We start from the raw sequence: 55,819 nt of genomic DNA, 5'->3' as shown, positions 1-55,819 counted from the left end.
TCAGTTCGGCGTCGAAGGTTTCGACCGGAGTCGAGATCTCGCGCAGGATTGGATCGGGAATGCAGACAATGGGAAGAATGGACATGCGCGCCCCCTTAGGCCCGCACGTCCAATCCTTCAATCAGCCCTTGTAGGTGACCTTCTTGACCGCCGCGACCACGTCCGCAGCCTTGACCAGCGCCAGCTTCTCGAGGTTGGCGGCATAGGGCAGCGGCACGTCGACGTTGGTCACGCGCATGACCGGTGCGTCGAGGTCGTCGAACCCTTCTTCCATGCAGATCGCGATGATCTCGCTGGCAATCGAGCAGGTCGGCCAGCCTTCTTCGACCACCACCATCCGGTTGGTCTTGGCGAGGCTGGTGAGAACGGCCTGCTTGTCGAGCGGACGCAGCGTGCGCAGGTCGATGACCTCGGCCTCGATCCCTTCGCCAGCCAGCGTGTTGGCGGCGTCAAGCGCCACCCCGACGCCGATCGAATAGCTGACGATGGTGACGTCCTTGCCTTCGCGCATGGTGCGGGCCTTGCCGATCGGGAGTACCCAATCGTCGACCGCGGGAAGCTCGAAGGTCTGGCCATAGAGGAGCTCGTTTTCGAGGAACACGACCGGGTCTTCCGACCGGATCGCGGCTTTGAGCAGGCCCTTGGCGTCGGCCGCATCATAGGGCGCGATCACGATCAGACCCGGCACGCTGGCGTACCACGGGGCATAATTCTGGCTGTGCTGCGCGCCGACCCGGCTGGCGGCGCCGTTGGGACCGCGGAACACGATCGGGCAGCGCATCTGGCCACCCGACATATAGTTGGTCTTGGCCGCCGAATTGATGATGTGGTCGATCGCCTGCATGGCGAAGTTAAAGGTCATGAACTCGATGACCGGCTTCAGCCCGCCCATCGCCGCGCCGGTGCCGAGCCCGGCGAAGCCATATTCGGTGATCGGCGTGTCGATCACGCGCTTGGGCCCGAATTCGTCGAGCAGGCCCTGGGTCACCTTGTAGGCGCCCTGATATTGCGCGACTTCCTCGCCCATTACGAACACGCGGTCGTCGCGGCGCATTTCCTCGGCCATCGCGTCGCGGAGGGCCTCGCGCAGGGTCAGCTTCTGCATCGCGGTGCCCTCGGGCACTTCGGAATCGACCGCCTGCGGCTTGACCAATTGTGTGGTGCCGGTTTCGGCCTTCTTGGGGGCTTCGGCTTCGGCCGCCTGATCGGACGGCGTCGTCGCTGCCGCCGCAGGAGCCGGAGCCTCGGTCGGAGCAGGCGCGGACGCAGCCTCCTCGCCTTCGCCGCCCATCAGCGCGATGGCGGTGCCGACCTTCACTCCGTCGGTGCCTTCGGGCACCAGGATCTTGGAGATGACGCCCTCGTCGACCGCCTCGAACTCCATCGTCGCCTTGTCGGTCTCGATCTCGGCCAGGATATCGCCGCTCGAGACGGTATCGCCTTCCTTGACCAGCCACTTGGCGAGCGTGCCCTCCTCCATCGTCGGAGACAGGGCCGGCATCTTCAGTTCAACGCCCATCAGTAGCGCTCCACCAGTACGTCAGTGTGAAGCTCGCCGGCCTCGGGCTCGGGCGCTTCTTCGGCGAACTTCGCAGCTTCGACCACGATGTTCTTGATTTCCTTGTCAATTGCCTTGAGCTCATCTTCCAGAACTCCCATTCCGACCAGCTCCTTCTCGGCGCGCTGGATCGGGTCCTGGTTCTCGCGGTAGCTCTGCACTTCCTCGCGGGTGCGGTACTTGGCGGGATCGCTCATCGAGTGCCCACGGTAGCGGTAGGTCTTGAGCTCAAGGATGATCGGGCCCTTGCCCGACCGGGTCCACTCCAGCGCGACCTGGGCCGCGCCGCGCACCGCCAGCACGTCCATGCCGTCGACCTGGATGCCGGGGATCTGGAAGCTTTCGCCGCGCTTGTAGAAGTCGGGCTCGGACGCCGACCGCTCGACGCTGGTGCCCATCGCGTAGTGATTGTTTTCGATCGCGTAGATCACGGGCAGATCCCACAGCTTCGCCATGTTGAAGCTTTCGTAGACCTGGCCCTGGTTGGCCGCACCGTCGCCGAAGTAGGCGAGATTGACGCCGCCATCCTCGCTATACTTGTGCTTGAGCGCGAGCCCGGTGCCGAGCGACACCTGCGCCCCGACGATGCCGTGACCGCCGTAGAATCCATGCTCGACCGAGAACATGTGCATCGAGCCGCCCTTGCCCTTGCTGATGCCGGCAGCGCGGCCGGTCAGCTCGGCCATGATGACCTTGGGATCGATCCCGTAGGCCAGCATGTGGCCGTGGTCGCGATAACCGGTGATGACACTGTCCTTGCCGACTGTCATCGCCGACTGAAGGCCGACCGCGACCGCTTCCTGGCCAATGTAGAGGTGGCAGAAGCCGCCGATGAAGCCGAGGCCGTAGAGCTGCCCGGCGCGTTCCTCGAAGCGGCGGATCAGCAGCATCTGCTTGTAGAAGTCGAGCAGTTCTTCCTTGCTCGCCTGATAGCGCTGAGGCTGCGGCGGGCGCTCGCGATTGGCGAGCAGCGGCGACACCTCGTCCGCGCGGGTCAGGTTCAACGGATCGGCCGGAGCCGCGGCCTTGGGCGTACGCGCCACAATTTACCTCGTCGGATGAATGATCTGGGCGGGTCTATAGGAGCCGATGGCGCCGTCATGCAACGCCGCAGGTGCCTCAATCCTCGAGCGTGACGATCACTTCGTCCGGGCGAACGAGGCCAAGGTCCTTGCGGACCAGCTCATCGGCCATGTCGGGATCGGCCTTGCGCGGGTCGAGCAGCGCCGAGCGATGCTTGAGCGCCTGGCGCTCGCCCTCCAGCTTGGCCAGTTGCTGCTGCTTGGCGGCGAGGTCACGGTGATAGCCGCCCCAAGCCAGCAGCCCATTCGGTCCTGCCACCGCATGGCCGGCAAAAGTGCCGATGATGAGCAGCGACACCGCGGGCCACATCGCCCTGCGGATCAGGCTTTGCGCCTGGCTCACTGCCCCCCGTCCCATGCGGAGACAGAATCAGTTTTGAGTCATGCGCGCAAGGGGTTCGGCACGCTTCTGCAACAAAAAAGTGACGAACCACCGCTTTTTGCGCTCAGCGACGATAGGCCTTGAGCGCGGCGCGGCCCGGATAGCGCGCGACATCGCCCAATTCTTCCTCGATCCGGAGCAGCTGGTTGTACTTGGCGGTACGGTCGCTGCGCGCCAGGCTGCCGGTCTTGATCTGCCCGCACGACAACGCGACCGCGAGATCGGCGATGGTCGAATCCTCCGTCTCGCCCGACCGATGGCTCATCACCGCGGTATAGCCACTGGTCTGCGCCAGCCGCACCGCGGCAATGGTTTCGCTCAGCGTCCCGATCTGGTTGACCTTGACCAGGATCGAATTGGCGATCCCGTCGCGGATCCCGTCGGCAAGGCGAGCCGAGTTGGTCACGAACAGGTCGTCGCCGACCAGCTGGCACTTGTCGCCGAGCAGCTCGGTCAGCGCCTTCCACCCCGCCATGTCGTCCTCGCCCATTCCGTCCTCGATCGAGGCGATCGGATAGTCGCGGACCAAGTCGGCGAGGAAACGGGCATTCTCTTCCGGCGAGAGGGACAGCCCCTCCCCGTCCATCGCATATTTGCCGCCCTTGAAATATTCGGTCGCGGCGCAGTCGAGCGCCAGCAGCACGTCGTCGCCGAGCGTATAGCCGGCCGTGTTGATCGCCTCACCGATGAAGTCGAGCGCTGCCCGGGCGCTCGCGATGTTGGGCGCGAACCCGCCCTCGTCGCCGACCGCGGTCGACAGGCCCGCCGCATGCAGCTTGCCCTTCAGCGCATGGAAGATCTCGGCTCCGCAGCGCAGCGCCTCGGCAAAGGTCGGTGCGCCGACCGGCATCACCATGAATTCCTGGAAGTCGATCGGGTTGTCGGCATGGGCGCCGCCGTTCAGGATGTTCATCATCGGCACCGGCAGCGTGTCCGCCGCGACCCCGCCGACGTAGCGATACAGCGGCAACCCGCGCGCATCCGCCGCGGCCTTGGCGGTGGCGAGGCTGACCCCGAGGATCGCATTGGCGCCGAGCCGGCTCTTGTTCTCGCTTCCGTCGAGCGCGATCAGCGCGGCGTCGATCTCGGCCTGGTCCTCGGCTTCGTAGCCGACCAGTTCGTCGGCGATCGCGCCGTTGACGGCATCGACCGCCTTGGTGACGCCCTTGCCGCCCCACCGACTCTTGTCGCCGTCGCGCAGCTCGACCGCTTCGTGCGCCCCGGTCGACGCGCCCGACGGCACCGCGGCCCGGCCCATGCTGCCGTCCTCCAGCGTGACGTCCACCTCCACCGTCGGATTGCCCCGGCTGTCGAGGATGGAGCGGGCATGGATGTCGAGGATGGCGGTCATTGGATCGGGCTCTCCAGCAGGCTAAATCGTTACGCAGCCGTTGCGGACTCGCGAATCGAGTCCCATGTCTGTTGATCGTCGAAGGCCGGAACGGCGGCGGTAGCGGCTCGTTATCGGGCCATACCCAAGTTTTCCAGCGTCACGAACGAAAGAGGAGAGGCTGATGGCCGATACCACGAACAAACTGCCGGAAGGCACCGACACGGTGATCGAGGCCGGCGGCGCTGGCGGAACCACCGGCAGCGCGGGCCGCAGCGGCACCGCGATCGGCAACACCGCCACGGGCGGCCGCACCTCGGCCACCGCCGGCGACAGCCAGACCGATGCGCTGATCACCGGCACCACGACCGGCGACGACGACGGATCGGCCAGCAATGGCGGCATCCGCGGCATGGTCAGCAACGTCACCGGTAAGGCCAAGGACGAGGCCCTCGGCCGCGCCCGCGGTTTCGTCGGTGAGGGCCTGAAGAGCGGCTCCACCACGCTCGGCAGTATCGCCAACATCATCGAGGACACGGTCGAGCAGATCGGCGAACGCCTCGGCCCGCAATATGGCGACTATGCCAAGTCGGCGAGCTCGACCATCCAGCGCTACGCGAGCACGCTCGAGAGCAAGGATCCCGACGAGCTGGTCGACGACGCCCGCGCGCTGATCCGCAAGAGCCCGGCGGTGGCGATCACCGGCGCGGCGATCCTCGGATTTGGCCTCGTCCGTCTTCTGAAGGCCGGCATGCCGGAGGGAAGCAGCAATGAAGCCCGCGACCGCCAAGGCGACCGAGCCGGCACCACCCGGTGATCCGATGCTGAAGCGGACCGAGACAACGCAGGGCGGCGCGGACGGGATCGGCGATCTCGTCCACCGCCTGGTCGAGGACGCCAAGTCCTACGGCCGTGCCGAGCTCGGCTACTTCAAGGCACTCGGCACGGAAAAGGCCAACGCACTCAAGGTCCCGATCGTCCTTGGACTGCTTGCGATCCTGTTCGCCCATGCCGCCTTCCTGGTCCTGATCGCCACCATCTTCGTCGGCCTCGCCTCGCTGATGAGCGATACACTGGCCGGATTGCTGACGCTGGTGATCTGCGTGGCGGCGGCGGGGGGCCTCGGATACCTCGCTTACGCCAAGGCGACCAAGGGACTGGAGGACGCGGCATGAGCGGCGCTGCGAAGATTCGCATCGCCCGGGCTCGCGGCGAGGTCGACCAGGCCAAGGCGCGGCTGATGGCCACGCTCGAGGAAGCCAAGGCCAGGCTCGCGCCCGGCAGGCTTGCTTCGAACGCGGTCCAGTCGGCCAAGGACAAGAGCATCGTAGTGGCGGACGACGCCGTCACCGCGGTCAAGGACAATCCCGGCCTCACCGCCGGGGTCGCCACGATGGCCGCGCTCTACATTGCCCGCAAACCTTTATTCTCGGCGGTTCGGGGCCTTTTCCGTAGCTCCGAACCCAATGCCGCACCCCACAAGACTGACAAGGCGTCGCGCCGCAAGGCCGGCGACATGGAGAATCTCAATGGCTAAGAACACCCCTTACGACAGCACGTCCGACACCACCGGAAGCACCACCGGCAGCCGCTTTTCCGACCTCGGCGCGAGCGCGTCGGGCCAGATCGACAATGCACCCCTGATCGCGCTCGGCGCGGGTCTTGCCCTCGGTGCCGTCCTCGGCGCCGTGCTTCCGGCCAGCGACCGTGAGCGCGAATTGCTCGGCCCTTACGGCCGCAAGCTCAACGACGCCGGCACCGGCGCGCTCGACCGCGGTCGCGGCCTTGCCAAGCAGAAGTTCGACGAAATGGCCGGCGACAAGGTCCGCGAGTTCCTCGGCAGCGGCAGCAGCTCGACGAGCGCCTGACGTACGCTCCTCCCGTCCTCGGGAGGAGCCTGGGGGTGGGCCTGCAAGAATGCATGCCCACCCTTCTCGCCAACCGGCGACCTGACCCTCCCGCCAGCGGGAGGGTTTTTTGTGCGACACGCCCATGCTAGGCGCCCGCCCATGAGCAAGCTCCACCTCGTCTTCGGCGGCCGCGTGACGGACCCGCAGGGCACCGACTTCAGCGACCTTCCCAACATTCACATCGTCGGGCTGTTCGACAATTATGCCGACGCCGAGGAAGCCTGGCGCGCCAATGCCCAGCGCACGGTCGACGATGCCGAGATGAAATACGTGGTGGTGCACCTGCACCGACTGCTGGAACCGGACGCCTGACCTTCAGGCTCGGCGATACCGCCACAACAGCAAGGGCCGCTGCAGCAGCAGGCCGGCGAGGAAACCGCCGATATGTGCGGGGGTCGCAAGCAACATGCCCTGTTGCCCGGCCGACCAGCCCACGATCACCTGCAGCACGCTCCACGCCGCCGCCAGCCACGCGATGTGGATCCAGCGATTGAGCTTGATGTTCTTGCTGACCAACCGTGGCCGCCCGAAGCTCAGCGCATAGGCGCCGATCAGGCCGCTGATCGCCCCGCTGGCGCCGATCACCGGGCCCACCCCGTTCGGGTCCGACGCCCATTGTGCGGCCATCGCCACGTAGGCACCCACGACGTACAGGAAGATCAGTGCGCCCCGGCCGAGCACGCGTTCGACCGCAAGGCCGCACCACACCAGCATCAGCAGGTTGAAGCCCAGGTGAAGCGCACCGCCGTGGACCAGGGTCGCGGTAAGCGGGGTCAGGAACACCGGCACCGACGTGAACGGGAAACCAAGCCCGGTAACCCGCGCCGGAACGAAGCCCAGGGTCAGCGGCGCATGGACGCCAAGCGTGCCAAGACCCGTGAAGATGCTGACCAGTGCGGTCAGCACCGCGATCCAGAAGGTCGCAGTGCGGGTGATTCCAGCCACTTTCAGCGACTCCCTGCCGGCTGCACCGATCGGACCGCCGCGCCGGGGGTCATCAAACGAACTCGATCCCCGCGATCTCGTAATAACGATCGCCGCTCGGCGTGGTGACTTCCACCTCGTCGCCGACCTGGCGCCCGATCAGGGCCCGGCCAAGCGGACTGTTGTAGCTGATCCGGCCGACCTTGGCGTTGGCTTCCTGCTGGCCGACCAGCTGGTAGCGGACCGGCTTGTCGTCCTCGTCGACGAGGTTGACTGTCGCCCCGAACACCACCTTGTCGCCGCTCAGCGTCGTCGGATCGATCACCAGGGCGCGGGCCAGCCGGTCCTCGATGTCGGCGAGCTGGGCTTCGATCTGGCCCTGCCGCTCCTTGGCGGCATGATATTCGGCGTTCTCGGAAAGGTCGCCGTGCGCGCGCGCTTCCTCGATCGCGTCGACGATCAGCGGACGCTCGGCCTTGAGCCGCTTGGCTTCCTCTTCGAGGCTCCGATAGCCCTCGGCCAGCATCGGCACCTTTTCACTCGCCATCAGAATTGGCCCTTCTTTTCTTGCAACCTTCCCCGCGCGGCCAGGCCGCGTGCCCGAGAACCGAAATCGAGGAAGTTAGGATACGCGGGCGGAATAATAGGTCTGCAAGGAGCGGACTTCAAGCGACCGCCCCTTGGAAGCCCGGATCGCCCGCGCCATCGCCTGCGCCGCCGCGACCGTGGTCACGTAGGGCACCTTGCGGTTGAGCGCCGTGGCGCGGATCGACTGGCTGTCCTTCAGGCTCTGCCAGCCCTCGGTGGTGTTGAACACGATCTGCACCCCGTCGTCGACGATCCGGTCGACGATATGCGGCCGGCCCTGCGCCACCTTGTTGACCCGGGTCACCGGAAGCCCGCGCGCAGCCAGGTGGTCGTGCGTGCCGCCAGTCGCGATCACCTCGAAGCCAAGCTCCAGCATCGCCTCGACCGCCGGGACGATCCCCTCCTTGTCGCTGTCCTTGACCGACACGAACAAGGTTCCGCCGGCCGGCATCACCGTCCCGGCGCCGATCTGGCTCTTGGCGAATGCCATCTCGAAATCGTCGGCAATCCCCATGACTTCGCCGGTGCTCTTCATTTCTGGTCCGAGCACGGGATCGGTGCCGGGGAAGCGCGCAAACGGGAACACGCTTTCCTTCACCGCGACGTGCCCGATCGCCCGGTCGATCACCGGCAGGTCCTTGAGCAGCTCGCCCGCCATCACTCGCGCAGCAATCTTGGCGATGGGAATACCGATCGCCTTGGCGGTGAACGGCACCGTCCGGCTGGCGCGCGGGTTGACCTCGATCAGGTAAAGCTCGCCGTCCTTGACCGCATATTGGACGTTCATCAGCCCCTTGACCTGAAGCGCCAGCGCGAGCGCCCTGGTCTGCTCCTCGATCCGGGCGATGATTTCCCGGGACAGGCTGTGCGGCGGGATCGAGCAGGCGCTGTCGCCCGAATGGACCCCCGCCTCCTCGATATGCTCGAGCACGCCGGCCACCACCACGTCGGTCCCATCACAGATCGCGTCGACATCGACCTCGGTCGCATCGCGCAGGTAGCGGTCGACCAGCACCGGGCTTTCGCCCGACACCTGCACCGCGGTGGCGATATAATGCTCCAGCTGCGCCGGCCCGTCGACGATCTCCATCGCCCGCCCGCCCAGCACGTAGCTCGGCCGCAGCAGTACCGGATAGCCGATCCGCTCGGCGACCTTCAGCGCTTCCTCGCGGCTGCGGGCGATGCCGTTTTCCGGTTGCTTCAGGCGCAAACGGTTGACCAGCGCCGAGAAACGCTCGCGATCCTCGGCGAGGTCGATCGAGTCAGGACTGGTCCCAAGGATCGGGATCCCCGCCTTCTGCAGGCTTGCGGCAAGCTTCAGCGGGGTCTGACCGCCCAGCTGCACGATCACCCCTGCCAGCTCGCCCTTCTCGGCCTCGCGGGTCAGGATCTCCAGCACGTCCTCGTGGCTCAGCGGCTCGAAGTAGAGCCGGTCCGAGGTATCCGGATCGGTCGACACCGTCTCCGGATTGCAGTTGATCATGATCGTCTCAAAGCCGGCATCGCGCAGCGCGAAGGCGGCATGGCAGCAGCAATAATCGAACTCGATCCCCTGCCCGATCCGGTTCGGCCCGCCGCCCAGGATCACCACCTTGCGGCGCTCGCTGATCTCGGCCTCGTCCTCGGCGTCGCCGAACAGCGGGGCCTCGTAGGTCGAATAAAGATAGGGCGTGGAGGCGTCGAACTCGGCCGCGCAGCTATCGATCCGCTTGTAGACAGGCCGCACGCCCAGCTTCAGCCGGTGGCTGCGCACCTCCGCCTCGGTCACCCCGCCGGTCATCGCCCGCATCGCCTCGTGCACGATCCCGCCGCCGCGCGCCTGAAGTTCGCCCATGCTGCGGCTCATGCCGGTGGAGCGAAGGCTCAGCTGCGCCAACCGCGAATCGCTGAAGCCCATCGCCTTCAGCCGCCGCATTTCCGCCGCCTCGTTGGGCAGGCCGTAGGCGCGCACCTGGCCTTCGGCCCGGACGATCTCCGCCAGCCGCTCCAGGAACCAGGGATCGAAGCCGGCGATCTGGTTGATCCGCTCGACGCTGATCCCGTGGCGAAGCGCCTCGGCCGCGACCAGCAGCCGGTCGGGGGTCGCCACCGCCAGCGCGGCCTCGATCTCGTCCTCGGCCGCATGTTCGAGATGCCGCACCCGGTCGAGCCCGCACAGCCCGATCTCGAGCCCGCGCAGCGCTTTCTGCAGCGATTCGCCGAACGAGCGCCCGATCGCCATGACCTCGCCGACCGACTTCATCGCCGTTGACAGCTCGGCCGGCGAACCCGCGAACTTCTCGAAGGTGAAGCGCGGGATTTTGGTCACGACATAGTCGATCGTCGGCTCGAAGCTCGCAGGGGTCGCGCCGCCGGTGATGTCGTTGGCGATCTCGTCCAGCGTGTAGCCCACCGCCAGCTTGGCCGCGACCTTGGCGATCGGGAAGCCGGTCGCCTTGGATGCCAGCGCAGACGAGCGCGACACGCGCGGGTTCATCTCGATGACGATCATCCGCCCGGTCTTCGGATCGACTGCGAACTGGACGTTGGAACCGCCTGTTTCGACGCCGATTTCGCGCAGCACGGCGATGCTCGCCGAGCGCATCCGCTGATATTCCTTGTCGGTCAGCGTCAGGGCCGGGGCAACCGTGATCGAGTCGCCGGTATGCACTCCCATCGGATCGACATTCTCGATCGAGCAGATGATGATGGCATTGTCCGCGCGGTCGCGGACCACCTCCATCTCATATTCCTTCCACCCGACGAGGCTCTCGTCGATCAGCACTTCGGTGGTCGGCGAAGCCTCCAGCCCGGTGCGGACGAAATGGAGATATTCGTCTCGATTATAGGCAATCCCGCCCCCGGTCCCGCCAAGCGTGAAGCTCGGCCGGATCACCACCGGCAGCCCGATGGTGTCGAGCACCGCCATCGCTTCCTCGACCGTATGGATCACCGCGCTCTTGGGCGATTCGAGCCCGATCCGGTCCATCGCATCGCGGAATTTCTGCCGGTCCTCGGCCTTCTCGATCGCCTCGGCATTGGCGCCGATCAGCTCGACGCCCAGCCGGTCCAGCGTCCCGTCCTTGTAGAGCGCCAGCGCGGTATTCAGCGCGGTCTGCCCGCCCATCGTCGGCAACAGCGCGTCGGGCTTCTCCGCCTCGATGATCCTGGCCACCACCTCTGGCGTGATCGGCTCGATGTACGTCGCGTCACACAGTTCGGGATCGGTCATGATCGTCGCCGGGTTCGAATTGACCACGATGACGCGGTAGCCCTCGGCCTTCAGCGCCTTGACCGCCTGGCTCCCCGAATAATCGAACTCCGCCGCCTGCCCGATGACGATCGGGCCGGCGCCGATGATGAGGATGGAGGAGATGTCGGTGCGGCGTGGCAATCTTCGTTCCTTCTCAGCGGCTCGTGTCGGACACGGCAAGATAATCGTGGGCGGCGAGGTGGCGGACCGTGAAGCCGCACGCCTTGAGCAGGCGCTCGATACGGGGGTCGTCGCCATTGCTCTCGTAGACCAGGGCGTCGACCCGCCCGAGCAGGCCCGCGGCACCCTGCAGCGCGTCAAACTCCGCGCCTTCGAGATCCATCTTCATCAGCGCAACCGGTCCTTCCGGAAGCAGGCTGTCGAGGCGAGCGGTTTCGACCTTGAGGCGCAGCGATCGTCTGCCGCCCTCCACCGCAGCGATCGAAGCCTGCCCGAGCTTGCTCGGATCTGCGCTCGCTTCCAGCACTTGGCCGTCGACATCCGCCAGGGCCTTTTCGACGACCGTGACATTGCCGGCACCGCTGGCCGCGACATTGGCGCGCAGGCTCGCGGCGGTGCCCGGCATCATCTCGATCGCGACGACCTCGCCGCGCGGTCCCACCAGCTGGGCCGCACGCAAGGCATAGAAACCGATGTTGGCGCCCGCATCGACGAATCGGTCACCCGGCCGCAACCGCTCCTGAAGAACTGCCCACATGTGCGGCTCGCGCTGGCGCAGGACGTGGATCGGATCGTCGGTGCCGCGCCGCAGCCGGAACACGCCGACCTTGTCGACGCGGACCTGGACGTCGCGCAGCAAGACCGGGCATCCGAACCCGTCCAGGGCCTTGAGCGCCGTCACCGGTGCCACCAGTGCCGAGGTGGCAAGGGCCAGGCGGTCCGCCCCCGTTACCCCCGACGCGGCCTTCAGAAGCAATGCCCAATCGCGCTGCCGCCGGGCAAAATGTTCGCCCATGCGCACCAGCTTGCGGACCGCACCCGGCGTCCGACGCGCCAATTGCTGGCGCAGCCCGGCGACGCCGCCTGGGCTCACCGCATCATCCCGACGAACCGCTCGAACAGGTAGAAGCTGTCCTGCGGCCCAGGGCTCGCCTCGGGGTGATATTGCACACTGAAAGCCGGGCGGTCCGCCAGCTCGATCCCGCAATTCGATCCGTCGAACAACGACACATGGGTTTCGCGCACGTCAGCGGGCAGGCCTTCGCGCTCAACCGCGAAACCATGGTTCATGCTGGTGATCTCCACCTGACCGTCGGCCAGCCTTTTCACCGGATGGTTGGCCCCGCGGTGGCCCTGGAACATCTTGGCGGTGCGCCCACCCACCGCCAGCGCAAGCAACTGGTGGCCAAGGCAGATGCCGAACAGCGGCTTGCCGGTTTGCAGCATGCTCCGGATCACCGGCACCGCATATTCCCCGGTCGCAGCCGGATCGCCTGGCCCGTTGGACAGGAAGAAACCATCTGGCTGATGCGCCATCACCTCGTCGAAGGTGGCGGTGGCCGGCAGGATCGTCACCCGTGCCCCGGCCTCGACCAGGTTGCGGAAGATATTGCGCTTGGACCCATAGTCGATCGCCACGACGTGGGGCCGCTCGGCCTCGTCACCGCCGCCGGCATAGCCAAGGGCGATCTCCCACTTGCCGCCCGACCATGTCTTCAGCTGCTCGCACGACACTTCCCTGGCGAGGTCCATGCCTTCGAGCCCCGGCCAGTCGCGCGCCTGCTGCTGCAGCGCCGGCAGGTCGAACTCGCCAGTCGCCGAATGCGCGATCACCACCGTCGGCGGCCCCTCACGCCGCACCAGCCGGGTCAACGCCCGGGTATCGACCCCGGCGAGGCCGATCCGGCCATTGCGCTTCATCCATTCGGGAAAGTCGACCTTCGACCGGAAATTGGACGGCGACGTCACCGGCTCGCGCACGATCGCGCCCACCGCATGGGGATCGTCGGCCTCGACGTCCTCGTCGTTGGCGCCGACGTTACCGATGTGCGGGAAGGTGAAGCAGATCGCCTGCCGCGCGAACGACGGGTCGGTCATCACTTCCTGGTAGCCGGTCATCGCGGTGTGAAAGCACAGTTCCGCCACCTCGGCGCCCTCGGCCCCGAATCCCTCTCCCCAGATCACCCGGCCATCGGCAAAGACGAGAGCACCGGTCGCTCCCTTCGGCATGGGTGTGGGCGCAGGACTGGCCATCGGTGGGAGGGCTCCTTGGGGCAAAAACCGGCGATGTCGCTAAGCCGCCGCCGCTACGGCAGACGCGCGGGATGGTCAACCGGAGCGACAGCATTTAACGGACGTCACCATGATCCGCGACACCATCAAAACCGACCTCGTCACCGCCATAAAGGGCGGCGACAAGGCCACTACCTCCACCATCCGCCTGATCCAGAGCGCGATCAAGAACCGCGACATCGAGCTGCGCACCGGAACCGCGCCGGCCGACGACGACGCGCTGGTCACCGAAGTGCTGCAGAAGATGATCAAGCAGCGCCGCGAATCGGTCACCATGTATCGCCAGGGCAATCGCGAGGAACTCGCCGCGCAGGAAGAATCCGAGATCGCGGTGATCGAGCGCTTCCTTCCCGCCCAGCTGTCGGACGAGGAAGCGGGCGCGAAGATCCGCGAGATCGTCACTGAACTCGGCGCGTCCTCGATGAAGGATATGGGCCGCGTCATGGCCGCGGTGAAGGAACGCCTCGGCACCAGCATCGAACCGGCTCGGGCGAGCGCGCTGGTGAAGGGCGCGCTGGCGGGCTAGCCTCTGCGGCGACGCCCATGACCCTCTCCCCCGCCTTCCTCGACGAGCTTCGCGCCCGAGTCACGCTGTCCAGCGTCATCGCGCCGCATGTGAAGCTCACCCGAGCCGGGCGGGAGTGGAAGGCCTGCTGCCCGTTCCACAACGAGAAGACCCCCAGCTTCACGGTCAACGACGAGAAGCATTTCTACCATTGCTTCGGCTGCGGCGCGCATGGCGACGCGATCCGTTTCCTGACCGACAATCGCGGCCTCCCTTTCATGGATGCGGTGAAGGAGCTTGCCGCAAGCGCTGGCATGGAGGTTCCCGCCGCCGACCCGCGCAGCCGCGAACGGGCCGAGCGCCAGGCGACCTTGCATGACGTCATGGCGGCGGCACAGGCGTGGTTCGCCGAGCAGCTCGACAGCATCGAAGGCGCCGAGGCCCGCGCTTATTGCCAGCGCCGCGGTATCGGCGGCGGCGCGATCAAGCGGTTCGGGATCGGCTTCGCACCCGACCGCCGCCAGGGCCTGCGCAAGGCGCTCGCGGCCCATACCGACGCAAAGCTGATCGAGGGCGGCCTCCTCATCCAGGTCGAGGAAAAGGAGCCCTACGATCGCTTCCGCGGCCGCCTGATGATCCCGATCCGCGATGCTCGTGGCCGGGTGATCGGGTTCGGCGGCCGCATCCTTGGTGCCGGCGAGCCAAAATATCTGAACTCGCCCGAGACCCCGCTCTTCGACAAGGGTTCGAGCCTCTACAACCTCGACCGTGCTTCCCCCGCCTCGCGCGCGGCCAAGCGGTTGATCGTGGTCGAAGGCTATATGGACGTCATCGGTCTCGATCGCGGCGGTATCGCGGAGGCCGTCGCCCCCAACGGCACCGCGCTGACCGAGCGCCAGTTGGAGCTGCTGTGGCGGCTCGACCCCTCGCCCATCCTCTGCCTCGATGGCGATGCGGCAGGCCAGAAGGCCGGCGTCCGTGCCGCCACCCGCGCGCTGCCCTTGCTGGGACCCGAACGCACCCTGTCGTTCGTCACGCTGCCGCAGGGTCAGGACCCCGACGACCTGGTCAACAGCGGCGGGCGCGATGCGGTGGAAGCCTTGCTCCGGTCACCCGAGCCGCTGGTCGACCGCCTGTGGCGGCATGAGCGCGACTCGACCCCGCTCACCACTCCCGAACAGCGCGCCGGCCTCAAGCAACGCCTGCTCGACCACGCCGCCGCCATCCCCGATCGCAGCCTGTCGCAGCTTTACCGTGACGAGTGGATGGACCGCTTCCATGCGCTCAATCGCCGCGATCGGCCCGCCTTTACCCCCGGCGGCGGCTCGCAGCAGCGCCGTGGGACGTGGGTCAAGGGCCGCGGCTTCGTGCCGCCCGAACCGCCCGCCAGCGCCGAGGCCCGCGCCATCGGGGTCAGCGGGGTCGACCCGTTCACAGCCCGCGCGCTCGCCGCCGGCCTGGCCCGCTTTCCCGACCTGGTGGTGGAGGAAGCCGGCATCCTCGCCGTCCTGCCCTTCGCCGATCCCGCCGCCGAGCGGCTCAAGCATCGCCTGCTCGATCAGGCACTTAGCGGCGGCCATCTTGATTCGGCCGCGGTCGCGCCCATCTTGGCAGACACCGAGACCGACCGGCTCCTTCAACAGGCGCTGGGCGGCTTCGGAAAAGGTTTCTCCTTCAACCGAATCGATACCGAGCCGAACCAGGCGCGGGCGGACCTCCGGGCGGTGATCGAACTGCTCGGCGACCGCCACGAAATCGCGCAAGGGCTGGCGGAGGTCTCGGCACGGTTGATGGACGACCCGCAAGCTGTGGCTGAACAGCACCGGCTGCTGCTTGCTAACCAGGAAACAACCAAGAGACTGGCAGATTATAGCGCCAGCGACTAAGCGACCCGACAACCATGGCCAAAGAACCCCTCGAAAACGACGATCAGGACGGCGGCGACGCCCCGCTCATCGATCTCAACGACGCATCGGTGAAGAAGCTGATCGCGCGCGCCAAGAAGCGTGGCACGATCACCATCGACGAGTTGAATGAGGCGCTGCCTCAGGATCAGATGAACTCGGAGCAGATCGAGGACGTCATGTCCGCGCTCAACGACATGGGCGTGCAGATCGTCGAAAAGGAAGAAGGCGGCGACGACGAGGAGGAGGCGGAAGCCGAACCCGCGTCCGACGACGAGGTCGATCCGCTCGACGACGGCGGCCCGCGCCCCGCCGCCGCGGTCAAGAAGGAGACGGTTGATCGCACCGACGATCCCGTCCGCATGTACCTGCGCGAGATGGGCGCGGTCGAATTGCTCTCCCGTGAGGGCGAGATCGCGATCGCCAAGCGCATCGAGGCCGGCCGCGACACCATGATCTGGGGCCTTTGCGAAAGCCCGATCACCTTCAACGCCATCATCGAATGGTCGACCGCCCTAAACGAAGGCCGCATGCAGCTGCGCGAGATCCTCGATCTCGAAGCCATGCTCTCGAAGGGCCCGTCGGCCGAACAGCTCAACGCCGCCGAGAATGACGAGGATGGCGAGGGCGAAGTCACCGCCGCCGCCGCCGGTCCGTCGATCAAGGAAGAGGAAGAGCCGGAATCGGCCCCCGCCGACGACGACGAGGACGAACTGCGCGAAAATCGCGCGCCCAAGCCCGCTGAGGAAGAGGAAGAGGACAACACCCTTTCCCTCGCCCAGATGGAAGAAACGCTGAAGCCGTCCGCGCTCGAGAAGTTCGCGGCGATCACCGATCATTACAAGAAGTTCGCCAAGCTCCAGGACGCCCGCCTCGCCTGCATGGCGGCCGGTACCCCCTTCTCTCCGACCAAGGAGAAGGAATATCAAAAGCTGCGCGAAACCCTCACTGCCGAGGTCGAAAGCGTCCAGTTCCACAACGCCAAGATCGAATATCTGGTCGAGCAGCTTTATGCCTACAACCGCCGCCTGACCGCGCTCGGCGGCCAGATGCTGCGCCTTGCCGAACGCCACCGCGTGCCGCGCAAGGCGTTCCTCGACAGCTACATGGGCCATGAGCTCGACGACAGCTGGCTGGCCCGCGTGGCCAAGATCGACAAGAAGTTCGCCGCCTTCGCCGCGACCGAGGGCGACACCGTCGACCGCATCCGGGTCGAGATCGGCGAGATCGCCCAGTCGACCGGCATGGCGCTCAGCGAATTCCGGCGCATCGTCAACCAGGTCCAGAAGGCCGAGCGCGAAGCCCGCATCGCCAAGAAGGAAATGGTCGAGGCGAACCTGCGCCTCGTCATCTCCATCGCCAAGAAATACACCAACCGCGGCCTGCAGTTCCTGGACTTGATCCAGGAAGGCAACATCGGCCTGATGAAGGCGGTCGACAAGTTCGAGTATCGCCGCGGCTACAAGTTCTCGACCTACGCGACCTGGTGGATTCGCCAGGCGATCACCCGCTCGATCGCCGACCAGGCGCGGACCATCCGAATCCCGGTCCACATGATCGAGACGATCAACAAGCTGGTCCGCACCAGCCGCCAGTTCCTCCACGAGACCGGCCGCGAACCGACCCCGGAAGAACTGGCCGAGCGCCTCTCCATGCCGTTGGAGAAGGTTCGCAAGGTGATGAAGATCGCCAAGGAGCCGATCAGCCTCGAAACCCCGATCGGCGACGAAGAAGACAGCCACCTCGGCGACTTCATCGAGGACAAGAACGCGGTCATCCCGGTCGACGCGGCGATCCAGGCCAATCTCAAGGAAACGGTCACCCGCGTCCTTGCCAGCCTGACCCCGCGCGAGGAGCGCGTGCTGCGCATGCGCTTCGGCATCGGCATGAACACCGACCACACCCTAGAGGAAGTCGGCCAGCAGTTCAGCGTTACCCGCGAACGCATCCGCCAGATCGAAGCCAAGGCGCTACGCAAGCTCAAGCACCCGAGCCGCTCGCGGAAGATGCGGAGCTTCCTCGACCAGTAAGGCGGAACCGGGCGTGGCGGAGGCAGGTTGCCCCGCCATGCTCCACCACCTCTCCCTCGGCACCGCGGACCTCGACCGCGCCCGCGCCTTTTACGATCCCGTGATGGCCGAGCTCGGCCTGCGCCGCACCCTCGATGTCGATGAGGCCGTGGGCTACGGCGCCGGGATCACCTCGTTCAGCCTCAATCGCCCCGCCAACGGCCTGCCCGCCGCCCCGGGCAACGGCGTCCACGTCGCCTTCGAAGTCGAACACGGCGCCGCTGTCGACGCCTTCCACCGCGTCGCAATGGCCAACGGCGGCACCGACGACGGCCCACCCGGCCTGCGCCCCGAATACGACCCTAACTATTACGCCGCTTTCGTCCGCGATCCCGACGGCAACAAGATCGAGGCCGTCACCTTCGCCGGAGCCTGACGCTTTGCCTCAGCTCTTGGGCAGGATCACCTCGACCCGGCGATTACGCTGCCGCCCGGCTTCGTCGTCGCCGCCATCGGCCGCCGCATTGGGCGCGACCGGGCGAAGCTCGCCGAGCGCGATCGTCGTCAGCTTGGCGGCGTCGATGCCCTTGGTGGCAAGATACTCCTTCACCGCCGCGGCGCGCTGTTCCGACAGGCGCTTGTTGTAATCGTCGTCGCCCTTGGCGTCGGTGTGCCCCTCGATCGAGATCGCGCCCGCCGGGCTGGCCTTGATCAGCTCGGCCAAGCGGTCGAGCGTGGGCTTGGCATTGTCGCGCAAGGTCGCCTTGTCGAAATCGAAGGTGACGTCGGACGCCAGCGACACCACCGTGCCGCGCTCGGTCTGCTGGGCGCCCAGTTCGCTCTTGAGCGCCTCGACGGTGCGAAGCTCGCTCGTCGCCTGCCCGCCACTTCCAAGGCTCGATCCCGTACCCGCCGACGCTTGCAAAGTGGACGTCGGCAACGGGCGCATGTTCGACAGGGCGGTCATCTCCGGAACGCTGCCACCGCCGGGCGCCGCGGCCAGCACGACCTGGAAGCGCGGGCTCCCCGTGTAGACGCTGTCGGCATTGCCGTTCTCGCTCAGCACCAGCGTCGCCTTGCCGTCTCCCGGCAACTTGCCCGCGAACACCAGCGCCACGTCCATCACCTGGCCGGCGGGAATGGCGAGCGATTCGTTGGCAGCGGGAGGCACCAGGAACAGCTTCTCGCCGCTTCCCGTCAGCAGGTATGACTTCTCGGTCCCCTGCGCGAGCTTCACTTCCTGGTCGCGGCCATTCAGGACCCGCGCGTTGACGACCACATGGTCGCCCGACGCGCCGGCCGAAAGCAGCTGGAGGACGACGCCGTTGGGGTGCGCGATCTGCACGTCGAGCGGCGCCGGATCGCCGCTGAACGGGTTCGACCCGCCGCAGCCCGCCAGCACCAGCGTGGCCGAGACCAGGGCGATCCGGAACGAAGGCCTTGCCGGCATCAGCCCTGCCCACCTTCCAGCGAGCCGAGCGGCAGGTTAATCCGATAGCTTGGGGTGTTGGTATATTCGCTGTCGGTCTGCCCGTTCTCATTCAGGACCAGGACGGCGGTCTTCGCCTTGGGCAAGCGGCCCAGAAACACCAACTGGCCTTCCAGCGTCTGTCCTGCCTCGATGCTGAGCTTGGCGTTGCTGGCCGGCGGCGACAGGTAGAGTTTCTCGCCGGTGTCGAGCACCAGATAGCCGTTGCGGCTGTTGTTGAAGCGGTTGAGCTCGACCGCCTTGTCGCGCCCGTTGATGACCCGGAGCCCGATGGTGGTTTCGGTCGGGCTAGATTGCAGTGAGGTAAGCTGGAGCACGACTCCATTGGGATGCGCGGATTGCAGTTCGAGCGGCCGCTTGGCGCCACCCGCCCACAGCGACGCGGTGGCGGCCGCGCCCTCATTGCCGGCGGTGGCGTTCGCGCTCTCTGCGGGCGGTGCTGCATTCTGCCCGCACGCTCCCACCGCAAGAGCCATCCCGATCACCGCCACCGCTATCCGCATCCCGTATTCCTTCACCATGAACGCACTGGAAGAACCTGATAATCTGCCATTTTCGGTGGGTCGAGGACACCTTCCGACAAACGCCGCAAGGCAAGATGAAACGCCCTCATCGCGTGACAGGATGACCCCTTCTTTTCGCTTCGAGATCGCTGGCGCCGGGCCGGAACTGCTTTCGGGTCACCCGCGTGCAAGCCCGCCCAACAGGGCCGCATAATGATCGCCGAGCGTTTCCGACCCCGTCTCCGGCGTCGCTCCCGCATCGTAGCGCCCGGCCTCTTCGTCCCAGACTAGCATCGATTCAGTCGCATAATAGCGCCCGATCCGGGCATATTCGGCTTTGTCCCGCAGGGCCGGGGCCACGCGGCCCAGTGCGCCCAGCACCCCGACGATCGCATCCATCAGCCGCACCGGCACCTGCCGGAAGCGTGGCTCCTCCCCCAGCAGGGCGAACAGCGCCTCGGCCTGTTCCCTCGGCGTGATCGCCGGACCCGGGCCGCCGATCGGCAGCACCCGGCCCTGCAGCGCCGGATCCTCGACGCAAGCGGCGAGATAGGCGGCAAGGTCGGCGTCGCTGATTGGCTTGCACGCGGTCAGCCGGCCATCGCCGAACAGCAGCCACGGCTTGCCCCGCCGCACCCGCTCGACCTGCCCCGACAGCGATTTGAAGAAGGCGGTCGGCCGGACGATCGTGTAGGCCAGGCCGGAAGCGATCAGCGCCTGCTCGAACGCGATCTTGGCATGCTGAAACGCCAGCTTCGGTTTCTGGAGGCAAATCGCCGACAGCAGCACGAATTGCACGATGCCGCCCGCCCTCGCCGCCTCTAGCAGGTTGAGGTTCGCCCGGTGATCGATCGCCCAGGCGTCGCGCGGCGACCCCGTGCGCGAGGCCAGACACGACACAATCGTATCGAACCGCTCGCCGCGCAGACCATCCCGCTTGATCGAGCCCGCGTCGGTGACGTCGCCGACCCTGACTTCCGCGCCGCCGAGCTCCGCGAGCGACTCCCCCTCCGGCAACGCCCGCACGAAGCACACCACCTCATGCCCTCGCGCCACCAGCGCCCGCGCAGTTGACCGGCCGATGGTCCCAGTCGCGCCCGCCAGGAAGATGCGCCGCGTGCCGTTAGGCTCCCTCGATGCTGTCGCCGCCTCGCTCACCGCGGCAAGGTGGCACGATCCCGCCGGCACAGGCAAATGCTGTGGCGGCTAGGCGCGGGCGCCCGCCTGGCCTAGCCTGCCCCCCGGCACGACGCGGTGCCCTGCCAGCGAGGCCGCATGCACCAGCTCATCTATCGCTCGCAACCGTTTGGCTACGACAAGGCGATGCTCGCCGGCATCCTGCTGACCGCGCGGCGCAACAATCCGCGCCTCGACATCACCGGCGCGCTGATCTGCCGTCACGACCTCTACCTGCAGCTGATCGAGGGGTCCGAGCCGGCGATCGAGGCCCTGTTCGCGCGGATCGCGGTCGACGATCGCCACAACGACGTGCGGCTCCTCCTCAGTACCGCGGTCGACCGGCGCATGTTTCCGCACTGGGCGATGCTCGACGATACGCCCGACTCGATGTTCTGGTCCCCGGAAGAGGTGGCGGCGGGAGCGATCGAGCAGGCGGGTCCCCTCGCGCTGCTGGCCGCCTTCGCAAGGCTCGCCGGAAGCAGCGCTCGCTAGGCGGAGAGGCGCCTGGCACGGCGGGAGCCCCTCGTCCCGGTCAACGGCAGCTTGCCGCCTCGCTCCGGCACACGCCGTCCACGCTTCCGGGCGCCAGCTTCAGTCCGATCCAGCTTGCAACGGTGGGCAGGATATCGACCGTGTCCGCCGCCGCTGCCGGAGTGGCCGGCCTGACCCCCGGGGCCATGAACAGGATCGGCACCCGCCGGTCATAGTCCCACACCGTCCCGTGGCTCGCGACATAGCCCGGGCCGGGCCGCGCGACCGTGCTGACGCCCTGCTTCAGCACCACATAGAAGTCCCCCGACCGCGCCGGGTCGAACGAGGCCCGCACCCGCTGCAGCAGGCCCCACCGCGACGGATCGCCCGACGGTATCGGCACGCGCCCGATCTCGGCCGCCGTGAACACCGTCTCGACCTGAGGATGCGCCTTGTAGCGGCGGACCGCCTCGGCCAGCACGCGCGGGCGGTCCTTGGCCGGGATCGCCCGGTCAAGCCAGAAGTCTCCGCTCACCCCATCGCCTCGCAGGACCGCGCCGCTCAGCCCCAGCTGCGGCGCCATCAGCTTGCCCATCTCGGCCGGACTCAGCAGCGGGTCGGCCCGCACCGCCCCGGTGTCGCCCCCTGTCCGCAGCCGCTCCACCGCATCCTGCCCGCCATGATCGGCCGACAGGACCAGTGCGTAATCAACCTTCTGCTGCTCCAGCTGAATCAGGAAACCTTCCAGGTCGCGGTCGAGGTTGAGCATCTGCAGGCACATCTCCTGCCCGCCCCAGCCGAAGCTGTGCCCGATATAATCGGTCGCGCTCAGCCCGATCGAGATGACGTCGGTGGCTGGCCCCTGCCCCAGCTTCATTTCGCGGATCAGCGACATCCCCAGGGCCAGGGTCAGGCTGTCGAACTGCGGCATCGTCCGGAATGCCCGCGCATCCCCGGCGGCTCGAGCGAACCGGCCATTTCCGACGGTGACGGTCGGCGTCACCTGATAGGGTGTTGCCCGCGCCTGGCACAGGGCAGGCACCTCCAGTGGCTCCTGCGTGCTCCCGAACCACTGGTCAGAAAAGCCCCGGACCCCGAGCACGCTTCGCGGCGGGTTGGTCACCGGCCTGTCGCTGGCCCAGGTCTTGCCGTCCCAATACCAGCGCTGGTCGACCGCGCGGCCGCCCATCATCACCGCCGCCCGGTCCTTGCCCGAAACCGCGACATTCCGGCTGCGCGGATCCGCCGCCTTCAGCCGATCGCCAAGCGTCGATACGCGCAAATGCTCGGGGCTGACCGTGTAGGCCTTGGAGGTGGAGCCGGCGACCCGCTCATCCTCGGAACAGTAAATATTCTTGTCCTCGCGCGCCGCTCCCTGGTCGATCCAGTTATTGGCAACGATCCCCGTCGCCGCCGGGTGGCGTCCGGTCAGCAGCGTCGAGTGGCCCGGGCAGGTCTCGGTCGCGGCGTGGCTCTGGTAGCCGTTGGCGAACACTACGCCCCGCTCCGCCAGCTGCTTGAAGCCGCCGATGAAATGCGGGCGGTAGGCGGCGAACAGGTCGGCCGACAGCTGGTCGACCGAGATGGCGACGATCAGCCTGGGCGGCTTGGCCGGGCCCTGGGCTGCGGCAGGACTGGCCGCAAGGGCAGCGGCGAGGAGGAAAAAGCTACGCATCGCCGCCACATAGCAACGACAATGCGACGCTGCCATGACTAGTCGAGCTTGGCCTTCAACCGCTCGTTGACCACGCCCGGATTGGCCTTGCCCTGCATCGCCTTCATCGTTTGGCCGACGAAGAAGCCGAACAGCTGTACCTTGCCCTCGCGATACTGCGCGACCTTGTCGGCATTGGCGGCGAGGATCTTGTCGATCTCGCCATCGATCGCGCCGGTATCGCTGTTCTGCTTCAGGCCTTCGCGCTCGACGATCGCATGGGCGCCATCGCCGCTGTCGAGCATCTTCTCGAACACGGTCTTGGCGATCGACCCGCTGATGGTCCCGTCGGCGACGAGACCAAGCAACTCGGCCGCCTGAGCGGGCGAGACCGGGCAATCGGCGATGTCCCGGCCGAGGCGATTGAGCGCCCCGAACAGCTCAGCCACAACCCAATTGGCAGCCCGGACCGGTTCGGCCCCCGCGTCCAGCAGACCGTCGAACCAGCGCGCAGTCTCCACCTCGGCGGTCAGAACGCTGGCGTTGTAAGCGGTGATACCCGCGGCCTCGTAGCGCTTGCGCTTGGCGTCCGGCAGTTCGGGCAGCGAGGCGCGGCAATCCTCGATGAACTGGTCGTCCAGCTCCAGCGGAAGCAGGTCGGGATCGGGGAAGTAGCGATAATCGTGCGCATCTTCCTTCGACCGCAACGACCGCGTCTCACCCTTGTCCGGATCATAGAGCCGGGTTTCCTGGACGATCGAACCACCTTCCTCGAGGACCTCGATCTGGCGGCGCGCCTCATGCTCGATCACCGCCATCACGAAGCGGACCGAATTGACGTTCTTGGTTTCGGTGCGGGTCCCGAACTCGTCGCCGGGCTTGCGCACCGACACGTTGACGTCGGCGCGCATGGAGCCTTCCTCCATGTTGCCATCGCACGAACCGACATAGCGCAGGATCGCGCGCAGCTTGCGCAAATACGCCCCCGCTTCCGCCGGTGAGCGCAGATCGGGCTTGGACACGATTTCCATCAGCGCGACGCCCGAGCGGTTGAGGTCGACGTAGCTCATGGTCGGATGCTGGTCGTGCATCAGCTTGCCGGCATCCTGCTCGACATGGATGCGCTCGACCCCGATCGTGCGCGCGCTCGCCTCATCCTTCTCGTCGACCAGCACCGTGACCGAGCCTTCGCCGACCAGCGGATGATAGAGCTGGCTGATCTGATAGCCCTGCGGAAGATCGGCGTAAAAATAGTTCTTGCGGTCGAACCGGCTCCACTTGTTGATCTTGGCGTCGATCGCCAGACCGGTGCGGACGGCCTGGCGGATGCACTCGCGGTTGGGGACCGGAAGCATGCCCGGCATCGCCGCATCGACTAGGCTGACCTGGGTATTGGGCTCGGCCCCGAACGCGGTCGCCGCGCCGCTGAACAGCTTGGCGTTGGAGGTCACCTGCGCGTGGACCTCGAGGCCGATCACGACCTCCCACTCGCCGGTGTCGCCCTTCAGGCGATAGGGTGCGTTTGCGTCGGCCATTACCACCACTTCCCCGGACGGGCGGTGAAGCCCGCGCGTTCCTCGATCGCAAGGCCGGCATTCAGCACACCCTGCTCATCCATTTCCCGCCCGATCAGATGCAGCCCGAGCGGAAGCCCCTGCGCGTCGAGCCCGCCCGGCACGCTCATCGCCGGAAGACCTGCGAGGCTGGCGGGCACCGCGAACACGTCGTTCAGGTACATCGCCAGCGGATCGCTCATCTTTTCCCCGATCCCAAACGCAGCACTCGGCGCGGTCGGGGTGAGAATGATGTCGCACTGCTCGAAGGCCCTGGCGAAATCCTGCTTGATCAGCGCCCGGACGCGCTGCGCCTTGGTGAAATAAGCGTCGTAGAAGCCCGCGCTCAGCACATAGGTGCCGATCATGATGCGGCGCTTGACCTCGGCGCCGAAGCCGGCGGCGCGGGTCGCGGCATACATGGCGTCGAGATTGCCGCCCTCCGGCACTTCGCGCAGCCCGTAGCGGACACCGTCATAGCGGGCGAGGTTGGACGAGGCCTCGGCCGGGGCGATGATGTAATAGGTCGGAAGCGCATATTTGGTGTGTGGCAGCGAGATCTCCACCACCTCGGCGCCCGCGTCCTTGAGCCAGGCGATGCCCTGGTCCCACAGCGCGTTGATCTCATCGGGCACGCCGTCGATGCGATATTCCCTGGGAATACCGACGCGCTTGCCCTTGAGATCGCTTGACAATCCCTGCTCCCACGCCGGAACCGGCGCGTCGAGAGAGGTGGAATCCTTTGGATCGAAGCCGCTCATCGCCTCGAGCAGGATCGCGCAATCGCGCACGGTCCGCGCCATCGGGCCGGCCTGATCGAGCGAGGAGGCGAAGGAGACGATGCCCCAGCGCGAGCAACGCCCGTAGGTCGGCTTGATGCCGGTGATTCCGGTGAAGGCGGCAGGCTGGCGGATCGAGCCGCCGGTGTCGGTGCCGGTGACGCCCGGCGCCAGACCCGCCGCAACCGCCGCCGCCGACCCGCCCGAGCTTCCACCCGGTGTCAGCGCCGCGTTACCGCCGTCGCTCCCCTTCCAGGGGCTTATGACGGGCCCGTAGGTGCTCGTCTCGTTGGACGAGCCCATGGCGAATTCGTCCATGTTGAGCTTGCCCAGCATCCCCGCGCCCGCGTCGCGCAGCTTGGCGCTGACGGTGCTCTCGTAAGCCGGCTTGAAGCCGCCGAGTATCTTGCTGCCCGAGGTGGTGTCCACGCCGACGGTCGCGAACAGATCCTTGATCCCGAGCGGGATGCCCGACAGCGGCTTCAGCGCGCGCGACTGCCGCGCCGTGTCGGCGGCGTCGGCGCAGGCCAGCGCATCGTCCGGGGTTTCAACCGTATAGGCGTTGAGCGCCCGGGCTGCGGCCACCGCCGCGTTGAAGCTCTCGGCGATCTCCCGCGCGGAAAAGTCGCCGGCGCGGAAGCCATCGCGGAGCTGGGTCAGCGTGAGGCTGTTGAGCTCGGCCATTATTCGATCACCTTGGGGACCGCGAAAAAGCCGTGCTGGGCCTCGGGCGCGTTGAGCAGCACCTTGTCGCGGACGTTGCCGCCGGTCAGCGGGTCGGCGTCGATGACGTCGTCGCGCAGGCGCAGCTTCTGGTCGACCACGGTCGCCAGCGGCTCGACGCCCGAGGTATCGACCTCGCCGAGTTGCTCGACCCAGCCGAGGATATTGTTGAGTTCGGGCACCAGCGCTTCCACTTCCGCATCGCTCATGGCGATGCGCGCAAGCTTGGCGATGTGCCGCACGGTGGCGGTATCGACGGACATGGCCGGGCGTTAGCGAGGGGGAGCCGAGCCTTCAACTCCCCCTGCCAACGGTGCGATCACTTCACCTTATCGAGGCTGGCGGCGATCCCGCCGGTTCTCGCGGCGGAGCTCCCTGCTGTCCTGGCGCTGGTCCTGCCGATATTCGCGGCGATCCTGGCGGCGATCGGTGCGATATTCCTGCCTGGTCACCTGACCCGACTGCACCGCGGCGCGGTCCTCGCGGCGCTCGGTCCGGTAGTCGCGGCGATCGTCGCGACGCTCGGCGCGATATTCGCGATAGTTCTGCTGCACCGCCGGGTTGCGGCTCCGCGCGATCCGCTGCTGCTCCCAATAGCGGCGCTGGGCTGCGCTGATCGGATAGCGGCGGCGCTGCTGGTCATACACGTAGGCGCCGGTGCCCGGATAATAATATCCGCCGTTCCAGCCGCCATAGGAGCCATAATTCGCGCCATAGGCTCCGTAAGGCGCGTAGCCGCCATACTGCCCGTAGCCGCCATATTGCGAGTACTGGTCATACCCGTAGCCATAGCCCGAGCTGTAATAAGGCGAGCCGACACCGATCGAGGCGCCATAATAAGGATCGAGGGTGCTGCAGCCGGCAAGGCCGACCGCGCCAACCGCCGCCAGGGCGAGATTGCGAACAAGGGACATGAAGACGCTCCGTACAAGCCCCCCGGCCTGCCGGAACCATCAGGTCGGCCGCTTGAACCGGAGGTGAACTGCGAGCCGTCAGCCCCGCGCCCATCGAGGCGCGGTGCCGACGGCTGCGTGGGGGCCTCGCCCCTGCGATCAGGCCGCCTTGCGGGCCGCGATGTAGGCGTTGACCTGCTCTTCCAGGACATCGAGCGGAAGCGACCCGTTTTCGAGCACCGCGGCGTGGAAGTCGCGGATGTCGAATTTGTCGCCCAGCTCGCGCTTGGCCCTTTCGCGCAGCTCGAGGATCTTGAGCTGTCCGACCATGTAGCTGGTCGCCTGCCCCGGCCAGTTGAAATAGCGCTCGACCTCGCGGACGGCGTCGGCGCGCGAGAGCGGCGCATTGGCCAGGAAATAATCGATCGCCTGCTCGCGGGTCCAGCGCTTGTCGTGGATGCCGCTGTCGACCACCAGCCGAACCGCTCGCCAGACCTGGGTCGAAAGCATGCCGAATTCGCTGATCGGGTCCTGATAGAAGCCCATCTCTTTGCCCAGGCCCTCGGCGTACAGCCCCCAACCCTCGGCATAAGCGCCATAGCCGCCGAAGCGCCGGAACTTGGGTACGTTGGGAAGCTCCTGCGCAAGGGCGATCTGGAAGTGGTGGCCCGGCGCGCCCTCGTGATAGCTGCGCGCTTCAAGCTGCGGCTTGGACACGTCCGCCATATTGGCGAGGTTGGAATAGTAGATGCCGGGACGCGATCCGTCCTCCGACGGGGAGTTGTAGAAGGCGATCGCCGCCGTCCCCTCGCGCCACTTCTCGACCGCCCGGACTTCGAGCGCGGCCTTGGGAAGGCGGCGGAACCATTGCGGCGACTTGGCCATCACCTGCGCGACGAAGCCCTCGGCATCCTTGATATAGGCGGCGCGGCCCGCATCGGTGTCGGGGTAGCGATATTTGGGGTTGGACCGGAGCTCGTCGAAGAATTGCCGCAGGGTGCCCTTGAACCCGACCTGGGTCTTTATGCGCTCCATCTCGCCGTGGATCGCCGCCACCTGATCGAGGCCAAGCTGGTGGATCTGCGCCGCGCTCATCGAGGTGGTGGTCGAGTTCTTCAGCCGGTTGGCGTAAAAGGCCGCGCCGTCCGGCAGGCCCCAGGCCCCGCGATTGCCCTTGGCCTGCCGCTCGGTTTCGGTCCACGTCGCCAGGAAGCTGCGATAGCCGCGCTGGAACGGGCCGGTCAGCGCGTCGCGGGCCGCGGCAAGCAGGCGATCCTTTTCAGCCTGCGGGGCGTCCAGCTTGGCGACCTTGGCGCGGAAATCGGCGTACACCGGGGTCTCTGGACCGGTGGTGAAGGGCGCTCCCGCAAGCACCTTTTCGGCATCCTTGCGGACCGGCGCGAAATTGAAGGTGGACGGCACGATCCCCGCCGCGGTCTGTGCCCGCATGTTGGTGGTGATCTCGCCCATCACCCGCTCGACCGCCTGCAAGCGGGAGATATAGGCTTCGGCGTCGGCGACGCTGGCGATCTTGTGGTTGTTGATCAGGAACACCGGAAGCGAACCGGCCGGGCTGCCGTTGGTGCTGGCAATGAAGCCGTGCCGCCGCCAGCGGAAATTCTCCACATTCTGCTGCACTTCGCGTTCGAAGAGCTGGTAGCTGAGCCGTCCGTTGGGGCTCAGCTTGGCGGGATCGAACTGCGCCCGCATCGAGGCAAGCTGCCGCTGGGCCAAGGCAAGGCCTTCCGCCGCATTGGCGTCGGTGTAGCTGTTGAGCTCATTGTAGCGCTCCTTTCGGCCAAGCCCGGTCAGGCCCTGCGGTGAACGCGCGACCTGCTCCTCAAAGGCGGCATCGAGGAAGACCGTCAGCCTTTGGTCCTCGGCCGCCGGAGTGACGACCGGCTCGACCGGACCGACCGGCATCACGGCAGCCGCTGTCCGGGGCGCGGCGAGGTCGCCGTCGGCGGTGGTGCAAGCGGCGGTGGTCAGCAGCAACAGGGCGGAAAGCTTGATCTTCAAGACACATACCTTTCACTTCACTCCGCCCCAGCCAAGCCCCACCCGGCCTTCAAGTCAACTTGGCTTCTGGCTTGCCCGGCCCTACCTGCGCTGACCATGTGCGCTCGCCGGTTCCTGCTGATCATCTTCGTCCTCACCCTGCTGGTCGCCGCCGGCGGCTTCGCCTTGTTCCAGTTCGGCGGCTCGGTCCTGCGCAAGCAGGCGCTTCCGACGGTTCCCTACGAGGCTCCCCCGCCGGCCAGCGGGCCCGACTATGTGCAGGCGGACAACTGGCTCAACCTTCCCGACACCGTCCCGCCGGGCCCGGCGCAATGGAAGCCGCAGGGCATGGGCGAGGAACCAGCCGACAAGGTCGAGGCCGCGACCTTCTACATCCACCCCACCACCTACCTGCAGCGCGATCGCTGGAACGCCCTGCTCGGCGATCGCGAAAGCCAGGAACGCGCCGGGCTGTTCGTCCGCAGCCAGGCAAGCGCCTTCAACTTCTCCCGCATCTACGCGCCGAAGTATCGTCAGGCCGCGTTCGGCGCCTTCCTGGACACCGGCAAGGATGCCACGGCCGCGCTGGACCTTGCCTATTCGGACGTGGTCCGCGCCTTCGACCGCTTCCTGATGCAGGAGCCGACGGCGCCGATCATCCTCGCCGGGCATAGCCAGGGCGCGCTCCACCTTACCCGCTTGCTGCGCGACAGGGTGGCGAAGGATCCCGCGCTGCAGAAGCGGATCGTCGCCGCCTACGTGGTCGGCTGGCCGGTCAGCCGCACCGCCGATCTGCCGGCGATGGGCCTGTCTGCCTGCGCTAACAATCTCGATACCCGCTGCCTGGTGTCGTGGCAGACCTATGGCCAGCCCGCGAACACCGACCTCATCACCTCTGCGTTCGAGGGGACGACCGGGTTCAATGGCCTCAAGCGGCGGCGACAGGACATCATCTGCTACAATCCGCTGTCAGGCTCCGACGATGACGGGGTCACGGGCGAGATCGCCAACTTCGCGCGCAACGACGGCACATTGGTCCCGACCGACTCCAGCCTCAGCGACGCCACCCTCGTCCAAGGCGCGGTCGGAGCATTGTGCCGCGACAATTTCCTGATCATCGCCGGCGCTGACGGCAAGCTTCCGGACCTCGGTTCCTACGTGCTGCCGGGCAACAATTACCACGTCTACGATTACGCACTGTTCTGGGCCAACATCCGCGCCGATGCGCGCGGCCGCGTCAACGCGTTCAAGCCATGATCACGAGCGTTGCCGCCGAATTTCTCGCCGCGCTGCCGGGCGGCGGCGTGCTTGCCGGGCTCGACGTCGGGACCAAGACCGTCGGCCTCGCGCTTTGCGACACCGGATGGAGCTTCGCCGGGCCGGCCGAGACCATCCGCCGGACCAAGTTTACCGCCGACCTCGAGCTGCTTCGCACCTTCTGCGAACGCCATTCGGTGCGCGGGCTGGTGGTCGGCCTGCCGCTCAACATGGACGGAAGCGACTCGCCCCGCACCCAGTCAACCCGCGCCTTCGCCCGCAATCTCGCGCCGCTGGCTCTGCCCCTGCTGTTGTGGGACGAGCGCTGGTCGACCCAGGCGGTGGAGCGCGCGATGATTGCCGCCGACGTCAGTCGTGCCAAGCGCGCCGTGGCGGTCGACAAGCTTGCCGCCGCGCACATCCTGCAAGGGGCGCTCGATGCCCTTTGCATGTTGCCGCGGCCAAGCTAGCAGCCGCGTCCGTGCACCTGCTCTCCATCTCGTCGCTCGGCGACTCGCAGCTCGATCAGCTTTTCGCCCGTGCGCAGGACTATGCGCTCGACCCGCGCAGCGGACGCGACCGGCTGGCCGGACGGACCATCTTTAACTGCTTCTACGAAAACAGCACTCGGACGGCGATGAGCTTCGCGCAGGCTGCCGCCCGGTTGGGCGCGCAGGCGATCACGCTGTCGGTCGAGCATTCCAGCGTGAAGAAGGGCGAAACCCTCGCGGACACGGCTCGTACCCTCGGCGCCATGGGGCCCGACGCGCTGGTGCTGCGCCACCGCCAGAACGGCGCTGCGGAGGAAGTCGCGGCGCTGGTCGATTGCCCGGTGGTCAATGCCGGCGACGGGACCCGCGAGCATCCGACCCAGGCGTTGCTCGACGCACTCACCCTGCGCCAGCAATTCGGGTCGCTGACGGGCCGGACCATCGCGATCATCGGCGACATTGCGCACAGCCGGGTGGCGCATTCCAACGCGGAATTGTTGCCCCGGCTCGGGGCCTCCGTGCGCCTCGCCGGACCCCCGGCGCTGGTCCCCGCGGACGCGGGCAGCCACTCGATCGACGAAGCGATCGCCGGCGCGGACGCGGTGATGATGCTGCGCGTCCAGCGCGAACGGCTCGACGAGGATCTCGGCGATGCTCCGGGCGAATATCTCCGCCTGTACGGCCTGACGCCCGAGCGGCTGGCGCTGGCAGCGCCCGGTGCGGTGGTGCTTCACCCCGGCCCGATGAACCGCGGAGTCGAGATCGCCGACGAGGTTGCGGACCTGCCCGGCCGCAGCCTTATCCTGCGTCAGGTGGCGAACGGCGTTGCGATGCGCATGGCCGTTCTGGAACTGCTTATCGCCGGATGACGCCTCAGCGGCTGGCGAAGCGGACCGGCGAATCGCCGGCTGCGTTGCGGACGAAGCAGGTCGCCCCGCTCGACTTCAGCTGCATGCACAGCCGCCGCGCCTCGCCATCGCTTGCAAAGCCCTTGAGGCTGAGCCGGTAGACCGTGCCCCGCGCTCCTGCGAAGCGTGCGCTCGCCGGGACATAGGCGGTCACGTCGCGATGGCGACGGGCGATCGTCGACCAGCCGGCCTTGACCCCGGCTTCGGTGGCATAGGCGCCCAGCTGGACTACCGCCTGGCTCATGCCGAAGCGCTTGGCCGCGGCGCGGCGCAGTTCGGCCACCTTGGGAAGGCCCCCCGACGGCTTCACGCGCTCGGCACGGAGGCTGTCGACCATGGCGGCGACATCGGGTGCCGAGGCGGCATATTGCACCTGAGCAGCAGGCGGAGGCACGTCGGCCGCTGCAACCGCGACCGGTTGCTGCTCGGCCAGCGGCATTTCGGGCTGCGGCGCGGCTTCGGCCAGCACCCGGTTTTCCGTCACCGGCGGCGCCGGCACCGAAACCGCGGCACTGCGGACATTCTGCGAACGAAGCGCAAGACGGACCGGCATTCCGGAGTCGGTTGCAGCCGGCGCCTTGATCCCGATCAGCGACGCGACCTGGGTCGCTGCCGCTCCCGGCCTGGCAAAGGTTGCCCACTCGCTCATCCGCTGCTCGAGCTGGTCGCCCGAGAGATCCTGTTCTGCGACCCGGCGGGCACGGGTCCAGTCGCCCGCGATCGCATGCGCCAACGCCAGGTTCTGGCGAACGCGCGAATCCGCTTCGTCGCCGCGCGCGGCAAGCTCAAGCGTCTCGATCGCCGCGCCAGGGCGTCCGGCTAGGGCCATCGCGAGCCCGGCGTCGGCCGGGCTGATGACCTGGGAATAAGTATCGAGGGTCTGCGCCGCGGCCTCTCCCCGGCCCTGCGCGACCTGCGCCAGCGCCAGCTTCAGCGGAACGCCCACCTGGTTGGGATAGATTGCCAGCGCATCGGCGAACGCCGCTTCGGCCGACCGGAAGCGTCCGGCGGCGAGATAGGCATTTCCGAGCAAAGTCCGGAAGGCCGCGTCGGCCGGGCTCTTCTCGACCGCACGCTCGGCATAGGAAACGGCGCTCGCGACATCGCCCTGCTGAAGCGCGGCCTGCGCCCGCATCGCGACCCCGATGTTGCTGTTCTCAGCAAGCCCACCGAAATGCTTGGGCTTGCCCCCGCCCAGTGCACAACCCGTGAGCGCGGCTGCCATGACGATGCTGGAAGCGGCGAGAAGTGCGGACCTGGACTTGGTCATCGGGTCAATCCTTGCTTGACTGGCGTTCGGGGGCGCTGCTGGCCATGGCGTCGAGTTCGGGCATGGACGCCAGCAACTCGTCGAGTGCGCGAGTAACCAATTGTTGGGCCGATACGCCGGTGACGGCGCAGGCCAGGCGCAGCTTGAGATGGCGATCCTGGTCCAGCCGCAGGGTGAAAGCGGCCTTGGCCTTGCCGGCAGAAGCGCGGCTGCGCGGGGTGGGCGCAGGTGCGGCGACCGCCACGGCGGGCACCACGACCGGTGCACGCTCGGCGCGGACCTGAAGTACCGGAGTCACCGGTTCGGCGACTGCGGCTTCTTCCTCGACCGGCGCGGCAAGCAGTTCGGCGAGCGGCGGGACGTCGGCGGGAACCGGCTCGGCGGTCTCGTCGACTTCGTCACCGGCGTCGTTGGCCAGCCGCTGCGCGATTTCCTCGTGAACAGCGTGGATCGGGCTCAGGCCGAGTGCCGGGTTGGACCGCAGGGCAACGGGCGAATCCTCGCCGGCCGGAACCGGCGCAAGCGCTGGACGGGGGGGCTCGAAGCCCATGTCGTTCCAGCCGAGATCCTCGAGGCCGCTGCCAAGCTGGCCGAATCCCTGCGGGCGCATCGCCGGACGCGCCGCACCCTTGCGGGCGAGCAGCCCGGAAGACAGGGAGGCGAAGGGCTTGGGTTCGCTCTTCATCATGGGAAATACGCCCCTTCTCAGCCGACCACGCGGCGGCCGAAGCCACCGACGGGACGCGGCGCGGCCGCTCCGACACCGGGCGAAGCGCCCGGGGCCGCGAACACGGTGCGGCGGAAATTCTTCTCGAGGCGGTCGGAGATATACTCCCACAGCGCCGTGACCTCGCCGGCCGACTTGCCCTTGGGATCGACCTCCATGACCGTCCGGCCGTCGATCATCGAGGCCGCGAAATCGGTGCGATGGTGAAGCGTGACCGGTGCCACGGTGCCGTGCTGCGACAGCGCGACGGCGGCCTCGTAGGTGATCTTGGCCTTGGGCGTCGCCGCATTGACTACGAAGATCAGCGGCTTGCCGGCGCGTTCGCACAGATCGACCGTTGCGCCCACGGCGCGAAGGTCGTGCGGGCTCGGCCGGGTCGGGATGACAATCAGTTCGGCCACCGCGATCACGCTCTGGATCGCCATGGTGATGGCCGGCGGAGTGTCGATCACCGCCAGGCGGAAGCCTTGCTGGCGAAGAACTTCAAGGTCGCTCGCAAGGCGGGCGACGGTGGTCTGGGCGAAGGCCGGCATTTCGGTCTCGCGCTCGTTCCACCAATCGGCGAGCGAGCCCTGCGGATCGATATCGATCAGGCAGACCGGGCCAGCGCCCGCAAGTTGCGCCTGCACCGCCAGATGGCCGGAGAGCGTGGTCTTGCCCGACCCCCCCTTCTGCGATGCCATAGCCAGAACGCGCATTCCGATCCCCTCGGGTAAGGTGCTTCAATCTTGTGTGCTGTCACTGGGATGCCGGGGCAGGCCTAAAATCAGGTTAACGCCGGACCTTCGCTCGGTTAGGCTGCGCATCTTGGGGAGAGGTTCATGCGTCGGATTTTGCTCGTCACGGCGGCGTTGGTCGCAGCAGGTCCGCTTCACGCACAGAGCGTCAGGGCCGGGATCGAGGCGTGGAGCGCCAACCAGCCGGAAAAGGCGGTTGCGATCTGGCGCCCGCTTGCAGCCAAGGGCCAGGCCGATGCAGCCTTCAACCTTGGCCAAGCCTACAAGCTTGGCCGCGGCGTGCCCGCCGACCTTGCCGAAGCGCAGCGTTTCTACGAGCAGGCCGCCCGTGCCGGGCATCTCGAAGCGCAGACCAGCCTCGGTCTTCTCCTCTTCCAGAATGGCAATCGCACTGCTGCCCTGCGCTGGCTGAAGCAGGCCGCCGAGAGCGGAGAACCGCGCGCGATGCTGGTCTACGGCACCGCGCTCTTCAACGGTGATGGCGTGACCGAGGACCGAATCCGCGCTTACGCCTTGGTCAGCCGATCGGCGGCGCAGGGTCTTGCACCGGCCAAGACGACCCTCGGCGAGATGGATCAACTGATCCCGCTTGAGGAGCGGCGAAAGGGCGTCGCGCTGGCTCAGGAGCTGGTGAGTTCCGGCGCCCGGACCGCCGCAGCCGCCACGCCTCCACCGGTGAAGGTTCCAGCGGCCGCTGCGCCGAAGGTCGCAGCGCCGAAGGCCGCGGCGCCTGCCGCCGTGTCGGGGCCGGGCGCCTACCGGGTGCAGCTCGGCGCGTTCCGTGACAGCGCTTCGGCGCAGCGCTTATTCGCAAGCCTGGCGCCGCGCTTGAAGGGCGCGCGGATGACCCTGGTTCCCTCGGGGACGATGACCCGCCTGCAGGCCGGCCCCTACCCCAGCCGAGCGGCGGCATCGGCGGCCTGTTCGGCGCTGAAGCCGCAACCCTGTTTCCCGGTGCCCGCTCGCTGACGGAAGGGAAGCGCCGCTTAGCCGGCCGCCCATTCCTTTCTGGGGATGCCCTGCGCCCATAACAGAGCGGTCAGGTCGTTATGCCGGATCCGTGCCGCAGCGATCGCCTCCAGCTTGGGCTTGCCGTGGAAGCTGACGCCCAGGCCCGCTTCCTCGATCATCGGCGCGTCGTTGGCGCCGTCGCCGATCGCCAGCACTTCGCCCTTCGCGAGACCAAGCTGATCGCGCAGTTCGACCAGCGACCGCGCCTTGGCCGCCGCATCGACGATGGCACCCGTGACGCGCCCGGTCAGATGACCGTACATGCTCTCCAGGTGATTGGCGCGGACTTCCTCGAAGCCCAGTTCGGCGGCAAGCGGATCGGCGAAGTCGTGGAAGCCGCCGGTCACCAGCAGGGTGGCGGCTCCCCGCGCCCGCATCGTCTGCACCAGCGTCCGGGCACCGTCATTGTGGGTCACGCGCTCGGTCCTGCACCGTTCGAGGCAACCGACCCCGAGCCCGTTCAGCGCCGCGACCCGGGCATGGAGCGCTTCCTCGAAGTCGATCTCGCCCTGCATCGCGCGCTCGGTCACCGCGGCGATCTCCTTCTTCTTTCCCGCGAAGTCCGCCAGTTCGTCGATGCATTCCTGCCCGATCATGGTCGAATCCATGTCGGCGACGAACAATCGCTTCTCGCGTGTCTCGGCCGGCTGGACGACAACATCGACGCCGGGCAGCCCGGCTTCCAGCCGGTCACGAAGGTCCCGCCAGTCTTCCACCGGCCCAAGCAGCAGGTCGGCTGCATCACCCTCGTCGATCCATCGCGGCTCGCCTCCGCCGGCGATTTCCGCCGCTCGGGCAAGATCGCTGTCGCCTAGGCGTCCTGCTGCTATCAGGGTGGCAATGAACAAGGGCGTTCCTCCTCTGTGCGTCATCGCAGGGCCGACAGCCAGCGGCAAGTCGGCACTCGCGGTGACGTTCGCACAACGCACGAACGGCGTGATCGTCAACGCCGACAGCGCGCAGGTCTATGCCGACCTTCGGGTGCTCAGCGCACGCCCCGGCGCGGAGGAAATGGCAGGGGTCGAACACCGCCTGTTCGGGCACCGCGACGGGGCGCTGGCGTGCAGCGCCGCCGACTGGGCCGTCGAAGCGAAGGCGGTCATCGACGAGGTGCATGGACGCGGCCAGCTACCGGTCCTCGTTGGCGGAACGGGCCTCTACCTTCGCACGCTGCTCGACGGCATCGCGCAGGTGCCGCCGATCGACCCCGCCATCCGCGCCGAAGTTCGTGCCGCCCCGGTGACCGATAACCAGCGCCGCCTGGCCGAGCACGATCCCGCCGCCGCCGCGCGGCTCCACGCCAACGACACCACGCGCATCGCCCGCGCGCTGGAAGTGGTGCTGTCGACCGGATCGCCCCTCGCAAGCTGGCAGCAACGGACGCTCGGCGGCATTCGCGGCGAGGTCGCCTTGTTCGGGACGATCCTCCTCCCCGACCCCCAGCTACTCGCCGCCCGGATCGACCGGCGCTTCGCCGCGATGGTCGAGGACCGCGCTCTCGACGAGGTGAGCGATCTGCTCGCTCGCGGCCTCTCCCCCACCCTGCCCGTCATGCGCGCGATCGGCGTGCCCGAGATCGCGCGCTATCTGTCCGGCGAGACGGATCGCGCAACCATGGTCGCTGCCGGCCAGCTCGCCACCCGGCAATATGCCAAGCGCCAGCGGACCTGGTTTCGCGGGCAGGAACTGGGCCTTGACCGGGAGGCTGATCCCGACGCCGCCTTGCGCAGCCTGCTGGCCGCCGCCAAGGAACGCGGATGCTAGGCGACGCCGACCTCGATCCCGCTCCGCTGGCCGGCCGAACGGTCGCGATCATCGGCTTCGGCAACCAGGGCCGCGCCCAGGCCCTCAACCTGCGCGACAGCGGCATTGGGGTGCGGCTCGGCCTGCGCGCGGGCAGCCCGCGCGCAGACCAGGCCCGCAGCGAGGGGCTGGACATCTGCACTCCCGTCGATGCTGCACGTGGGGCCGATATCGTCGCCCTGCTTGCCCCCGACGAACATCTTCCCGCCATCTATGCCGAGATCGAGGACGCGCTGAAGCCGGGCGCAGCGGTCGACTTCGCGCACGGCCTCTCGATCCACTACGGCCTCATCGCGCCGCGCCGCGACCTCGACGTGATCATGGTCGCGCCCAAGGGTCCCGGCGCCGCCCTGCGCAGCCTGTACGTCGAGGGTCGCGGCATGGTCGCGCTGGCGGCGGTCGCGCAGGATGCGACCGGCGCGGCCTGGCCGCTGGCCCTCGCCTTCGCGCAGGCGCTGGGCAGTGGGCGCCCGGGTGCCGGCGTGCTCCGCTCCACCTTCGAACAGGAAACGGTGTCGGATCTTTTCAACGAGGCCGCCGTCGTATGGGGTGCGGTTCCGGCCCTTCTCGAAGCCGGTTTCGAGACGCTGGTCGAGGCCGGGATCGAACCGCAGCTCGCCTATCTGGAATGCGTGTCCGAGTTGAAACTGCTCGCCGACCTGGTCGAAGCCCGCGGCATTGCCGGAATGCGCGAAGCGATCAGCAATACGGCCGAGTTCGGCGCCTCGCTCGGCGGGCCGCAGCTGGTGGACGACGGGGTCAGGGCGCGGATGAAAGCCGTTCTGGCCGATCTGCGGAGCGACGCTTTCGCCCGGTCACTCAGTGCCGAGGCAGCAGCGGATTACCCGCGATTGCGGGCCCAGCGGAAAACGGCCGCGACATCGGCGCTGGAGGCCGCGCGCAAGTCGCTACTCTAGCCGATCACCTCTGGCGCCTGCCAGCGCTCGCCGACACTGGCCCGCTCGGCATAGACCCGCTGCAGGCGGCGGTGGACCCCGGCCGCGACCGGGTCGGTCGATTTCTCGGCCCGCTCCTGCTCCTCGGCGGCGCGGCGGGCGAAATAGATGCGGCTGTCCTCGATCATGGCCGCGCTCCTTCTTCATTCGGGAGCCGGAACCATAGCAGATTTCCGCGCAAAATGAAAAAGGGCGCCCGGACCAGCCGGACGCCCTTTCCCGTGACAATCGGGTCAGCGCTTAGAAGCGCGTACCGAGCGTCGCGACGATCTGGTGACGACGGACGTCGTTCTCGTAATCGCTGAAGCGATACTCGCCGCCGACGTAGGCCTTGCCGGCCACCGCGAACTGGGCACCGCCACCGAGGCGATAACCGTCGAGGTCCTGCTTGGCACGAAGGGCGCCGCTCTCGGCGCTGAAGCGGGCGTTGGTGTAGCCACCCTTCAGGTAGGCGTTGCTGCCATCGGCACCCAGCGGGAAGCTGACGCGGCCGCCGGCATAAAGGTCACGCTCGGCACGCAGGGTGCCGGCCGCGTTGGTTTCCTTCATGGTCGAATCGCTAGCTTCGACGTCGACACCGAGCGACGCGCCGTTGCTGAGCGCGAAGTCGTAGCCGGCACCGACGCCATAGGCGACGCCTTCGTCCTTGAAGGTGCCGGTGATGCCGCCTTCGTTGACCTTGATGCGCGGGGCATCATAGCCGACCAGCGCCTCGACGCGCGGACCCTGCGGCGCCTGCGCAAGCGCCGGGGTGGCGGCAAGGGCGGCGGTGGCGACGGCGGTCAGCGCAACAAACTTTTTCACAGATATTCTCCTGATCTTTTCATTGGAGCAGCCCAAAGCAACTCGCTGCTCACGGCCAGATGTGATGCCGTGTGCGTGAATGAAAGATGATCGGGAGAAGAAGTTGCGCCGTTCATGCAAGCGAAAGGCAAATACCTTGCCGCTGCCATGTTGATGAACATCGGTTCATCTTCGAAACGGGAAAGGTTAACCTGGGTTTCGCTTTTCCAGTCACATGAATGTTACTTGCCGCGCTTCTTCCGATGACTGTCGAAGTCGAGAACGCTGTTCTCCCCTTCCTGTCCCTCGAGCAGGCCAAGCCGCCGGGCGACTTCCTGATAGGCTTCGGCCTCGCCGCCCAGACCCTGCCGGAAGCGATCCTTGTCGAGCTTCTCGCCCGAACGCATGTCCCACAGGCGGCAGCCGTCGGGGCTGATCTCGTCGGCCAGGATGATGCGCGAGAAGTCGTTCTCCCACACCCGCCCGAACTCCAGCTTGAAGTCGACCAGGCGGATTCCGATCGCCGCGAACAGGCCGGCCATGAAGTCGTTCACGCGGATCGCCATGTCGGCGATGTCGTTCATCTCCTCCTGGCTCGCCCAGCCGAAGCAGGCGATATGCTCGTCGGTGACCAAGGGGTCGCCCAACGCGTCGTCCTTGAGGTAATATTCGATGATCGTGCGGGGCAGCTGGGTGCCTTCCTCGATCCCCAGCCGCTTCGACAGCGAGCCGGCCGCGACATTGCGCACCACGACCTCGATCGGAACGATCTCGACCTGGCGGATCAATTGCTCGCGCATGTTGAGCCGGCGGATGAAGTGGGTCGGCACGCCGATCGTCGAGAGCGACGTGAAGATATGCTCCGAAATCCGGTTGTTGATCACGCCCTTGCCGCTGATCGTGCCGCGCTTCTGCGCGTTGAAGGCGGTCGCATCATCCTTGAAATACTGGATCAGCGTGCCAGGCTCGGGACCCTCGTACAGGATCTTGGCCTTGCCTTCGTAGATCTGGCGGCGGCGAGCCATGGGCATACGCTTTCTTTTGAGGAAGTAGTTCGCCACGCCATAGAAGCCGCCTGCCCGCGGCGCAACGAAGCTCCGGCCTAGACGAAGATCGCGACCGTCTGGCTTCCCGCCAGGATCCGGCGGCCGGAGGCATCCCACACGTCCATAGCCTGGCGTGAATAGCCATCCGCCGTGCTTTGCGAGGTCGCGCTGCACAGATACCAGGCAGAAGCATCGTCGGGCAGGCGATCGAGGTCGAAGCTCCACGAAAGACTGCTGATTACCCCAAATTCCGGGAACACCGGCATGGAGGCCGGCGGAAGGACGTCGGCGAGCGCGATCAGCGACACCAGGGGATCGGCGCCGCCGGCCTCGCGCATCCGCGCCCACATAACGAATTCGGGCTCGCCGCCGCTGAACGGCAGGCCGCCCGAGACGTGCCGGATGTCGTAATTGGCCGCAAAGGTCGGCCCCTGCCCTGCCGTCAGCACCGCCGGAAGGTCGTCCGGCGCCGGTGCGGCCGGTGCCGTCACCCGCTCGTGGGCCACTTTCGAGGGCCGCGCCGCACCGCAGAAGAAGGTCAGCCTCGCGGCCAGGCCCGCCTCGCCGTGGACGTCCACGCCGACCGTGGTCGCCGACTTGCCGCGGCGCAGGACCAAAGGTTCGATGGTGAGGCATCCCGCGGCCGGCCCGATGAAGGCGGCCTGGACCGAGCGGAGCGGCGGCAGATCGGGCACCGTCCGCACGGCGGCGGCCCAGGCCAGCGCTGCCGTCATGCCGCCATAGAGCGTCCGCCCCTGGCTCCAGCTCGGCGGGGCATCGAGCGACAGCGGATCGCCGGCAAGCGAGGAGACGACGGCGGCAAGCGAGGGGTGGTCCACGGCGTCCGTCACGGGATGATGGTGGTCAGCAGATAGGCCGCGAAGATGGCCAGGTGCACCGACCCGTGAAGCAGCGTCGTCCGCCCGCGCGCCAGCGACAGGCTGCCGATGAACAGGGTCAGCGCGAGCAACGTCACGCTCTTGTTGTCGAGCCCGAGCGCCAGTGGCAGCCCGAGCGCGAAGGAAGCGACGGTCACCGCCGGAATGGTCAGCCCGATCGTCGCCAGCGCCGATCCCAGTGCCAGATTGAGGCTGGTCTGAAGCCGATTGGACCGCGCTGCACGCACTGCCGCCACCCCTTCGGGCAGCAGGACGATGGCGGCGATTGCGATGCCGACCAGGGACAGCGGCAGCCCGGCTGAGGTCACCGCCTGTTCGAGCGGTCCGGACAGTGACTTGGCGAGCAGGATCACTGCGCCAAGGCTGATGAGCAGCACGCCGAAAGAGATCCAGGTGGTCCTGAGGTCGGGCCTCGGCGCGTGCGCATCCGGCGATTTCTGAAGGTCGCCCCTGGGCAGGAAATAGTCGCGGTTGCCCACCGTCTGGACGAACACGAACACCAGATAGAGGATCAGCGAAAAGGCGGCGACGAAGGCGAGCTGGGTATTGCTGTAGATTGGCCCAGCCACGCTGGTGGTGAAGTTCGGCAGGACTAGGGTCAGCACCATCAAGGTCGCCAGCGTACTCAGCGCAGCAGTGGCGCCGGTGCGGGTGAAGCGCACTTCCTTCTGGTGCCGCGACGCCGCGATCAGGCACAGGCCGAGCAGCAGGTTCATGATGATCATCGCCGCCGCGAACACCGTGTCGCGGGCAAGCGTGGAGGCCGCCTCGCGGTTGGCAAGCATCAGCGACAGGATCAGCCCCACCTCGATGATCGTCACCGCGACGGCAAGGATCAGGGTCCCGAACGGCTCGCCCACGCGGTGCGCGACCAGCTCGGCATGATGAACGGCGGCGATCACCACCCCGATCAGCACGATGCCGGTGATCAGCGGCGAGATGCTGATCGACATGCCCGCCAGGACCAGCGCCCACCCCAGAAGGGGACCTATGATGCTTGCCCAGTTTCCAAGTTTCGCCATGCCCCTCTCCATGGGAACTGGGGGCGCCGATGTCGAGCGCTGGAGCGGTCAAATGCCGACAAAGCCGGCATTCTTTCGACGGCCGAGCGAAGCCGGAGGGCAGTCCCCGGCTTCGCTCCGCACCTTCGATCGAGTGGGCTACTTGCCGCCCATCGCCTCCTTCAGCCCGGGTGAGAATTCGGCCCCATGCGGGACCTTGGCGGTCGATTTGGCGACCGTGTCACCGATCGGCTCGGCCCGCCCACCGAGGCACTTCGACAGGAAGTTCTCGGTCACCGCGTTGAAGGCGATGTTGTTGACCGGCCTGGCGAAGCCGTGGCCCTCGTCGGGGAACAGCACGTAGGTCACCGGGATGTTGCGGCTGCGCATGGCGTCGACGATCTGGTCGGCCTCGGCCTGCTTGACCCGCGGGTCGTTGGCGCCCTGCCCGATCAGCAGCGGCCGCTGGATCTTGTCGGCGGAATAGAGCGGCGAGCGTTCTTTCAGCCAGGCCTTGCCCGCCTCGGTGTTGGGATCGGCCATCCGCCCGTACAGCTGGGCCCGTCCGGCCTCCCAATAGGCCGGGATGGATGCAAGCAGGGTGTTGAGATTGGACGGCGCGACGATCGCCACGCCGCAGGCGAATTCGGTCGGGGTAAAGGCCATGCCGGCAAGCGTCGCATAGCCGCCGTAGCTTCCGCCCATGATCGCCACCTTGTCGTCGGTGGTGATCCCGTTCTTCACCGCCCAGTCGACCGCGTCGAGCAGGTCGTTCTGCATCTCGCGACCCCAGGTGCCGTTGCCGGCGGCCAGGAACTTCTTCCCGAACCCGGTCGAGGCCCGGAAATTGACCGACATCACCGCATAGCCGCGATTGGCCAGCCACTGGTGATAGCCGTTGAAGCCATAACCGTCGCGACCCCACGGACCGCCATGGACCAGCAAGACCATCGGCACCGCCTTGTCGGGCCGCCCGTCGCCATTGCTGTCGCTTCCCGGCGGAAGGGTCAGGTAGCTCGGCAGGGTCAGGCCGTCGCGGCTCTTGATCTCCAGCGTCTGCATCGGGCTCAGCGGCAGGCCGGCCAGCTTCGGACGGCTGTCGAACAGCTTGGTCAGCTTCTTGGCCTGGCGATCATAGAGATAGGTCGAACTGGGACGGTCGGCGTCGGCCGCGCCGACCACCCACAAACGGTCGTCCGTGGTCCGCGAGGAGATGCCGAAGTCACCCTTCAGCTGTGCCTTGAGGAAGGCCAGGTCGCCGGCGATGGCAGTGCCGACGGGTTTCCAGTCGTTGCGCAGGTAATTGACCGAATAGCCTTCGAGCACGCCGGTACGCGGATTGGCGATCCCGCCGCCAATGTCGGCCCGAGCGTCCTGCGCCAGGATCCGGGTCTTTCCACTGGCGACGTCCTGCGCGACCAGTGCCGCCGTGTCGCGGCCGCGGCTGTCGACCCAGTAAAGCGTCTTGCCGTCTGCGGTGAACCCGGCGGGCGAGGTGGTCTGCGCATCTTCCAGGCCGACGCTGGCGAATGGCGTCGCCGCCGCCTTGTTGCCTTCGATCTTGTAGAAATCGCTGCCGCCATCCTTGCGCGGCTTGCTCGCCATCCGGACGTTCAGCCCCGCATCGGCGACAAAGCCCGCGAACTCGCCCTCGTTCATCATCACCGGCGTCGTCTTGCCGGTCTTGAGGTCGAGGCTGTGGACGTCGTGCCACTTCGGATCGCGGTTGTTCAGCCCGATCAGGATGCGGTCGCGGATAGTGGGCGAGATGCTGACCACTTGGACGGTGGTCTTGGTGAACGGGGTCAGCAGCCGGGCGTCGCCGCCGGTCGGGCTCGCGGCGTAGAGCAGGAAGTCCTCGTCGCCGCCCTTGTCGTTGACGAACAGCACCGACGAACTGTCCGGCGCCCAGAAGTAGCTGCGGATCGGACGGGTCTTTTCGGCCGTCACCGCCTTTGCGGCGGCGGGGTCAGATGCCGGGGCGACCCAGATGTTCATTACCCCGTCGACCGGCGCGGTCCAGCTCAGCCACTTGCCGTCGGGCGAGATGCGCGCGTTTGCCTTTTCGGGATTACCGAACAGGACGTCGCGGGGGATCAGCGGAAGGCTCGTCTGGGCCACGGCGGCTCCGGTCACAAGAGTGGCTGCCGCGGTCGCGGCAAGAAGCAGTCGGCGCATCGATTATCTCCCCCTTTTCGACTCCGAGTCGAAGCGGGAGTTTAACGCCAATCAATCATCCTGAAAGCGATTGCTGCGCGGGAAGCCGAGCGGCGCCATGCGACCGCTTGCCCCGCGGATCGCCTTCCAGGGCGTGAGGTCGCCTTCGGTGCGCGTTCGGCCGCTGTCTCCGCCCATGCTCCAGCTCAGCCCCTCACCGGCCTTGAGCAGAGCGATGTCGGCCAGCCCGCCGTCGCGATAGCGTTGAAGCTGCACGCCCGAACCACGGCCCATCTCAGGCAATTCGGAGAGATTGAAGACGAGGAGCTTGCGATTGTCGCCGACCACCGCAACCGTTTCGGCATCCTGCGGCACCGGGCGCAGCACCTGCAGCTTGGCACCGGGGCGCAGGTTCATCAGCTGCTTGCCCTTGCGCGTTTCGGCCAGCACCGCTTCGCCGCTGGTCAGGAAACCCCGCCCGTCGCTGCTGGCGGTAAGCAGCCGCGCGGTCGGCTTGACCACCAGCATCGCCGCAATCTCGACCTCCGCCGGAAGATCGAGCGAGAGGCGAACCGGCTCGCCGAACCCGCGCCCACCGGGCAATTTGTCTCCGCCGAGCGTGTAGACCCGCCCGTTCTCGCCCGCGATCAGGATCTTGTCGGTGGTCTGCGCATGGAGCGGCTTGCCCCACAATTCGTCGCCTTCGCGGAACTTGAGGGTGGCGAACTCCTCGGGCGCCAGATGCCCCTTCATCGCCCGGATCCAGCCGCGCGCCGACAGGATAACGGTGATCGGCTCCTTCTCGATCATCGCCGACCAGTCGATCTCGGCGCGGGCCGCCAGCGGCTTCTCCTCGATCGTGGTCCGGCGCGGATCGCCGAACTTCGTCTTGACCCCCTCAAGGTCCTTCTTGAGCCGGTTGCGCTGGCGCCGCGGGCTTTCGATCAGGCCGAGCAGATCCTCGCGCTCCTTCGCCAGCGCGGTCCGCTCCTTGGCGATCTCCATCTCCTCTAGGCGGCGCAGACTGCGCAGCCGCATGTTGAGGATTGCCTCGGCCTGCCGGTCGGTAAGGCCGAACTCGGCCATCATCACCACCTTGGGCTCGTCCTCGGTGCGAATGATCTCGATCACCCTGTCGAGGTTGAGATAGGCGATCAGGAAGCCGTCGAGCAGCTCCAGCCGGTCCTCGATCTTGCCGACACGGGTCCGCGCCCGGTTAAGCAGCACCTCGATCTGGAACGATAGCCAGGCGGTCAGGCAGCTCTTCAACCCCATCACGCCTGGGGTGCGGTGCTGGTCGAGGACGTTGAGGTTCAGCGGGAAGCGGATCTCGAGGTCGGTCAGCCGGTACAGGCTTTCCAGCAGAAGCGCCGGATCGACCGTGCGGCTGCGCGGCTCCAGCACGATGCGCAGATCCTCGGCGCTCTCGTCGCGGACGTCGGCAAGGATCGGCAGCTTCTTGTTGGAGATGAGGTCGGCGATCTGCTCGATCAGCTTGGCCTTCTGCACTCCATAGGGAATTTCGGTGACTACCAGGTCCCAACCGCCGCCCTTCTCCTTCTCCTGCGCCGCCCGCGCGCGCAGGCGGAAGCTTCCGCGACCGCTTTCGTAGGCTGCGAGGATCGTCTCGCGCGCATCGACCAGCAGCCCCCCGGTCGGGAAATCCGGGCCCGACACGAAGTCCATCAGGTCGCGTGTCTCGGCGCCCGGGTTGTCGATCAGGTGCATCGCCGCGTCGATCAGCTCGGTGACGTTGTGCGGCGGGATGCTGGTCGCCATGCCGACGGCGATGCCGCTGGCGCCATTGGCGAGGAGGTTGGGGAACAGGCCGGGAAATACCTCCGGCTCTTCTTCCTCGCCATTGTAAGTGGCCCGGAACGCCACCGTCCCCTCGTCCAGGCCCTGCATCAACTGCGCCGCGATCGCGGTCAGCTTGGCCTCCGTATATCGGTAGGCGGCAGCGTTATCGCCATCGATGTTGCCGAAATTGCCCTGACCGTCGACCAGCGGGTACCGAAGGGCGAAGCTCTGCGCGAGGCGGACCATCGCGTCATAGACCGACTGGTCACCGTGCGGGTGGTACTTGCCGATAACGTCGCCGACCACGCGGGCGGACTTCTTGTAGGCGCCGGCGGGATCGAGGCGGAGTAATCGCATCGCCCACAGCAGGCGGCGGTGGACCGGCTTCAGGCCGTCGCGCACGTCGGGAAGCGACCGCGCGGTGATCGTGGACAGGGCATAGACGAGGTAGCGCTCGGACAGAGCCGCGTCGAAAGGGACCTCGATCTCGGTATCACTGGGCTGCATGGGCCCGGTGTTAGCTTACCCCTCGGCCATTCGCCACGGTGGAAAGCGACGGGATTCACCGGCGCGGTAGAGGAACACGATGTTGCCCGCCGGATCGCGCAGCCGCGCCTCGCGCCACAGCCACGGCTGGTCGCGCGGGCCATGCTCGAACACCAGCCCGCCGCGGGCCAGCGCCTCGACCCGGCTGTCGAGGTCGTCGCATTCGAAATAGACCGCGGTGGTCGGCGAAACCTCTTCCTCGGGGTCGATCTGGACGGAGAAGGTGGTTCCGCCCCACGCCTCGAACCGGGCGTAGCCATTCTCCGGGCTGTCGACGATCTGGCGCAGGCCGAGCTTGGTGTAGAAGGCCACCTGCTTGGCGTAATCCTTGCCGGTCACCGTCACCTGGTTGAGCCGCGGGCTGCCGCCGACGTCGAGCCGGACCTGCCCCTGCCCCATCGGGCCATGCCCCTCTCCCAGACCCGGAGCCTCGAGCAGGGCGATGCGCACGAAGTTGCGGGCCTGCGCCACGGCCTCGGCCAGCCGCCGCCCCTCGCCCAGCCCGACGGCGATCGCACTGGCCAGCGTGCAGCCGGTGCCGTGGCTATGCGCGGTATCGATCCGGGCGCCTTGCCAGCTGGTGAGATTGTCCTCCTCGATCAGCGCATCGGCGACCGCTTCGCCCTCGTCGTGACCGCCCTTCACCAGCACCGCGCACCGGTGCTTCGACACCAGCCCGAGCGCACCGTCGACCGGATCGTCCTTGCCGGTCAGGCGGGTGAGTTCGGGCAGGTTGGGCGTGGTGACGGTCGCCAGGTCCATCAGCTGGCCGAACGCCGCGATGGTCGCATCGTCGGCAAGTGCCGCGCCGCTGGTCGAGACCATCACCGGGTCGAACACCAGGGGCACGCGCGGCTCCATCGCCGCCAGCCGTTCGGCGACCATCCGCGCGGTGAAGGCGGACCCGATCATCCCGATCTTGATCGCATCCACGCCGAAGTCGCCCACTACCGCGTCGATCTGCGCTAGGACGATTTCAGCCGGGACGAGGTGGACGGCGTCGACTCCGAGGCTGTTCTGCGCGGTGACCGCGGTGATGGCGGTCATCGCGTGGCCGCCAAGCATGGTGACGGTCTTGATATCGGCCTGGATCCCCGCACCGCCGCCGCTGTCCGAACCGGCGATGATCAGGATTCGTGGGATCGCCTTGCCTGTCATGTTCCTGCCCTGCGGCCGCCGGTGTTAAGATTTTGCCTTGGCAGCGGCAGCCTTTGAACGCGTCGGACGGTCCAGCAGTTCACCCCGGCAGTTGGGGCACTGTTCGTCCATCTCCTCGGCGCAGGGCGCACAGAAAGTGCATTCGAAGCTGCAGATGAACGCTCCGGGCAGGTGCGCCGGGAGCGACTCGCCGCAGCGTTCGCACGCCTCCTTCATCGCCAGCATCAGGCTGCTGCCTCTTCCACCGCGGCGCAGATCCGCGCAACCACGGTCTCGACTTCGGCCGCGTCGTCGCCTTCGGCCATGACCCGGATCAGCGGCTCGGTCCCCGACTTGCGAATGACCAGCCGCCCACGCCCGTCCAGCTGCCGCTCTGCGTCGGCGATGACGACTTTCACGGCGTCGGCCTCCAGCGGCGCGCCGGCCTTGAAGCGGACGTTGCGAAGAAGCTGCGGCACCGGCTCGAACTGGGCGAGGAGGTCGCTGGCCCGCTTTTCCTGCCCGACCATCGCGGCCAGGATCTGCAACCCCGCGACCAGCCCGTCACCGGTCGTCGCATGATCGGTCAGGATGATGTGTCCTGACTGCTCGCCCCCGACGTTGCAACCGCGCTTTCGCATGTCCTCCAGGACGTAGCGATCGCCGACCTTGGTCCGGTGCAGCGCCAGTCCCTCGGTCGCCAGGTGGCGCTCCAGGCCAAGGTTGCTCATCACCGTCGCCACCACGCCGTCGCCGCGCAGCAGCCCCTGCCGCTTCTGGTCGAGCGCGATCAGCGCCATCAGTTGGTCGCCGTCGATGACCTTGCCCCGATCGTCCACAACGATCAGCCGGTCGGCATCGCCATCGAGCGCCAGACCGATGTCCGCCCCGCTCGCAACCACCGTTTCCTGCAGCAGTTGGGGATAGGTCGAGCCGCACTGGTCGTTGATGTTGGTCCCGTTGGGCTGAACCCCGAGCGAGATGACCTCGGCACCGAGCTCCCACAAGGCGTCCGGCGCGACGTGATAGGCGGCGCCATTGGCGCAATCGATGACGATCTTCAGTCCATCCAGGCGCAGCCGGTCAGGAAACGTCGACTTGGCGAAATGCACGTAGCGACCGCGCGCGTCCTCGATCCGCTTGGCCCGGCCGATGCGGTTGGCCTCGACCAGGTCCGCGTCCTGCTCAAGCAAGGCCTCGATCGCCAGTTCGTCCTCATCGCTGAGCTTGAAGCCATCGGGCCCGAACAGCTTGATGCCATTGTCGTGAAAGGGATTGTGGCTGGCCGAGATCATCACGCCCAGGTCCGCGCGCATCGATCGGGTCAGCATCGCTACCGCCGGTGTCGGCATCGGCCCCAGCAGCACTACATCCATGCCGACGCTGGTGAACCCCGCCACCAGTGCGCTTTCCATCATGTAGCCGGACAGGCGCGTATCCTTGCCGATCACGACCCGGTGACGGTGATCCCCGCGAAGGAAATGCGCCCCCGCCGCCTGCCCCACCTTGAGGGCGATGTCCGCCGTCATCGGCGCCTGGTTGGTGAGACCCCTGATCCCGTCGGTACCGAAGAACTTGCGTGCCATGACCGGCCCTTAGCGCGGGGTCAGCGCAACGCCCATACCCCAACCGGCAAAGGATGAAGCCAGGTCGCAAGGAGGAAGATCGCTGTTCCGCCGAGGAAAGCGGGCCATCCCGGCAGCGCCAGCCCCTTGCCGAAGGGCAGGTAGCTGGTCTTCGCCACCCACTCGGCCCACGCCTGGCCCAGATGCTTGCGCTTCTTGACGTCCTGCCCGGCCGCTCCGGCCAGCGCCATCACCAGGACGGTGACCGCGACGACCAGGGCCGAGGGCTCGGGCTGGACCAGCATGTGGCTCAGCGCCCACAGGGCGAAGCTCCACATCATCGGGTGGCGCGTGATGCGCATGACCCCGGCCGGCTCGCCGATCTTCACTTCGCTGCCCGGGCCGAAGGTGACCATCGCCGGATTGCGGACGAACGAGCCTGCCAGGAGGATGCCGGCCGCCCAGGTCAGCACTGCCGCCAGCGGCCAGGCGAACGTCGGAGGCTGCCACAGCCAGTCTTCCAGCCCGGCGCCCTTCCGGGCCCAGATCATCCCGCCAAAGGTCGCCAGCGCGATCAGCGAGTAAAGCGCCTGGAACGCCTTGCCGCCCAGCCGCCTGGCCAAGGGCTGGCGGAGGGGGTGCGATAACAGGAGGTGGGTCGCGATGAATGCCGTGCCGAAGGCGGCGGTCAGGGCGACTGCACTCACCGCCGGTATGCTTCCGGCAGGACGCCGCGATCCAGCGTGCGATAGCGATCGCGCAGCTTGGTCTGGCGGGTTTCCAGCGGCTGCTGGACGCCGTCGATATAGACCGCTTCGGCAGCGCTCAGATGGTCGAGCGGATCACCCGACCAGATCACCAGATCGCCGCGCCGGCCGGGCCGGAGGCTGCCGACGTCGCCGCCGATACCCATCGCTTCGGCCGGGGCGGAGGTGATGGCGGCCAGCGCCTCCCCCCACGACAATCCAGCCGCACCCGGCAGGCGGGACAGGCCGACGAGATTGCCGGCATACCAGCGCGCGCGGAACGACATCCGCTGCTCGTCGTCGTTGATCGTGCCGATCGACACCTTGACGCCCGCCGCCCGCATCCGGCCAATGTTGCTGTGGGTCGACCCCAGGCTCTCGAAGCTGTTGGGAAGCGAGGTCAGCGCCGACGCGACCACCGGAATGCCCGACGCCGCAAGCTCGCTGGCGACCGTCCAGCCCTCGTCCGCGCCGACGATCGCCAGCCGCATCCGAGGGAATTCACGCTTGAGCGCGATCACCTGACGCAGGTCGGAGGCGCGCTCGGCATGGACCAGCAGCAATTGCCGCCCCTGCACCACCGGCACCAGCGCCACCGCGTCGAACCGGGTCAGGAGCACGTCCTGGTTGCGGCGGGCTTCGTAGGTACGGTTCTCGTTGGGATTGGCGACGACCGGATCTTCGCGCGGATCCTCCTGGCCGAGGCCCGCCTCACTGCGCCCGGCGGCAGTTCCAGCGCCGACCTGCCGCGCTTCGCGCAAGGCGTTGCGCAGGAGGGCGTGGGCCGATGCCCGGCTTCCGCCCGAGGTTTCGGCGCCCTGCTCGCCAAGCTCGACATATTGGAACAAGCGGCCGCGGGTGACGGGCTGGCCGTCGGCACCGGTATCGATCAGCGCGCCCTGGCCGGCGAAGATGCTCTTGCCGGTGCTGGGCGCGACGATCGCGCGGGTCACGCCCTCGGCGCGATTGATCGCGATCGGGGCGGCATTGGGGTTGATCGCCGGAGCGATATCGAGCGCGGCGCTGAACGGTCCGTCCGAGCTCTGGTCGTTGGCGCCGGCCACTGCGTCGACGTCGGCGAGGCCAAGGCGGGAGAAGCCGGCGATGATGCCCGGAGTCACCCACTTGCCTGCCGCGTTCACGACCTGCGCACCGGCGGGCACCGCAACGCCCTGCCCGGCCGCGACGACACGTCCGTCGCGGATCACGACGGTGCCGCCTGGGATCGGGGCCGAGCCGTCACCCAGCGCGACGGTACCGCCAGTGATGGCGATGGTCTGGGCCGCGGCCGGCGCGGCGAACGCCACGACGGCGGCGGCGGCAGCGAGCAGCTGAAGCGAACGGCGGATCACTTCACATCTCCTTCGCCCGGCTGGCCAAGCTCGAAATCGCTGACCGGCCGCATCCGCGGATTGTTGGCATCGTACATCAGCGCGCCGTCGACCCACACCCGTTCGGGCCGGGTGTAGGTGCTGAACGGGTTGCCGTTCCACAGCACCACGTCGGCATTCTTGCCAGGCTTGAGGCTGCCGGTCTGGTCGAAGATGCCCATCGCCTTGGCCGGGTTCATCGACAGCCACTTCCAGGCATATTCCTCGGTGATCGGAAGGCCCGCGCGGCGCCCGGCCGCCATCGCCTTGGCAGCTTCCTGGTTGAGGCGCTGGATGCCGTTGGCGTCGTCCGAATGGACGATGGCGCAGGCTCCGGCGCGATCGACGAAGGCGATATTCTCGCGGATCGCGTCATAGGCTTCCATCTTGAAGCCGTACCAGTCGGCCCACATCGCCGAGCAGATGCCCTCGCGCGCGAGGATGTCGGCGATCTTGTAGCTTTCCACCGCGTGATGGAAGGTGCCGATCTTGTATCCGGCCTCCTTGGAGAGGTCGATCATGTTCGCCATTTCGTCGGCGCGGTAGCAGTGATTGTGGACGAGGATCTTGCCCTCGAGCACGCCCTTCAGCGTGTCCATCGCCAGATCCTGCTCGGGGACGTCGCCGCCCTCGGCCTCATACTTGTCCCACTTGCGCTTGTAGGCCTTGGCGTTGATCCAGGTCTGGCGGGTGACGGCGATATTGCCCATCCGCGTCGCCGGTCCGCCCTTGTCGCCATAGACGCGCTTGGGATTTTCGCCGCAGGCCATCTTGAGGCCATAGGGCGCACCGGGAAACTTCATTCCCTGCATGGTCCGCGCCGGCACGTTCTTGAGCGTGACCGACCGCCCGCCGAACAGGTTGGCCGATCCGGGCAGGATCTGCAGCGCGGTGACGCCGCCATTGGCAAGCGCCCGGCTGAAGCCCGGGTCCTGCGGCCAGACGCTATGTTCGGCCCACACTTCGGGCCGCGCCGGGCCGGTCGCCTCGTTGCCGTCCTCATGCGCTTCCACGCCCGGCGAGGGATAGTCGCCAAGGTGGCTGTGGACGTCGATGATGCCGGGGGTGACGTACTTGCCGGCCCCGTCGATCACCTGCGCACCGGCGGGGGCGGCGACGGTCTGGCCGACCGCCTGGATCTTGCCATCGGCCAGGTACACCTGCCCGTTGTCGATCCGCCCGCCTTCACCATCGAGGATGGTGACCCCGGTGACCACGACCGGAGCGCCCGGATAACGCTGGTAGGTCGAGGGGAAGGGATCGGAGGCGACCCGGACCCTTTCCCCATCGTCCTTGTCCGCCGCACCGGTGGTGGCGCAGCCGGCCACAGCCAGCGCCGCCAGCGACGCTCCGATCAGCCCCCTGTTCATCTGCTTCAGGCCTTTCGCGGCGAGTTGGGAAGAGTCTCGTCCTGCGGGAACATCCCGGCGCCCTGGTTTTCCGCCAGCTCGGCACGGCCGGCAAGGTCGTCGTCCTGGCCGAGCGTATCGAGGTGCATCCAGCGCTTCACGATCGGCGAGATCGCAAGCACCGCGACACCCGCGCCGATCGCGATCCAGCCGAACAGCTGGTAGACGTCGAGCAGGCCCTGCTTGGTGATGTCGCCATCGTGGCCGCCGGTCGCCTCGCCGATCTTGCCCGCGACGAAATTGCCCACCGCGGTCATGTAGAACCAGGCGCCCATGATCAGGCTGGCAAGGAACTTCGGAGCCAGCCGGTTCATCGCGCTGAGGCCCACCGGCGAGAGGCAAAGCTCGGCGGTGGTGGCGAAGAAGTAATAAGCGAAGACGAGGATGACCGGGGTCATCACGGCGATGCCCCAAGCCTCGGCGCCCCACACGAGGACGAGGTTGGCGAGGCCCATCTGCGCCAGCGCAAGACCGAACTTGGCGGGTGCCGACGGTTCGGCGCGACGCTTGCCGAGGAAGACCCACAGGCCGGCAAAGATCGGCGCGAGGATCATGATGAGGATGGGGTTGATCGACTGGAAGATCGACGCCGGAACCCCGCCGCGATCGACGAACTTGTCGGTGAACAGGCTCATCGAGCCACCCGCCTGCTCGAAAAGGCCCCAGAACAAAGGATTGAGGCTGATCAGGAACAGGATGGCGAACATCCGCTCGCGCGATTCCTTGGGCAGCTTGAAGCTCTCGAACAGGACGTAGCCGAGCAGCGCGACGCCAGACACGACCAGCAGGCCCTGGATGACGTCCTGATACTGGACCAGCGCCCAGCACACGGCGACGGCAAGGAAGCCCACGCCGTAGATCGTGAACTCCCGGTTCTTGCTGAGCGGCCGCGGCGCTTCGCCAGCGCCGTTCAGGGCCTTCTTGCCGAGGACGAAGACGACCAGGCCTAGCAGCATGCCGATGCCAGCAAGCCCGAAGCCGTAGCCCCACCCGATGGTCTCACCGAGATAGCCGACGAGGATCGTGCCGATGGCGGCGCCGACGTTGATGCCCATGTAGAAGACGGTGTAGGCGCCGTCGCGGCGAACGTCGGTCAGCTTGTAGAGCTGGCCCACCATCACCGAGATATTGGCCTTCAGGAAGCCCGAGCCGACGATGATAAAGGCGAGCGCGGCCCAGAAGACGTTGATGGTGGGATCGGACTGACCGCCGACGCCTTCGACCGCCATCAGGCTGTGCCCGGCGGCGAGGAGCAGGCCGCCGAACAGCACCGCCTTGCGCTGGCCGAGGTAGCGATCGGCGAGATAGCCGCCGAGCACCGGGGTGATGTAGACGAGGCTGGTGTAGGCACCATAGATCAGGGTCGCCTTGCCGTCGCTGAACAGCCAGTGCTTGGTCAGGTAGAAGATCAGCAGTGCGCGCATGCCGTAGTAGGAGAAGCGCTCCCACATTTCGGCGAAGAACAGCATGTAGAGGCCCTTGGGGTGACCCGCGAACTCCGGCTCTTTCTGGATGGCGATTTTTGCGCCGGCAGCGAGGAAGAGGGCGAGAACAACGACAGCGATCGCAGTGATCCAGTCGCTTTCCTGCCAAACACCCATAGGCTTCATACAAACGATCCCGTGCTCTGACCGGACTGGCCGGCCCTTGAAAAGTGGCCGCACCTTAAGCGGCAAATCCCTGTTGCCAAGCGCATTGTGACCGGCAGGCCGGCGCCCTATGTCCCTCCCGGCCCATGTTCAACGATCTTTCCACCCCCCTTTCCTACCTCGCCAGCCGCCGCTCCGGGCGCCCCCGCGAGATGGTCGGCCCGGGCCCTGGCCCCGCCGAACTCGACGCCATCCTGGCGCTTGCGATGCGCACGCCGGACCATGGCAAGCTCGCTCCCTGGCGCTTCGTGGTGGTCGGCTCCGACCAGCGCGACGCGCTTGCCGCACTGCTCGACCGCGCCTTGGACCAGAACGACCCCTCGGCCGGCCCTGCGCATCGCCAGAAGGCAGACGATTTCGCCCACCATGGCGAAGCTTTGGTGGTGTTGCTGTCCGCCCCGGTGATCCCCCACAAGATCCCGGTGTGGGAGCAGGAGCTTTCGGTCGGCGCCGCGGCGATGAACCTGCTCCATGCCATTCACGCCCATGGCTATGTCGGAAGCTGGCTGACCGGCTGGGCGACCTACGATCCGCTGGTCGAGGACGCGTTCCGCCTTGCTCCCAGCGAACGGATCGCCGGCTTCTTTTTCATCGGCTCGCCCGGACGCGAGCTCGAGGAGCGGCCCCGGCCCGATCCGAACGCCGTCATCCGCCACTGGACGCCGCCACTCTGACGGTTGCAATTGTTTGCGCCGCACCGTATTACGACAGCATGACGCTCCGCGCTCGCACCGATACCAAGCCCGTATACGTCCGGCTTCGCGACATCATCGCGGAGGCGATCCTGTCCGGCCAGTTCCGTGACGGTGATCCCCTTCCCTCGGTCCGCGCCTTCGCGGCCGAACAGGGCGCCAATCCGCTGACTGTCGCCAAGGCCTATCAGGGCTTCCAGGACGAAGGGCTGATCGTGGTCCGCCGCGGGGTCGGCATGTTCGTCGCGCAAGGCGCCCGCGAACGCCTGTCCACCAGCGAGCGCGACCAGTTCATCCGCAAGGAATGGCCCGCCGTCCGCGCCCGGATGGAACAGCTCGGGATCGATCCGGCAGAGTTGCTCGAGCGCAGCTGACCGCTCAGGCCAGCGCTTCCGCCTCGACGCTGTAGAGCAACTTCGCGCCGGCTTCCGCCCCGGCGGCCAGCCCAAGCGCCTCGGGCACCACCACGGCCAGGAAATATCCCGCCGCCGCACGCTTGGCGCGCAGGAACGGCGTATCGCCGGTCGCCACCCGCGCCTGCCGCTCGAGCAGCCAGCCGGCGGTCAGGACCGAGCACATGGTGAGAAACGGATAGCTGCCCGCCAGCCGGTCGTCCTGTTCGGCGGCGCGCAGGGTGGTCGCGACCAATTCCACCGCGTCGGCGAGGGCGGCCAGCGCAGGGTCCTCGATCTCCGCCCGGATGTCGGCGATCAGCCCGTCGAAGGCCAGTCCGCCGTCGAGGCCGAGCTTGCGCCCGACGAGATCGGCGGCCTGGATACCGTTGGTGCCTTCGTAGATCGGTGCGATCCGGGCATCGCGCAGGTGCTGGGCCGCACCGGTCTCCTCGACGAAGCCCATGCCGCCGTGAACCTGGATTCCGATGCTTGCGACCTCGCAGCCGACGTCGGTGCCCCACGCTTTGACCAGCGGGGTCAGCACG

56 protein-coding genes (2 of these 56 cut by a window edge) are annotated in these 55,819 nt (G+C 67.2%); 18 read left to right on the top strand and 38 right to left on the bottom strand.

Annotated elements, in window-relative coordinates; translation table 11 throughout:
• The 5 genes from def to eno all read right to left on the bottom strand — a co-directional run.
• A protein-coding gene (gene def / locus GGQ97_RS09235) for a peptide deformylase (RefSeq protein ID WP_168068978.1) crosses the window boundary here: on the bottom strand, positions 1 to 85 show its 5' end (the start). It extends 452 nt beyond the left edge of the window; the window shows 85 of its 537 coding nt (coding positions 1-85); its start codon is at positions 83 to 85; its stop codon lies off the left edge, out of view.
• 36 nt (positions 86 to 121) lie between these two features.
• Entirely contained in the window at positions 122 to 1,519 is a 1,398-nt protein-coding gene (locus GGQ97_RS09230) for a pyruvate dehydrogenase complex E1 component subunit beta (protein WP_168068976.1), read from the bottom strand.
• Positions 1,519 to 2,538, bottom strand: a complete 1,020-nt coding sequence (gene pdhA, locus GGQ97_RS09225) for a pyruvate dehydrogenase (acetyl-transferring) E1 component subunit alpha (RefSeq protein ID WP_342448552.1) — start codon at positions 2,536 to 2,538, stop codon at positions 1,519 to 1,521. The genes GGQ97_RS09230 and pdhA overlap by 1 nt, the downstream gene beginning before the upstream one ends.
• A gap of 139 nt (positions 2,539 to 2,677) precedes the next feature.
• Positions 2,678 to 2,983, bottom strand: a complete 306-nt coding sequence (locus GGQ97_RS09220; RefSeq protein ID WP_342448501.1) for an FtsB family cell division protein — start codon at positions 2,981 to 2,983, stop codon at positions 2,678 to 2,680.
• A 103-nt stretch (positions 2,984 to 3,086) separates the two neighbouring features.
• Positions 3,087 to 4,373, bottom strand: coding sequence for a phosphopyruvate hydratase (gene eno / locus GGQ97_RS09215; RefSeq protein WP_168068972.1), 1,287 nt, complete (start codon positions 4,371 to 4,373; stop codon positions 3,087 to 3,089).
• Positions 4,374 to 4,536: 163 nt separating this feature from the next.
• Here eno and GGQ97_RS09210 point away from each other — a divergent pair, with 163 nt between their 5' ends.
• The 5 genes from GGQ97_RS09210 (at position 4,537) to GGQ97_RS09190 (ending at position 6,574) form a co-directional block, all read left to right on the top strand.
• Positions 4,537 to 5,169 carry a hypothetical protein gene (locus GGQ97_RS09210; RefSeq protein ID WP_168068970.1) on the top strand — a complete coding sequence of 211 codons (633 nt, stop codon included), beginning with the start codon at positions 4,537 to 4,539 and terminating at the stop codon, positions 5,167 to 5,169.
• On the top strand, positions 5,123 to 5,527 hold the full coding sequence (locus GGQ97_RS09205) for a phage holin family protein (RefSeq protein WP_168068968.1): 405 nt from the start codon (positions 5,123 to 5,125) through the stop codon (positions 5,525 to 5,527). Before GGQ97_RS09210 ends, GGQ97_RS09205 begins: the two co-directional genes overlap by 47 nt.
• A complete protein-coding gene (locus GGQ97_RS09200) occupies positions 5,524 to 5,889 on the top strand; it encodes a hypothetical protein (RefSeq protein WP_168068966.1) in 366 nt (121 codons plus the stop codon). Before GGQ97_RS09205 ends, GGQ97_RS09200 begins: the two co-directional genes overlap by 4 nt.
• Complete coding sequence (locus tag GGQ97_RS09195; RefSeq protein WP_168068964.1) at positions 5,882 to 6,220, top strand: hypothetical protein; 339 nt, start codon at positions 5,882 to 5,884, stop codon at positions 6,218 to 6,220. The genes GGQ97_RS09200 and GGQ97_RS09195 overlap by 8 nt, the downstream gene beginning before the upstream one ends.
• A gap of 141 nt (positions 6,221 to 6,361) precedes the next feature.
• Positions 6,362 to 6,574 carry a DUF4170 domain-containing protein gene (locus GGQ97_RS09190; RefSeq protein ID WP_168068962.1) on the top strand — a complete coding sequence of 71 codons (213 nt, stop codon included), beginning with the start codon at positions 6,362 to 6,364 and terminating at the stop codon, positions 6,572 to 6,574.
• 3 nt (positions 6,575 to 6,577) lie between these two features.
• On the opposite strand, the gene GGQ97_RS09185 is transcribed toward GGQ97_RS09190, so the two are convergent.
• From GGQ97_RS09185 to carA, 5 genes are all read right to left on the bottom strand, one after another.
• Positions 6,578 to 7,207: a rhomboid family intramembrane serine protease gene (locus tag GGQ97_RS09185; protein WP_168068960.1), complete on the bottom strand. Its 630-nt coding sequence runs from the start codon at positions 7,205 to 7,207 to the stop codon at positions 6,578 to 6,580.
• 52 nt (positions 7,208 to 7,259) lie between these two features.
• Complete coding sequence (greA, locus tag GGQ97_RS09180; protein ID WP_168070914.1) at positions 7,260 to 7,736, bottom strand: transcription elongation factor GreA; 477 nt, start codon at positions 7,734 to 7,736, stop codon at positions 7,260 to 7,262.
• A 72-nt stretch (positions 7,737 to 7,808) separates the two neighbouring features.
• On the bottom strand, positions 7,809 to 11,147 hold the full coding sequence (carB, locus tag GGQ97_RS09175) for a carbamoyl-phosphate synthase large subunit (RefSeq protein WP_168068958.1): 3,339 nt from the start codon (positions 11,145 to 11,147) through the stop codon (positions 7,809 to 7,811).
• A gap of 13 nt (positions 11,148 to 11,160) precedes the next feature.
• Positions 11,161 to 12,060 (bottom strand): FkbM family methyltransferase, encoded by a 900-nt coding sequence (locus GGQ97_RS14670; protein ID WP_168068956.1) that lies wholly within the window; start codon positions 12,058 to 12,060, stop codon positions 11,161 to 11,163.
• The gene (carA, locus tag GGQ97_RS09165; protein WP_168068954.1) at positions 12,057 to 13,220 is read right to left on the bottom strand and encodes a glutamine-hydrolyzing carbamoyl-phosphate synthase small subunit; all 1,164 of its coding nucleotides are present in this window, start codon (positions 13,218 to 13,220) and stop codon (positions 12,057 to 12,059) included. The genes GGQ97_RS14670 and carA overlap by 4 nt, the downstream gene beginning before the upstream one ends.
• A gap of 109 nt (positions 13,221 to 13,329) precedes the next feature.
• Between carA and GGQ97_RS09160 the strand changes: the two genes are divergently transcribed.
• Genes GGQ97_RS09160 through GGQ97_RS09145 form a run of 4 tightly spaced genes read left to right on the top strand, consistent with a single transcriptional unit; the run spans position 13,330 to position 18,113 of the window.
• Positions 13,330 to 13,785, top strand: coding sequence for a GatB/YqeY domain-containing protein (locus GGQ97_RS09160; protein WP_168068952.1), 456 nt, complete (start codon positions 13,330 to 13,332; stop codon positions 13,783 to 13,785).
• Between the two features lie 17 nt (positions 13,786 to 13,802).
• Positions 13,803 to 15,650: a DNA primase gene (gene dnaG / locus GGQ97_RS09155; RefSeq protein ID WP_168068950.1), complete on the top strand. Its 1,848-nt coding sequence runs from the start codon at positions 13,803 to 13,805 to the stop codon at positions 15,648 to 15,650.
• Positions 15,651 to 15,664: 14 nt separating this feature from the next.
• Complete coding sequence (gene rpoD, locus GGQ97_RS09150; protein ID WP_168068948.1) at positions 15,665 to 17,698, top strand: RNA polymerase sigma factor RpoD; 2,034 nt, start codon at positions 15,665 to 15,667, stop codon at positions 17,696 to 17,698.
• A 13-nt stretch (positions 17,699 to 17,711) separates the two neighbouring features.
• Entirely contained in the window at positions 17,712 to 18,113 is a 402-nt protein-coding gene (locus GGQ97_RS09145; protein ID WP_342448500.1) for a VOC family protein, read from the top strand.
• A gap of 9 nt (positions 18,114 to 18,122) precedes the next feature.
• Here the strand turns inward: GGQ97_RS09145 and GGQ97_RS09140 are convergent, their stop codons facing one another.
• The 3 genes from GGQ97_RS09140 to GGQ97_RS09130 form a co-directional block, all read right to left on the bottom strand.
• Complete coding sequence (locus GGQ97_RS09140; protein ID WP_168068946.1) at positions 18,123 to 19,127, bottom strand: OmpA family protein; 1,005 nt, start codon at positions 19,125 to 19,127, stop codon at positions 18,123 to 18,125.
• On the bottom strand, positions 19,127 to 19,669 hold the full coding sequence (locus GGQ97_RS09135) for a hypothetical protein (protein ID WP_168068944.1): 543 nt from the start codon (positions 19,667 to 19,669) through the stop codon (positions 19,127 to 19,129). Before GGQ97_RS09135 ends, GGQ97_RS09140 begins: the two co-directional genes overlap by 1 nt.
• 177 nt (positions 19,670 to 19,846) lie before the next feature.
• On the bottom strand, positions 19,847 to 20,857 hold the full coding sequence (locus GGQ97_RS09130; protein ID WP_342448499.1) for an NAD(P)H-binding protein: 1,011 nt from the start codon (positions 20,855 to 20,857) through the stop codon (positions 19,847 to 19,849).
• A gap of 87 nt (positions 20,858 to 20,944) precedes the next feature.
• On the opposite strand from GGQ97_RS09130, the gene GGQ97_RS09125 reads away from it, so the two are divergent.
• A complete protein-coding gene (locus tag GGQ97_RS09125) occupies positions 20,945 to 21,340 on the top strand; it encodes a BLUF domain-containing protein (RefSeq protein WP_168068942.1) in 396 nt (131 codons plus the stop codon).
• A 40-nt stretch (positions 21,341 to 21,380) separates the two neighbouring features.
• Here GGQ97_RS09125 and GGQ97_RS09120 read toward each other — a convergent pair whose 3' ends face one another.
• The 6 genes from GGQ97_RS09120 to GGQ97_RS09095 form a co-directional block, all read right to left on the bottom strand.
• Complete coding sequence (locus GGQ97_RS09120) at positions 21,381 to 22,994, bottom strand: alkaline phosphatase family protein (protein ID WP_168068940.1); 1,614 nt, start codon at positions 22,992 to 22,994, stop codon at positions 21,381 to 21,383.
• Positions 22,995 to 23,032: 38 nt separating this feature from the next.
• On the bottom strand, positions 23,033 to 24,508 hold the full coding sequence (gatB, locus tag GGQ97_RS09115) for an Asp-tRNA(Asn)/Glu-tRNA(Gln) amidotransferase subunit GatB (protein ID WP_168068938.1): 1,476 nt from the start codon (positions 24,506 to 24,508) through the stop codon (positions 23,033 to 23,035).
• The gene (gene gatA / locus GGQ97_RS09110) at positions 24,508 to 25,989 is read right to left on the bottom strand and encodes an Asp-tRNA(Asn)/Glu-tRNA(Gln) amidotransferase subunit GatA (RefSeq protein ID WP_168068936.1); all 1,482 of its coding nucleotides are present in this window, start codon (positions 25,987 to 25,989) and stop codon (positions 24,508 to 24,510) included. The genes gatB and gatA overlap by 1 nt, the downstream gene beginning before the upstream one ends.
• Entirely contained in the window at positions 25,989 to 26,291 is a 303-nt protein-coding gene (gatC, locus tag GGQ97_RS09105; protein WP_168068934.1) for an Asp-tRNA(Asn)/Glu-tRNA(Gln) amidotransferase subunit GatC, read from the bottom strand. The genes gatA and gatC overlap by 1 nt, the downstream gene beginning before the upstream one ends.
• A 66-nt stretch (positions 26,292 to 26,357) precedes the next feature.
• Positions 26,358 to 26,942, bottom strand: a complete 585-nt coding sequence (locus GGQ97_RS14535) for a hypothetical protein (RefSeq protein WP_168068932.1) — start codon at positions 26,940 to 26,942, stop codon at positions 26,358 to 26,360.
• Between the two features lie 138 nt (positions 26,943 to 27,080).
• Entirely contained in the window at positions 27,081 to 28,940 is a 1,860-nt protein-coding gene (locus tag GGQ97_RS09095) for a DUF885 domain-containing protein (RefSeq protein WP_168068930.1), read from the bottom strand.
• A gap of 96 nt (positions 28,941 to 29,036) precedes the next feature.
• Here GGQ97_RS09095 and GGQ97_RS09090 point away from each other — a divergent pair, with 96 nt between their 5' ends.
• Genes GGQ97_RS09090 through GGQ97_RS09080 form a run of 3 tightly spaced genes read left to right on the top strand, consistent with a single transcriptional unit; the run spans position 29,037 to position 31,536 of the window.
• Complete coding sequence (locus GGQ97_RS09090) at positions 29,037 to 30,176, top strand: DUF3089 domain-containing protein (protein WP_168068928.1); 1,140 nt, start codon at positions 29,037 to 29,039, stop codon at positions 30,174 to 30,176.
• On the top strand, positions 30,173 to 30,646 hold the full coding sequence (ruvX, locus tag GGQ97_RS09085; RefSeq protein WP_168068926.1) for a Holliday junction resolvase RuvX: 474 nt from the start codon (positions 30,173 to 30,175) through the stop codon (positions 30,644 to 30,646). The genes GGQ97_RS09090 and ruvX overlap by 4 nt, the downstream gene beginning before the upstream one ends.
• A gap of 11 nt (positions 30,647 to 30,657) precedes the next feature.
• Positions 30,658 to 31,536 carry an aspartate carbamoyltransferase catalytic subunit gene (locus GGQ97_RS09080; RefSeq protein ID WP_168068924.1) on the top strand — a complete coding sequence of 293 codons (879 nt, stop codon included), beginning with the start codon at positions 30,658 to 30,660 and terminating at the stop codon, positions 31,534 to 31,536.
• Positions 31,537 to 31,540: 4 nt separating this feature from the next.
• On the opposite strand, the gene GGQ97_RS09075 is transcribed toward GGQ97_RS09080, so the two are convergent.
• The 3 genes from GGQ97_RS09075 to GGQ97_RS09065 are packed head-to-tail and all read right to left on the bottom strand — an operon-like array spanning position 31,541 to position 34,270.
• A complete protein-coding gene (locus GGQ97_RS09075) occupies positions 31,541 to 32,845 on the bottom strand; it encodes an SPOR domain-containing protein (RefSeq protein WP_168068922.1) in 1,305 nt (434 codons plus the stop codon).
• Between the two features lie 4 nt (positions 32,846 to 32,849).
• Positions 32,850 to 33,533: a hypothetical protein gene (locus GGQ97_RS09070; RefSeq protein ID WP_342448498.1), complete on the bottom strand. Its 684-nt coding sequence runs from the start codon at positions 33,531 to 33,533 to the stop codon at positions 32,850 to 32,852.
• Positions 33,534 to 33,550: 17 nt separating this feature from the next.
• The gene (locus GGQ97_RS09065) at positions 33,551 to 34,270 is read right to left on the bottom strand and encodes a ParA family protein (protein WP_168068920.1); all 720 of its coding nucleotides are present in this window, start codon (positions 34,268 to 34,270) and stop codon (positions 33,551 to 33,553) included.
• Between the two features lie 123 nt (positions 34,271 to 34,393).
• Here GGQ97_RS09065 and GGQ97_RS09060 point away from each other — a divergent pair, with 123 nt between their 5' ends.
• Positions 34,394 to 35,278, top strand: coding sequence for an SPOR domain-containing protein (locus GGQ97_RS09060; RefSeq protein WP_168068918.1), 885 nt, complete (start codon positions 34,394 to 34,396; stop codon positions 35,276 to 35,278).
• A gap of 17 nt (positions 35,279 to 35,295) precedes the next feature.
• Here GGQ97_RS09060 and serB read toward each other — a convergent pair whose 3' ends face one another.
• Positions 35,296 to 36,168: a phosphoserine phosphatase SerB gene (gene serB / locus GGQ97_RS09055; protein ID WP_168068916.1), complete on the bottom strand. Its 873-nt coding sequence runs from the start codon at positions 36,166 to 36,168 to the stop codon at positions 35,296 to 35,298.
• Between serB and miaA the strand changes: the two genes are divergently transcribed.
• Both miaA and ilvC read left to right on the top strand, forming a co-directional pair.
• Positions 36,161 to 37,084: a tRNA (adenosine(37)-N6)-dimethylallyltransferase MiaA gene (miaA, locus tag GGQ97_RS09050; RefSeq protein WP_168068914.1), complete on the top strand. Its 924-nt coding sequence runs from the start codon at positions 36,161 to 36,163 to the stop codon at positions 37,082 to 37,084. The two genes, serB and miaA, sit on opposite strands and share 8 nt — an antisense overlap.
• Positions 37,078 to 38,040: a ketol-acid reductoisomerase gene (gene ilvC / locus GGQ97_RS09045; RefSeq protein WP_168068912.1), complete on the top strand. Its 963-nt coding sequence runs from the start codon at positions 37,078 to 37,080 to the stop codon at positions 38,038 to 38,040. Before miaA ends, ilvC begins: the two co-directional genes overlap by 7 nt.
• Here the strand turns inward: ilvC and GGQ97_RS09040 are convergent.
• From GGQ97_RS09040 to GGQ97_RS08975, 14 genes are all read right to left on the bottom strand, one after another.
• Entirely contained in the window at positions 38,037 to 38,207 is a 171-nt protein-coding gene (locus GGQ97_RS09040; RefSeq protein WP_168068910.1) for a hypothetical protein, read from the bottom strand. The genes ilvC and GGQ97_RS09040 overlap by 4 nt on opposite strands.
• Before the next feature lie 112 nt (positions 38,208 to 38,319).
• Positions 38,320 to 38,883, bottom strand: a complete 564-nt coding sequence (locus tag GGQ97_RS09035) for an outer membrane beta-barrel protein (protein ID WP_168068908.1) — start codon at positions 38,881 to 38,883, stop codon at positions 38,320 to 38,322.
• Between the two features lie 221 nt (positions 38,884 to 39,104).
• Entirely contained in the window at positions 39,105 to 39,887 is a 783-nt protein-coding gene (purC, locus tag GGQ97_RS09030; RefSeq protein WP_168068906.1) for a phosphoribosylaminoimidazolesuccinocarboxamide synthase, read from the bottom strand.
• Between the two features lie 77 nt (positions 39,888 to 39,964).
• On the bottom strand, positions 39,965 to 40,759 hold the full coding sequence (locus tag GGQ97_RS09025) for an acyl-CoA thioesterase domain-containing protein (protein ID WP_168068904.1): 795 nt from the start codon (positions 40,757 to 40,759) through the stop codon (positions 39,965 to 39,967).
• On the bottom strand, positions 40,756 to 41,829 hold the full coding sequence (locus GGQ97_RS09020; protein ID WP_245197925.1) for a calcium:cation antiporter: 1,074 nt from the start codon (positions 41,827 to 41,829) through the stop codon (positions 40,756 to 40,758). The genes GGQ97_RS09025 and GGQ97_RS09020 overlap by 4 nt, the downstream gene beginning before the upstream one ends.
• A gap of 138 nt (positions 41,830 to 41,967) precedes the next feature.
• The gene (locus GGQ97_RS09015; RefSeq protein ID WP_168068900.1) at positions 41,968 to 43,986 is read right to left on the bottom strand and encodes a S9 family peptidase; all 2,019 of its coding nucleotides are present in this window, start codon (positions 43,984 to 43,986) and stop codon (positions 41,968 to 41,970) included.
• 51 nt (positions 43,987 to 44,037) lie between these two features.
• Complete coding sequence (gene parC / locus GGQ97_RS09010) at positions 44,038 to 46,272, bottom strand: DNA topoisomerase IV subunit A (protein WP_168068898.1); 2,235 nt, start codon at positions 46,270 to 46,272, stop codon at positions 44,038 to 44,040.
• Between the two features lie 15 nt (positions 46,273 to 46,287).
• Positions 46,288 to 47,469, bottom strand: coding sequence for a bifunctional hydroxymethylpyrimidine kinase/phosphomethylpyrimidine kinase (gene thiD / locus GGQ97_RS09005; protein WP_168068896.1), 1,182 nt, complete (start codon positions 47,467 to 47,469; stop codon positions 46,288 to 46,290).
• 24 nt (positions 47,470 to 47,493) lie between these two features.
• Complete coding sequence (locus GGQ97_RS09000) at positions 47,494 to 47,694, bottom strand: DUF1272 domain-containing protein (protein WP_168068894.1); 201 nt, start codon at positions 47,692 to 47,694, stop codon at positions 47,494 to 47,496.
• Positions 47,694 to 49,034 (bottom strand): phosphoglucosamine mutase, encoded by a 1,341-nt coding sequence (glmM, locus tag GGQ97_RS08995; protein ID WP_168068892.1) that lies wholly within the window; start codon positions 49,032 to 49,034, stop codon positions 47,694 to 47,696. Before glmM ends, GGQ97_RS09000 begins: the two co-directional genes overlap by 1 nt.
• A 20-nt stretch (positions 49,035 to 49,054) precedes the next feature.
• Complete coding sequence (locus tag GGQ97_RS08990; RefSeq protein ID WP_209022823.1) at positions 49,055 to 49,720, bottom strand: NnrU family protein; 666 nt, start codon at positions 49,718 to 49,720, stop codon at positions 49,055 to 49,057.
• Entirely contained in the window at positions 49,717 to 51,111 is a 1,395-nt protein-coding gene (locus GGQ97_RS08985; RefSeq protein WP_168068890.1) for an amidohydrolase family protein, read from the bottom strand. The genes GGQ97_RS08990 and GGQ97_RS08985 overlap by 4 nt, the downstream gene beginning before the upstream one ends.
• Positions 51,108 to 52,499 carry an amidohydrolase gene (locus GGQ97_RS08980; RefSeq protein ID WP_168068888.1) on the bottom strand — a complete coding sequence of 464 codons (1,392 nt, stop codon included), beginning with the start codon at positions 52,497 to 52,499 and terminating at the stop codon, positions 51,108 to 51,110. Before GGQ97_RS08980 ends, GGQ97_RS08985 begins: the two co-directional genes overlap by 4 nt.
• Positions 52,500 to 52,504: 5 nt before the next feature.
• The gene (locus tag GGQ97_RS08975; RefSeq protein ID WP_168068886.1) at positions 52,505 to 54,148 is read right to left on the bottom strand and encodes a peptide MFS transporter; all 1,644 of its coding nucleotides are present in this window, start codon (positions 54,146 to 54,148) and stop codon (positions 52,505 to 52,507) included.
• Positions 54,149 to 54,273: 125 nt separating this feature from the next.
• Here GGQ97_RS08975 and GGQ97_RS08970 point away from each other — a divergent pair, with 125 nt between their 5' ends.
• Positions 54,274 to 54,861, top strand: coding sequence for a nitroreductase family protein (locus tag GGQ97_RS08970; protein ID WP_168068884.1), 588 nt, complete (start codon positions 54,274 to 54,276; stop codon positions 54,859 to 54,861).
• A gap of 38 nt (positions 54,862 to 54,899) precedes the next feature.
• Positions 54,900 to 55,253 carry a GntR family transcriptional regulator gene (locus GGQ97_RS08965; protein WP_168068882.1) on the top strand — a complete coding sequence of 118 codons (354 nt, stop codon included), beginning with the start codon at positions 54,900 to 54,902 and terminating at the stop codon, positions 55,251 to 55,253.
• A gap of 4 nt (positions 55,254 to 55,257) precedes the next feature.
• On the opposite strand, the gene GGQ97_RS08960 is transcribed toward GGQ97_RS08965, so the two are convergent.
• Positions 55,258 to 55,819 carry the 3' portion of an acyl-CoA dehydrogenase family protein gene (locus tag GGQ97_RS08960; RefSeq protein ID WP_168068880.1) on the bottom strand. The gene runs 1,115 nt beyond the window's last position, so only the last 562 of its 1,677 coding nucleotides appear in the window; its start codon lies beyond the right edge, outside the window; the stop codon is at positions 55,258 to 55,260.

The sequence above is a fragment of the Sphingomonas kaistensis genome (assembly GCF_011927725.1).
GTDB lineage: Bacteria > Pseudomonadota > Alphaproteobacteria > Sphingomonadales > Sphingomonadaceae > Sphingomicrobium > Sphingomicrobium kaistense.
Note: the sequence above shows the minus strand (reverse complement) of the source record. Positions and strands in the feature narration are given on the sequence as shown.

Bases quoted from the DNA above. Each gene is read 5' to 3' on its own strand.
- ruvX (WP_168068926.1), top strand. From the start codon at position 30,173: ATGATCACGAGCGTTGCCGCCGAATTTCTCGCCGCGCTGCCGGGCGGC.
- GGQ97_RS09210 (WP_168068970.1), top strand. From the start codon at position 4,537: ATGGCCGATACCACGAACAAACTGCCGGAAGGCACCGACACGGTGATC.
- GGQ97_RS09135 (WP_168068944.1), bottom strand. From the start codon at position 19,669: ATGCGGATAGCGGTGGCGGTGATCGGGATGGCTCTTGCGGTGGGAGCG.
- GGQ97_RS09190 (WP_168068962.1), top strand. From the start codon at position 6,362: ATGAGCAAGCTCCACCTCGTCTTCGGCGGCCGCGTGACGGACCCGCAG.
- GGQ97_RS09020 (WP_245197925.1), bottom strand. From the start codon at position 41,829: ATGGCGAAACTTGGAAACTGGGCAAGCATCATAGGTCCCCTTCTGGGG.
- gatA (WP_168068936.1), bottom strand. From the start codon at position 25,989: ATGGCCGAGCTCAACAGCCTCACGCTGACCCAGCTCCGCGATGGCTTC.
- GGQ97_RS08965 (WP_168068882.1), top strand. From the start codon at position 54,900: ATGACGCTCCGCGCTCGCACCGATACCAAGCCCGTATACGTCCGGCTT.
- GGQ97_RS09090 (WP_168068928.1), top strand. From the start codon at position 29,037: ATGTGCGCTCGCCGGTTCCTGCTGATCATCTTCGTCCTCACCCTGCTG.
- GGQ97_RS09120 (WP_168068940.1), bottom strand. From the start codon at position 22,994: ATGCGTAGCTTTTTCCTCCTCGCCGCTGCCCTTGCGGCCAGTCCTGCC.
- GGQ97_RS09205 (WP_168068968.1), top strand. From the start codon at position 5,123: ATGAAGCCCGCGACCGCCAAGGCGACCGAGCCGGCACCACCCGGTGAT.
- ilvC (WP_168068912.1), top strand. From the start codon at position 37,078: ATGCTAGGCGACGCCGACCTCGATCCCGCTCCGCTGGCCGGCCGAACG.
- miaA (WP_168068914.1), top strand. From the start codon at position 36,161: ATGAACAAGGGCGTTCCTCCTCTGTGCGTCATCGCAGGGCCGACAGCC.
- GGQ97_RS09125 (WP_168068942.1), top strand. From the start codon at position 20,945: ATGCACCAGCTCATCTATCGCTCGCAACCGTTTGGCTACGACAAGGCG.
- GGQ97_RS09070 (WP_342448498.1), bottom strand. From the start codon at position 33,533: ATGATGAAGAGCGAACCCAAGCCCTTCGCCTCCCTGTCTTCCGGGCTG.
- gatB (WP_168068938.1), bottom strand. From the start codon at position 24,508: ATGGCCGACGCAAACGCACCCTATCGCCTGAAGGGCGACACCGGCGAG.
- gatC (WP_168068934.1), bottom strand. From the start codon at position 26,291: ATGTCCGTCGATACCGCCACCGTGCGGCACATCGCCAAGCTTGCGCGC.
- GGQ97_RS09195 (WP_168068964.1), top strand. From the start codon at position 5,882: ATGGCTAAGAACACCCCTTACGACAGCACGTCCGACACCACCGGAAGC.
- parC (WP_168068898.1), bottom strand. From the start codon at position 46,272: ATGCAGCCCAGTGATACCGAGATCGAGGTCCCTTTCGACGCGGCTCTG.
- GGQ97_RS09040 (WP_168068910.1), bottom strand. From the start codon at position 38,207: ATGATCGAGGACAGCCGCATCTATTTCGCCCGCCGCGCCGCCGAGGAG.
- GGQ97_RS09200 (WP_168068966.1), top strand. From the start codon at position 5,524: ATGAGCGGCGCTGCGAAGATTCGCATCGCCCGGGCTCGCGGCGAGGTC.
- GGQ97_RS09075 (WP_168068922.1), bottom strand. From the start codon at position 32,845: ATGACCAAGTCCAGGTCCGCACTTCTCGCCGCTTCCAGCATCGTCATG.
- eno (WP_168068972.1), bottom strand. From the start codon at position 4,373: ATGACCGCCATCCTCGACATCCATGCCCGCTCCATCCTCGACAGCCGG.
- glmM (WP_168068892.1), bottom strand. From the start codon at position 49,034: ATGGCACGCAAGTTCTTCGGTACCGACGGGATCAGGGGTCTCACCAAC.
- GGQ97_RS14535 (WP_168068932.1), bottom strand. From the start codon at position 26,942: ATGTCCCTTGTTCGCAATCTCGCCCTGGCGGCGGTTGGCGCGGTCGGC.
- GGQ97_RS09065 (WP_168068920.1), bottom strand. From the start codon at position 34,270: ATGCGCGTTCTGGCTATGGCATCGCAGAAGGGGGGGTCGGGCAAGACC.
- GGQ97_RS09015 (WP_168068900.1), bottom strand. From the start codon at position 43,986: ATGCGCCGACTGCTTCTTGCCGCGACCGCGGCAGCCACTCTTGTGACC.
- GGQ97_RS09230 (WP_168068976.1), bottom strand. From the start codon at position 1,519: ATGGGCGTTGAACTGAAGATGCCGGCCCTGTCTCCGACGATGGAGGAG.
- carA (WP_168068954.1), bottom strand. From the start codon at position 13,220: ATGGCCAGTCCTGCGCCCACACCCATGCCGAAGGGAGCGACCGGTGCT.
- thiD (WP_168068896.1), bottom strand. From the start codon at position 47,469: ATGACAGGCAAGGCGATCCCACGAATCCTGATCATCGCCGGTTCGGAC.
- purC (WP_168068906.1), bottom strand. From the start codon at position 39,887: ATGGCTCGCCGCCGCCAGATCTACGAAGGCAAGGCCAAGATCCTGTAC.
- GGQ97_RS08970 (WP_168068884.1), top strand. From the start codon at position 54,274: ATGTTCAACGATCTTTCCACCCCCCTTTCCTACCTCGCCAGCCGCCGC.
- GGQ97_RS09140 (WP_168068946.1), bottom strand. From the start codon at position 19,127: ATGCCGGCAAGGCCTTCGTTCCGGATCGCCCTGGTCTCGGCCACGCTG.
- rpoD (WP_168068948.1), top strand. From the start codon at position 15,665: ATGGCCAAAGAACCCCTCGAAAACGACGATCAGGACGGCGGCGACGCC.
- GGQ97_RS08980 (WP_168068888.1), bottom strand. From the start codon at position 52,499: ATGAACAGGGGGCTGATCGGAGCGTCGCTGGCGGCGCTGGCTGTGGCC.
- dnaG (WP_168068950.1), top strand. From the start codon at position 13,803: ATGACCCTCTCCCCCGCCTTCCTCGACGAGCTTCGCGCCCGAGTCACG.
- GGQ97_RS08975 (WP_168068886.1), bottom strand. From the start codon at position 54,148: ATGAAGCCTATGGGTGTTTGGCAGGAAAGCGACTGGATCACTGCGATC.
- GGQ97_RS09000 (WP_168068894.1), bottom strand. From the start codon at position 47,694: ATGCTGGCGATGAAGGAGGCGTGCGAACGCTGCGGCGAGTCGCTCCCG.
- GGQ97_RS09060 (WP_168068918.1), top strand. From the start codon at position 34,394: ATGCGTCGGATTTTGCTCGTCACGGCGGCGTTGGTCGCAGCAGGTCCG.
- GGQ97_RS09160 (WP_168068952.1), top strand. From the start codon at position 13,330: ATGATCCGCGACACCATCAAAACCGACCTCGTCACCGCCATAAAGGGC.